Raw genomic sequence first — 45386 nt, forward strand, 5'->3', positions numbered from 1 at the left:
AGCTTCTTCAAGACGGGCGACGCCAAAGGCGTCGGCATCGGGGAGCGTTCGCGCGGTCTCGAGAAGACCGTGTCCGTAAGCGTTCGCTTTCACGACTGCAACGAGCTTGCTGGCGGGTGCCAGTTCGCGCAGACGTTGCAGGTTGTGTCGCAGAGCGCGGCGGTTAATCACTACAGTTGCCGCTTGCATGTAAAATCCTTATTCGTCGTCGTACTGCGGTCCCGCATAGTTATCAAAGCGCGACCATTGTCCGTTAAAGGTCAGACGTACCGTACCGATGGGGCCGTTACGTTGCTTACCAATAATAATTTCAGCAATCCCTTTCAGGTCGCTGTTCTCGTGATAAACCTCATCGCGGTAGATGAACATGATTAAGTCGGCATCCTGCTCGATGGAGCCGGATTCACGCAGGTCGGAGTTGACCGGGCGCTTGTCGGCACGTTGTTCCAGCGAGCGGTTAAGCTGCGACAGCGCCACCACCGGCACGTGCAACTCTTTGGCTAACGCCTTGAGCGAGCGGGAAATCTCTGCAATTTCCAGCGTACGGTTATCGGAGAGCGACGGGACGCGCATCAGCTGAAGGTAGTCGATCATGATAAGGCCGATGCCGCCGTGTTCGCGGGCGATACGACGGGCGCGGGAGCGCACTTCCGTCGGCGTCAGGCCGGAGGAATCATCGATATAGATGTTCCGTTTTTCCAGCAGAATGCCCATGGTACCGGAAATACGCGCCCAGTCCTCATCGTCGAGCTGACCGGTACGAATGCGGGTCTGATCCACGCGCGACAGCGACGCCAGGGAACGCATCATGATCTGCTCGGAGGGCATCTCAAGACTGAAAATGAGTACCGGCTTATCCTGCAGCATCGCCGCGTTTTCGACGAGGTTCATCGCAAATGTCGTTTTACCCATCGACGGACGCGCAGCGACGATAATCAAATCCGACGGCTGCAGACCGGCGGTTTTCTTATTGAGGTCGTCATAGCCGGTGTTTACCCCGGTCACACCGTCGTGCGGCTGCTGGAACAGCTGTTCGATACGCGCAACGGTAGCGTCGAGCACATCGGCGATGTTTTTTGGGCCTTCGTCTTTATTGGCACGGCTTTCGGCAATTTTAAAGACGCGGGATTCGGCAAGGTCGAGCAGATCTTCGCTGGTGCGGCCCTGAGGGTCAAAACCGGCTTCGGCGATTTCGTTCGCCACAGAGATCATTTCGCGAACAACGGCACGTTCACGCACGATATCGGCGTATGCGCTAATGTTCGCCGCACTTGGCGTATTTTTTGAAAGTTCAGCGAGGTAGGCGAACCCACCACAGCTATCAAGCTGCCCCAGACGCTCAAGCGATTCCGCGAGCGTGATCAGGTCGATCGGGCTGCCCGACTCCTGCAGACGCGCCATTTCGGTAAAGATATGACGGTGCGGACGGGTGTAGAAATCTTCCGCCACGACGCGCTCGGCGACGTCATCCCAGCGTTCGTTATCCAGCATTAAACCGCCCAACACCGACTGTTCCGCTTCAATCGAGTGCGGCGGGACTTTTAACCCGGCGACCTGGAAATCACGTTCGCGGGGTTCAGTCTGTTTGTTGAAGGGTTTGTTTCCTGCCATAGTGAATGGAGTTACCGAGATAAAGAGTGGGTCGAAAGATTACCATATTTTTCTTACGGAGGGAGCATGGCAACGCGCATTGAATTCCAGAAACACGGTGGGCCAGAGGTGCTTAAAGCGGTGGAGTTTACCCCCGCCGCACCTGGCGAAAATGAAATTCAGGTTGAAAACAAGGCGATTGGCATTAACTACATCGACACCTACATTCGCGGCGGTCTCTACCCACCTCCGTCGATGCCGAGCGGACTGGGAACAGAGGCGGCTGGCGTGGTCATCAAAGTTGGCAGCGCCGTTAAACATATCAAAGAGGGCGACCGCGTGGTGTATGCGCAGTCTGCCCTGGGGGCTTACAGCTCCGTTCATAACGTCCCGGCGGACAAAGCCGCCCTTCTGCCTAATGCCATCTCTTTTGAACAGGCTGCCGCCTCATTCCTGAAAGGACTGACCGTCTTTTACCTGCTGCGCAAAACCTATGAAATCAAACCCGACGAGCAGTTTCTGTTCCATGCCGCAGCGGGTGGCGTGGGGCTGATCGCCTGCCAGTGGGCGAAGGCGCTGGGCGCGAAGCTTATCGGCACCGTCGGTAGCGCGCAGAAAGCGCAGCGCGCGCTGCAGGCGGGTGCATGGCAGGTCATCAACTACCGTGAAGAGAGCATTGCTGAACGGCTAAAAGAGATCACGCAGGGTCAAAAAGTGCGGGTCGTGTATGACTCGGTGGGGAAAGATACCTGGGAAGCCTCGCTGGACTGCCTGCAGCGCCGTGGTCTGATGGTGAGCTTCGGGAATGCGTCAGGCGCGGTAACCGGCGTTAACCTGGGCGTTCTGAACCAGAAAGGTTCTCTGTATGTGACTCGCCCTTCCCTGCAAGGGTACATCACCAACCGGGAAGAACTGGAGGAAGCCAGCAACGAACTGTTCTCGCTTATCGCCAGCGGTGTGATCAAAGTGGACGTGGCGGACGCGCAGAAATACCCGCTGACCGATGCGCAGCGCGCGCATGAGGTGCTGGAAAGCCGGGCGACGCAGGGCTCAAGCCTGCTGATCCCCTAGGCCCTAAAAAGAAATTGGGCTTCCCGTGGGAAGCCCTTTCTTTTTTTAGTTCGGCTGTATGTAGGGTACAGCTCGATGAATTCTTTAGCGGCAGTCATAGTGACAGATTCGATAAGTAAATCCTATTCTGTTCTAAGGCATGCTGCCGGAAAAGTTACGAGTATGTGACGAACCCCTCAATACCTTAGTAACGAAAGCGGTTATTGCGCTGATAACTGGGCACTTTTGGCGATTTAATCGCCCGTATCACCCATACCACCGCCACAGCCAGCAGCAACCACGGTAGCAGTTTGAGCGTCAACGCAAATAACCCGCCGATAAACATCACCACCGTTGCCACAACGATCGCCGCCAGAATGCCGAGCAGCGAAATGCCCGTCACCATCAGCATCACAAAAAAGCCAATCACAAAAAGTAGTTCCAGCATGGTGTTCTCCCACGAGCCCCGAATGATGCAAAAAGCATTACAAGAATCATGCCAGACGTAACATATTGTTCTGAAAGCAAAACGCCCCGCATCGTTGTGCGGGGCGTGGTGAATTTGACGATCTTTTAGTGAAATTTATCGCTTATCTGCCACCAGACGCAGCGCGTGTTCCAGCACCTCAATATCCGCTCCGGCTTTATGCGCATTCTCGCTCAGGTAGCGACGCCACTGGCGCGCGCCCGGAATACCCTGGAACAGGCCAAGCATATGGCGGGTGATATGGCCAAGGTAAGTGCCATTGCTCAGCTCACGCTCAATATACGGATACATGGCACGCACGACCGCCACCGGATCGGTATCTGCATCTTCAACGCCAAAGATTTCACGATCGACCGTCGCCAGGATACCAGGGTTCTGATAGGCCTCACGCCCGACCATCACGCCATCCATATGCGCCAGATGCGTTTTCGCTTCTTCCAGAGACTTGATGCCGCCATTAATCGACATCGTCAGGTGCGGGAAATCACGCTTCAGCTGGTATACGCGCGGATAGTCCAGCGGCGGGATTTCGCGGTTCTCTTTCGGGCTGAGGCCGGAAAGCCAGGCTTTGCGCGCGTGGATGATGAACATCTCGCACTCGCCCTTTCCGGCAACGGTATTGACGAAATCGCACAGGAATTCGTAGCTGTCCTGGTCATCAATGCCGATACGGGTTTTGACCGTCACCGGTATAGAGACGACGTCACGCATGGCTTTGATGCAGTCCGCCACCAGCTGCGCGTTGCCCATCAGGCACGCGCCGAACATGCCGTTCTGCACGCGATCGGAAGGACAGCCCACGTTCAGGTTTATTTCGTCATAGCCGCGCTCTTCGGCCAGCTTAGCGCACTGCGCCAGCGCGGCCGGATCGCTGCCGCCCAGCTGCAGCGCAACCGGATGCTCTTCTTCGCTATAGGCCAGATAGTCGCCCTTACCGTGAATAATTGCCCCGGTTGTCACCATTTCGGTATACAGCAGCGTATGGCGGGAGAGCTGACGCAGGAAGTAACGGCAGTGTCTGTCCGTCCAGTCGAGCATCGGCGCAATGGAGAAACGGTGTGCGGGGAAAGCAGTCTGTAGTTCTGACGACATGGCGAAGTTTTAAGCATCTGGTGGAAAAGGGGCGCTACTATAGCACAAAGAAAAGCCGGAGGCGCAGCGCCTCCGGTTCACGTTAAAACGTCATGCTCAGCTGTGCTCCTGCGCCCCAGGTTTCGTCCTCGCCGTACAGGCCCATCAGGTCAACGTGGACGGTGTTAAACGGCGCAAAGCCCACACCGCCGGTAAAGACATTGCTGTCGTTGCCTTTCATATCCGCCCGATAACCAGCACGCACGGCGAGCCAGCTGAGCGGCGTCACCTCGGCACCGACGCCAACATATTGCGAGGTATCTTCGCTTTTAAAGCCCTTGGTTTCGGTCAGATCGCCATCAGCCGTCAGGGTCAGAAGATCGGTATGCCATGCCGCACCCGCCGTGACAACAGGGCTAATTTGATAGGTATCACGTACCCCGTCCACCTCTTTGGTGTCGATATCACGCGAGAAAAGGTTTTGTCCGGTCAGGCCAACCGTCCAGTTTTCCCCGAAGTCCGCCGCAAGACCGGCATCGACGTTAAAGCCAGTATCATCATTGCGGTAACGGCTGCTGTTGATATCGCCACTGTCGAAGTTGTAAATCGAGACGGTGTAGTTATAGAGCCAGGTTTTTTGCAGCTTCGGCGTGATACCCAATGAAACCGGCACGCCGCTGATATCAAACTGACGCGCGACCGTCACGCCATAGTCCGAAACGATTGCGGCGCGGCCAAAGCCTTTTGATTTGAGATTATTGGGGTTAACCGTGAGCGCGGTCGCAGGAACAGCTTCCACACCGCGCAGTATATCGATATCACCCTGATCGATATAAGAACTCACGCGTGCACGCGCATTCGCTTTTGCGACGAATGCTACGGATAACGCGTCATTAGGAATACTGACGGCGATCCCCCCACCCGCTTTACCGCTGGCGGTTTTTCCTTTCAGGGAATCCAGCTGATCGGCAAGATCGCCCGCAGCGGAAGAGACCTGCTGAGAGGCAGGGCTAAGCGGATTTAAGAGATCGATGAGGTTGATGTTGTCCAGCGTGCTGCGATAGCGGCTTACATCGTCGCTGATGTCATCGATCTTATCCCGCAGGTTATCTTTGTCTGAAATCTGCGCGCCGATGGACGGCAGGATCACCGTGATACCATCGTCAGGTTTCGCTTTCGCCAGTAACGCCGGGTTGATCAATGTACCGCTGCCGTAGGTTCCTGCTGCAACGCCCGTTCCCCCCATCGCATCGCTGCGCGCTTCTGTCCAGGTATTGGCTGCTCCCGCCTGATTTGCCATAAAAAAGGAGACAGCAATGCTAACCACCGAAAATTTAAAATATTTTTTCACAGTATGCCCGTTATAGTCTGTTATGAAATAACCCCTGTCTGTTATCACCCAAACAGGAACGAACTATTGCTGTGAATAAGAAGTAAAAGACCCGCTATTTCTTTCCCTAAGTAAAATTCCCTTACGGCCTGTTGTAATTTGTGACGGCCCTCAATATTTATAGAAGAGGAAAATTATTTCCGCTCGGGTTTTCCATTGTGCGGCCCAAAAAATTGAGGAGGGTGATCGACCCAGCGGTCCTCGCGCGTCGCGGCATATACCGGGTTCAGCGGATAGTAGATACGGTTTTGCTTTTTGTTGGCCTCGCCGACAACCAGCAACCGTACCTCTTCGTCAGTGTTGTTTATAAAGGTATGGCAAACGCCCGTCCCGGCGGGGAACCCCACGCTGTCTCCTGGCTCAAGCTTCCACAGGTAGCCGTTTATCCAGGCCTCCGGATGCCCTTCAAGCACATAGATAAACTCTTCTTCGTCGCTTTCCGCATGCGGATAAGACGTACGACGCCCTGGCGGCAAGCGCTCATGATGAATACCGATGCGGCCTAAGCCCAGCCTGCGGGCAAGGGGCGCGCCGATGGAAAAAAGTTCGTTACTGTCGGGATAGGTCGAATCGTCAGCACCTTCCACATCTCGCCAGTGCTTAATACAGTCAGGTCTTTTCATGGTTAATTCCCCGGAATGCGATGCGTCAGGTATAGCACAGCCTGGTGGATCTCGGTGTTTTTACCAGAACATGATAAAGTGGGGGTTTTCCATCCTATACATCCGAGGTGCTAAATGGATAAGTCCACAAAAGAGCTGTTAGCGCAGGCCGAAAAGCTGTGTGCGCAACGCAATGTGCGCCTGACTCCGCAGCGCCTCGAGGTATTGCGCCTGATGAGCCTGCAACAGGGTGCCATCAGCGCATACGACCTGCTGGATCTGCTGCGCGCAAGCGAGCCGCAGGCAAAACCACCTACGGTTTATCGCGCGCTGGATTTCCTGCTGGAACAAGGGTTTGTGCACAAAGTTGAGTCGACCAACAGCTATGTTCTCTGCCATCTGTTCGATCAGCCAACCCATACTTCAGCCATGTTTATCTGCGACCGCTGCGGCGCGGTGAAGGAAGAGTGTGCGGAAGGCGTGGAAGACATTATGCATACGCTGGCGGCTAAAATGGGCTTCGCCCTGCGTCATAACGTGATTGAAGCACACGGTCTGTGCTCGGCGTGCGTGGAGGTGGAATCCTGTCGTCATCAGGATGAATGCCAACACGACCACTCCATTCTCGTGAAGAAAAAGCCGCGTTAACGGCAAAAGAAAAGGCGGCTCAGGGCCGCCCTCAGGGCGTACTTCCTTGTACTTTCGGGTATAGCCCGGTTACCAGCGGTAGTCGTTGCGTTTTTCCCAGTCGCCCACTTCTTTTTCCGCCTGGTCTTTTGCGTAGCCGTAACGTTCCTGAATTTTACCGACAAGCTGATCGCGTTTACCTTCAATGACGGTCATATCGTCATCCGTCAGCTTACCCCACTGTTCTTTCGCTTTACCTTTAAACTGCTTCCAGTTGCCGCCGATTTCGTCTTTATTCATCATCGTGTCCTCTTAGTTAAGCGTTGGGTCGTAACGTCCGTTACGTTCTTTTCTGCTGGACGTGATAATAATTGTAGTTAAGGATTCGGCGGTTGATTTCATATTCGGAATCTTTAACCGTCACGATATATCGTGACGGGAAGGGAGCCAGGTATTGTTTTGCCAGTGGCGGTGCCAGATGAATGCCAGCGACAATCCGCGCAGCGACAGGAAAACCGCCAGTGCCAGCCATAAACCATGGTTGCCCAAATACGGTAAGGTCAGCAGCGTCAGGCCAAAACCTGCAGCCGCGACCGCCATGCTGTTACGCATCTCCGCGCCGCGCGTTGCGCCAATAAACATGCCGTCCAGCAGATAACACCAGACGCCCACCACCGGTAAGATCACCTGCCAGATGAGATAGTGGCCCGCCAGTTCGCGTAAAGCCGGTAACGACGTGAGTAACGCGATAATATCGCTGCCGAAACAGGCATAAATCAGTGCGAACGCCAGCGCGACCAGACCTGACTGACGGCAGGCCGCCCGCCACACCTCGCGGAGCTGACCACTTTCACGCGCACCGTATGCCTGCCCGGAATGCGCCTCCACGGCGTAAGCAAAGCCATCCAGCGCATACGCGGTAAACGTCAGCAATGTCATCAGCACCGCATTTACCGCAACGATCTCAGGCCCAAGGCGGGCACCAAAAACCGTTAACGCACCAAAACAGAGTTGCAGCAGGAGCGAGCGCAGCATGATGTCCCGGTTCAGCGCCAGCAGCTTGCGGATGTTGCCGCGCCACGCGCTTTTCAGCATGACGAGGGAGATTCCACGCATGGCCAGTACGCGCCAGACCATCCACAGACCGATGATAAACGTGCCGTATTCTGCGACCGCTGTTGCCAGCGCCGCACCCCGTACGTCCATGTGCAGGCCCATCACCAGCCAGAGGTCGAGCACGATGTTCAAAAGGTTTCCCACCACCAGCAGGATGACCGGCGCACGAGCGTACTGCACGCCCAGCAGCCAGCCCAGCAGAACCAGGTTTGCCAGCGATGCGGGCGCGCTGAGCCAGCGGATTTCAAGGAAGCGACGCGCCTGCTCCAGTACCGCCTCGCTGCCGCCCACAATATGCAGCGCCAGATCGATCAGCGGCGTGCGAAACAGAACGATTAAGGCACCTGCCCCAAGCGCCAGAATGAGCGGTTGCACCAGCGCGCGCGCCAGCCGCAGCGGATCTTTCGCGCCATAGGCTTGCGCCGTAAGCCCCGTGGTACTCATGCGTAAGAAGAGCAGGAGCATAAAGAGAAAACTGGTCGCCGTTGCGCCAATCGCCACGCCGCCCAGATAAACGGGAGAATCCAGATGACCAATCACCGCAGTGTCCACCAGGCCTAGCAAGGGAACGGTGATATTGGAAAAAATCATCGGCAGTGCAAGACGCCACAATGCCTTATCAGAAGGGGTCAGCAGTGACATGAAAAATACCGGGAATGGAAAATGATCCAGGCTACGGAGACCCGTAGCCTGTCAGGAAGAGGTTACAGCCATTCACCGTTGCGGATAACACCAACGGCCAGACCTTCAATGGAGAAGTTCTGTTCGCGCAGATCCACCACAATCGGGGAGAATTCGTTATTTTCGGGCAGCAGCTGTACGGTGTTGCCCTGTTTTTTCAGTCGCTTGACGGTCACTTCATCATCAATACGCGCGACCACAACCTGACCGTTACGTACATCCTGCGTTTTGTGAACGGCCAGCAGATCGCCGTCAAGAATGCCGATATCTTTCATGGACATCCCGCTGACGCGCAGCAGGAAATCTGCACTCGGTTTGAACATACCAGGATCGACCTGATAGTGACCTTCAATATGCTGCTGGGCCAACAGAGGTTCACCTGCGGCGACACGACCAACCAGCGGAATGCCGGTCTCTTCTTCCACCAGCAGCCGAATGCCGCGAGACGCGCCAGACACAATTTCAATCACACCTTTGCGCGCCAGCGCTTTCAGGTGTTCCTCGGCCGCATTTGGAGAACGGAAGCCCAGACGCTGAGCGATTTCCGCACGCGTGGGTGGCATACCCGTCTGGCCGATATGATCCCGGATGAGATCAAACACCTCTTGCTGCCTGGTCGTTAACGCTTTCATTCCGCCCCCTGGGTGTATATACAGTTATGCTGTGAGTATATACAGTCAAAGGCGATTTTGGAACCAAAAACTGCACAAAAAACCAGGGACTTAATTATTCCTCGAGGCTCATCGGAAATGTGACCAAAGCAGCGTGACCCAGGTGATCGCTGCCGTGATAATCGCCAACAGCACAGCGGCAGACCCCATGTCTTTCGCACGGCCAGAAAGTTCGTGGAAATCTGAACCGATACGGTCCACAACCGCCTCAATAGCGCTATTGAGAATTTCCACTATCATCACCAAAAGAACAGAGCCGATGAGAAGCACGCGGGTAATAGCATCAACATCAAGGAAACAGGCGATGATAACCGCGACGATAGCAGCGATGCCCTCCTGGCGAAACGCGGCTTCATTGACCCATGCGGCACGGAAACCTTTCCATGAATAGCCGGCAGCTTTGATGATTCGAGTTAACCCAGTGGTATTATTGGCCATTAATAGAACCTTTTATTGGAAATAGCGTCAGTAACTCTGGCAGCAGCGCGTTTCGCTGTAGCCGAAGTATGACGGGTAACAACAGAAATTTTGCGCGCTTTCTGTTATCCTTGCGCCGCAATTGCATTATTAACCAGAGGCTTTACATCGTTTATGTCCGGCTGGCCACGAATTTACTACAAATTACTTAATTTACCATTAAGCGTCCTGGTAAAAAGTAAGTCTATCCCAGCAGAACCTGCGCTGGAATTAGGACTCGATACGTCGCGCCCTATTATGTACGTTTTGCCTTATAACTCGAAGGCAGACCTGCTGACGCTTCGCGCCCAGTGTCTGGCGCATGATTTACCTGACCCACTTGAGCCGCTTGAAGTTGATGGCACTCTGCTGCCGCGCTATGTGTTTATCCACGGCGGGCCGCGCGTGTTTACCTATTACACGCCGAAAGAAGAGTCCATCAAGCTGTTCCATGATTATCTCGACCTGCACCGCAGCAATCCCGATCTGGATGTGCAGATGGTGCCAGTCTCAGTGATGTTTGGTCGCCGTCCGGGCCGCGAAAAAGGCGAAGAGAATCCGCCGCTGCGTATGCTCAACGGCATCCAGAAGTTCTTCGCGGTCTCCTGGCTGGGACGCGACAGCTTTGTGCGCTTCTCCCCTTCCGTTTCGCTGCGTCGTATGGCGGACGAGCACGGCACCGACAAGATCATCGCGCAAAAACTGGCACGCGTAGCGCGTATGCACTTCGCACGCCAGCGTCTGGCTGCCGTTGGGCCACGTCTCCCGGCGCGCCAGGATCTGTTCAACAAGCTGCTGGCCTCCAAAGCGATTGCCCGCGCAGTTGAAGACGAAGCGCGCAGCAAGAAGATTTCCCACGAGAAAGCACAGCAGAACGCCATTGCGCTGATGGAAGAGATCGCGGCGAACTTCTCCTACGAGATGATTCGTCTCTCCGACCGTATCCTGAGTTTTACCTGGAACCGTCTCTATCAGGGCATTAACGTCCACAACGCCGAGCGCGTACGCCAGCTGGCCCATGACGGTCATGAAATTGTTTATGTGCCCTGCCACCGCAGCCACATGGACTACCTGCTGCTCTCCTATGTGTTGTATCACCAGGGGCTGGTGCCACCGCACATTGCGGCGGGTATCAACCTTAACTTCTGGCCAGCAGGCCCGATCTTCCGCCGTCTGGGTGCGTTCTTTATTCGCCGTACCTTTAAGGGTAACAAGCTCTACTCCACGGTGTTCCGTGAATATCTCGGCGAGCTGTTCAGCCGCGGCTATTCCGTTGAATACTTCGTGGAAGGCGGTCGTTCCCGTACCGGTCGTCTGCTCGATCCGAAAACCGGCACGCTGTCGATGACCATCCAGGCGATGCTGCGCGGCGGTACGCGTCCAATCACGCTGGTGCCTATTTACATAGGCTATGAACACGTGATGGAAGTGGGCACTTACGCCAAAGAGCTGCGCGGTGCGACCAAAGAGAAAGAGAGCCTGCCGCAGATGCTGCGCGGCCTGAGCAAGCTGCGCAATCTTGGCCAGGGCTACGTGAACTTTGGCGAACCGATGCCGCTGATGACGTATCTGAACAACCATGTTCCAGAGTGGCGCGAGTCTATCGACCCTATCGAAGCGGTACGTCCGGCGTGGCTGACGCCTACGGTGAACGGCATTGCATCCGAGCTGATGGTGCGCATCAACAACGCAGGTGCGGCGAACGCCATGAACCTGTGCTGTACCGCGCTTCTGGCCTCTCGCCAGCGCTCACTCACCCGTGAGCAGTTGACCGAGCAGCTTGATTGCTACCTGAACATTATGCGCAACGTGCCGTATTCGGTTGATTCGACCGTGCCTACTGCTACCGCGAGCGAGCTCATCGACCACGCGCTGCAGATGAATAAGTTCGAAGTCGAGAAAGACACCATCGGTGACATCATCATTCTGCCGCGCGAGCAGGCCGTGTTGATGACGTACTACCGCAACAACATCACGCATATGCTGATGTTGCCTTCGCTGATGGCGGCCATTATTACCCAGCATCGCCGCATTTCGCGTCAGGAACTGTTGCGCCATCTTGAAGCCATCTACCCGATGCTGAAAGCGGAGCTGTTCCTGCGCTGGAGTAAAGATGAGCTGGCGGTAGAACTGGATAAAATGACGGAAGAGATGCGCCGTCAGGGGCTGATTACCCTGACTAATGACGAGCTGCATATCAACCCGTCGCGTTCCCGCACCCTGCAGCTGCTGGCCGCCGGTGCGCGTGAAACGCTGCAGCGCTACGCCATCACCTTCTGGCTGCTCAGCGCGAACCCGTCTATCAACCGCGGTACGCTGGAAAAAGAGAGCCGGACGCTGGCACAGCGCCTGTCTGTTCTGCACGGCATTAACGCACCGGAGTTCTTCGACAAAGCGGTCTTCAGCTCACTGGTGCTGACGCTGCGTGATGAAGGGTTTATCAGCGATACGGGCGATGCCGAACCGGAAGAGACGCTCAAGATTTACCAGATGCTGGCCGAGCTGATTACCTCGGACGTGCGTTTAACGATTGAAAGCGCGACGCAGGACGAGTGATGTAAAAAAGCCGGGTGGCGCTAACGCTTACCCGGCCTACATGTTCTGCTAAATCGTAGGCCGGGTAAGGCGAAGCCGCCACCCGGCTTTTTTATGAGAAGTAGCTCATCGCCAGGCCCAGGAACAGCACCAGACCGACGTAGTTATTATTTAAAAACGCTTTAAAGCAGGCTTCACGCTCGCGCTTCGCAATCAGCTTCTGCTGATACGCAAACAGCAGTCCCGCCACCAGCACGGACCAGTAAAATTCCCAGTTCAGCCCGTTCAGGCGACCAATCGCCACCATCAGCGCCAGCACCCCCACCTGCAAAATGCCGATAATCAGTTTGTCCTGACGGCCAAACAGGATCGCCGTCGACTTGACGCCAATCTTGAGATCGTCATCGCGGTCAACCATCGCGTACTGTGTATCGTACGCCACTGCCCAGAGAATATTCGCCAGGAACATCAGCCAGCAGCTGAGCGGAACAGATTCGCTAACCGCGGCAAACGCCATTGGAATCGACCAGCCAAATGCCGCGCCCAGCACCACCTGCGGCAGATGGGTGTAGCGTTTCATAAACGGGTAGACCCAGGCCAGCGCCAGCGCGGCGACAGACAGCAGGATCGTCATGGTGTTAAGCGTTAGCACCAGCAGGAAAGAGAGCAGCACCAGCACCACAAACAGCGTGCGCGCCTCTTTTTCCGTCACCTGGCCGCTGGGCAGCGGGCGATTAGCCGTTCGCTTTACATGTCCGTCAAATTTCCGGTCTGCATAGTCGTTTACTACACAGCCTGCAGCACGCATCAGCCAGACACCGGCAACAAACACCGCCAGGATCCACAGCGGCGGCAGGCCCGGCGTCGCTACCCACAGCGCCCATAGGGTTGGCCACAGCAGCAGCAATGCGCCAATCGGTTTATCCGTTCGCATTAAGCGGTGATAGGCCAGCAGCTTGTTTTGCGTCAGGCTCCACTCCATTTTGTCTTCCTCTCAGTACAACGGCGATGCCGGTAAAAAAAGCTCCGTCAATATTAACGGTTTACCACTCAGACGAAGGCGGGAACGACGCCCCCACAGGTCGGCATCACGGCCAATCTCAATAAAATCTCGGGTAAGTTCAGACGAGGTGAAAAGATACCGCCCCAGCGGCGTTTTCCCCAATCGTTGCAGGGCAAGCTCTGGCCCGGAAAGGGTAGACTCAGGCACCACCGTTCGCCCGGCAAGCCACGGCTCGCCGTCAGCACACAATAAAATTTCACGCAGCCAGTAGCGATCTTCTTTCGGCAACAGCGGCAGCTCGCTGGCGATGTCATCGGCAGAGACAAACCCTTCCTGAATCATCGTCACCGTGACCGTTTTGCCCTGTTGCTCAAAACGTTTCGTCATGGAATCTTCCAGCAGCAACCAGTCCAGTTGCTCCGGGTCAAGCGCGGGTATTTGGTCCAAATAGCGCAGCGCACGCAGTTGCGTAAGCGCGGGGTGTGACATGCCAGACTCTCCGATACATAACGTAATGGCATTGTATCGCAGAAACGCGGATTGAGGGCGGTCAAACGTTATTTAGCGATCACTATCGCAACAATGGCGCAACAGCGCGAAGTGAACCAAAAAAAGTGCGCCCACTCAGGCGCACTAAACTACTAACAAATCAGCACTGTGGGGAAACGGTTACCCCTTGCCTTTTACACTGCTGATAAAGGTGGAACGGGCAGTGGTTGAACCTAAACGTTCGGCCTCATCAAGCAGCTTCAGCGCTTTGTCGACATCGCCGCGCTTCACTGCCTGCTTAATGGCATTGTTGAAGTACGCTTCGGTGTCGTTCAGTACCGGCTCAGATGGCTTCGTTGGTGCTGGTGCAGGGGCCGATGCAGCCACAGGCGCGGCAGCAGCAGGTGCGGCATAGACGGGTGCCGCGGTGTTTCCTACCGTTACAGGGCCCGGGCCGGATGAGCCGAACAGAGGGCCGACGAGTACGCTTGAAGCACTGTTGGTGGAGACTTTCAGTTTGACCAGACCATCAGTGGTATGACGAGCAAGCGGGTCCGGAATATCCGGGACAGAGTTTCCGGTGCCTTTCGCGTAGGCTTTCGCCGGGTCAACCAGCTTTGTCGTCTTCTGCAAATCTTTTTCTGTGGTGAATACCAGGACATAAATCTTCTGCTGTCCCAGGGCTGGCGTCAGGCGCATTACGCCTTCCAGTCGGTCAGCGCTCATTACGCCCGGTTCCTGATAGCTAAAATAGTCGCTCGGGAAGTAGGCTGATGGCGTCATGTTTTGATCGAGGATCAGAACGTTAGGCGCGAATACGCTGGTTTGCTTGTTCACTTCGCTGGTCAGCGTCAGGGTCAGTTCACCAATATTGGCGGGCACGCTAAATGCCGCAACCGGGCCGCTGATACCAGGCACGTTCAGGGATTGACCACCGGCAGAAAGCTGAGTGGTTTGAACCTTTGATTGATCAACTGGCGTCCACACCAGCTGCTGGAGTGCCGCCGCCGGAATCGCTGGCGCAGCACTGGTATTTTGCGGAACGAAATTGACGTCTGCAAAGGTGACAGCCGGAACACAGGCCAGCAGCCCCGCAGAGAGGCACAGCGCGACGAGACTTTTCTTCATTTTCATTGTTATTACCTCTGATAGCGTGAGCACTGCGGTGGCCAGGCAATAGCGCGCAGCACCCTAAGGAGAGAGGGGCTTACGCCCCTCTTTTTAGGTCATTACGTCAGGTCTAACGAATTACCACCAGATTTCCATCTGGGCACCGAAGGTCCACTCATCGTTGTCGCCGCGGCTGAAGGTCTTCGCAGAGGTGTCACTGTAAGCCACGCCAGAGGTGTAGCCAGTGTCGCCGTTATTTGCGTAGCCCCATTTCTCATCCCACTTCGCGTAGGTTGCGAAGACACGGATAGCCGGACGAGACCAGATGCTGTCGCCTGCCTGCCATTGCTGTGCCAGGGTGATTTTGTATTGGCTGTTTTTGTCGTCAGTTTTCTGAGATTTGACGTTGTCGTAGCCCACTTCCAGCAGGGTGCTCATGATCGGCGTCCATTTGAACATTGGACGTACACCCACGGTCCACCACTCGGTGCCGTTGTTGTTGTCACGATCGATGTTCTGGTACATACCGACGTACATCAGGTCCCAACGGTCTGCCAGGGTGATTGCACCGTGGTCCAGCACACGCCACATGGAGCCGTCGTTATCAACGCTACCGCCTTGTGGAATACCTTTACCGTTTGAGGTCATGGAGTCCGTACCGTACTGCAGAACGAACTTGTTGAAGCCCTTCATCATGCTCTGGGTGTGTTCAGCGGTGAACAGCCAGCCATCTTTAGAGGCGCCAGGCTGCAGGTAATAATCGTCTGGAATGTTAGTGTGACCGTAATCAACACCCAGCTCCAGCGTACCGCCCGGGTTGGTTTCCAGACCCGCTAAACGGACATCGAAGACATCGTTTGGCACGACGTTGTCATAAACACGGTCACCGTTCGCATCACGATCGGCGAAGGTCGCAGAACCGCCGGACTCAGAAGAACGGGTTGCAGCCAGAGACAGTTTACCGAAGCCCAGATCGATGTTTTCGATACCCGCACCAGGACCAGAAATATCCCAGTAGTAGAAGTCGATCATGTGGACGTCATGACGTTGATAGAAACGCTTACCGGCCCAGATGGTGGAGCCTGGCAGCCATTCAATCAGGTTTTTACCCTGCACGTTAGCTTCACGGAAGGCCGGGCTGGTGGATTCCCAGTCGTTCTGCTGAGAAACGGAATACGCGACGTTAGTGTCGAAATAGAAGCTCTTATCGCCTTCTTTCCACACTTCCTGGCCCAGTTTCAGCTCGGCGTAGGTTTCACATTCGTTACCGAGACGGTATTTACTTTGTGCACCTGTTGCCTGGAAACATTGTTGTTCACCGCCACTCCCGGTCCAGCCAATGCCGGAACGAGCATAACCTTTAAAGTCCACGGCGCCTGCCTGGGCAGACAGGATGCCTGCCGCAACGGCGATTGCCAGAGGGACTTGTTTGCGCAGAGTAATCATCATTCTATCTCCTGAGATCATTGCTTTTCTTTGAACACTTCACCTGTCGGTTTCGTGTCTTCTTTTGGGATTGCTTAAACGCCAGGCTCTTTGTGCAGCCGACGACATGCGGTGCCATCCTCACGGAACAGATGGCAACGCTCTGGCGGCAAGCCGATAGCGAATTTGGCACCCTCTTCTACCAACACCACGTCATTCTGGCGGTAGACCAGGTTCTGACGGATGGCGGGGATCTGGATATGAATCTGTGTTTCGTGACCAAGCTGTTCGACGACCTGAACGTCACCTTCCAGGGTCACATCGGCGATGTGGCTCGGCAGCAGGTGCTCAGGACGAATACCCAGGGACATGTTTGCCCCAACCTGTACGTTGGCGCTGTCAACCGGCAGCCAGACCTGCTGACGGTTTGGCAGCTCCACCTGTACCTGTTCAATGGCTGTCGCGGTCACTTTGACGGGCAGGAAATTCATCTTTGGCGAGCCAATGAAGCCCGCAACAAAGCGGTCTGCCGGGTAGTGGTACAGCTCCAGCGGTTTACCCACCTGCGCCACGCGGCCGGCATCCAGCACCACGATTTTGTCGGCCAGCGTCATCGCTTCGACCTGATCGTGGGTGACGTAAATCATCGTGCGGCCAAGACGCTTGTGCAGACGGGAGATTTCGATACGCATCTGGACGCGCAGGGCGGCATCCAGGTTTGAGAGAGGTTCATCGAGCAGGAACACGCGCGGCTCGGCGACCAGGGTACGACCAATCGCCACGCGCTGACGCTGACCGCCGGAAAGTGCTTTCGGCTTACGCTCCAGCAGGTGCGCCAGCTGCAGCACTTCCGCTACCTGCGTCACGCGCTGGTTAATAACGTCTTTCTTCGCGCCAGCCAGCTTCAGGCCAAAGGACATGTTTTCCGCAACGGAAAGGTGGGGATAAAGTGCATAAGACTGGAACACCATGCCGACGCCACGTTCGGCAGGCGGGATGTCGTTCATTCGGGTATCACCGATCAGCAGATCGCCGCTGGTGATGGTTTCAAGACCGGCAATCATACGCAGCAGAGTAGATTTACCACAGCCTGATGGGCCAACAAACACCACGAACTCGCCTTCAGTGATGTCCAGATTGATGTCTTTAGACACCACTACGTCGCCCCAGGCTTTCGTTACATTACGCAGCTGTACGCTCGCCATGCCCTTCTCCCTTCGTTACAACCTGTCACCGACAGAAACATTCAAGATAAGTTCACTATGGGGTATCCATTACTTTCCCGAATCCTCCACCCCCCGCCTTTTTTATGGGGGAGGAGGCGGGAGGATGAGAGAGCAGGCTCTGCGACCGCGGCTGGAGGGCTGAGGCAAAATTCGTGAAGCCACCTGCAAAATTCGGTGGGTTTTTATGTGCGCCAGCACTCATAACTTAAATTTATGCAACCGGGATCACACAAACAGGGGGTGGGGCGTAGGGGCTGGGAGGATGGAAAGAGGATGTCAAATAAGGAGACTGAGTCACGTTGAACCACCTCAGTGTATCCACGAGCACATCACCAAAAAAGGATGGCAGATATGAAGATCAAGACTGGCGCACGCGTTTTCGCATTGTCCGCCCTGGCAGCAATGATGATTTCCGCACCGGCTCTCGCCAAAATTGAAGAAGGTAAGCTGGTTATCTGGATTAACGGCGATAAAGGCTATAACGGCCTGGCCGAAGTGGGTAAGAAATTCGAGAAAGACACCGGCATCAAAGTGACCGTAGAACATCCGGACAAGCTGGAAGAGAAATTCCCGCAGGTTGCAGCGACCGGCGACGGCCCGGACATCATCTTCTGGGCGCATGACCGTTTCGGTGGTTACGCACAGTCTGGTCTGCTGGCTGAAGTGACCCCAGATAAAGCCTTCCAGGACAAGCTGTTCCCGTTCACCTGGGACGCCGTCCGCTATAACGGCAAGCTGATCGCTTATCCAATCGCGGTTGAAGCGCTGTCTCTGATTTACAACAAAGACCTGGTACCAAACCCGCCGAAGACCTGGGAAGAGATCCCTGCCCTGGATAAAGAGCTGAAGGCGAAAGGTAAATCCGCCCTGATGTTCAACCTGCAAGAGCCGTACTTCACCTGGCCGCTGATTGCTGCCGACGGCGGCTACGCGTTCAAGTTTGAAAACGGCAAATATGACGTGAAAGACGTGGGCGTGGACAACGCGGGCGCGAAAGCGGGTCTGACCTTCCTGGTTGACCTCATCAAGAACAAACACATGAACGCGGATACCGACTACTCCATCGCGGAAGCGGCGTTCAATAAAGGCGAAACCGCGATGACCATCAACGGTCCGTGGGCCTGGACCAACATCGACAAGAGCAAAATCAACTACGGCGTGACGCTGCTGCCAACCTTCAACGGCAAGCCGTCAAAACCGTTCGTGGGCGTGCTGAGCGCAGGCATCAACGCCGCCAGCCCGAACAAAGAGCTGGCAAAAGAGTTCCTGGAAAACTACCTGCTGACCGATCAGGGTCTGGATGAAGTGAACAAGGACAAACCGCTGGGTGCCGTTGCGCTGAAATCCTTCCAGGACCAGCTGGCGAAAGATCCACGCATCGCGGCCACCATGGATAACGCCCAGAAAGGCGAGATCATGCCAAACATCCCGCAGATGGCCGCGTTCTGGTACGCCACCCGTACTGCGGTTATCAACGCAGCAAGCGGTCGCCAGACCGTTGATGCCGCGCTGAAAGATGCTCAGGGTCGTATTACTAAGTAAGTCTGAAAAACGGCGGGTGGCGCGTGCGCTTACCCGCCCTACGACTACGGCACGATCCGTAGGTCAGGTAAGCGCAGCGCCACCTGACGATAAGTTTCCACCGTTGTAGAGGAAGAACCCCATGGATGTCATTAAAAAGAAGCACTGGTGGCAAAGCGACGCACTGAAGTGGTCAGTGATAGGTCTGCTGTGTCTGCTGGTGGGTTACCTTGTTGTTTTAATGTACGTACAAGGGGAATATCTGTTTGCCATCATGACGCTGATTTTAAGCTCTGCTGGCCTGTATATTTTCGCCAACCGTAAAGCCTACGCCTGGCGCTATGTCTACCCTGGCGTGGCCGGGATGGGGCTATTTGTTCTCTTCCCGCTGATCTGTACCATCGCCATTGCGTTCACCAACTACAGCAGCACTAACCAGCTCGCGCAGGAACGCGCAACGCAGGTGCTTCTGGACCGCTCTTATCAGGCGGGTAAAACCTTTAACTTCGGCCTGTATCCTGCGGGTGACGAGTGGAAGTTAGCACTCACTGACGGAGAGAGCGGCAAAAACTATATCTCCGACGCGTTCAAATTTGGCGGCGAGCAAAAGCTGGCCTTAAAAGAGGCTGCGGCCCTGCCGGAAGGTGAACGTGCCAATCTGCGCGTGATTACGCAAAACCGTCAGGCGCTGACCCAGCTCACCGCCGTGCTGCCAGACGAAAGCAAAGTGACCATGAGCTCGCTGCGCCAGTTCTCCGGCACGCAGCCGCTGTACACGCTTGCGGATGACGGCACCCTGACCAACAATCAGAGCGGCGTGAAATATCGCCCGAATAATGACATTGGTTTCTATCAGTCCATTACTGCCGACGGCAAATGGGGTGATGACAAGCTCAGCCCGGGCTATACCGTCACCATCGGCTGGGACAACTTTACCCGCGTGTTTACCGACGAAGGCATTCAGAAACCGTTCTTCGCCATCTTCGTCTGGACGGTCGTTTTCTCGGTCCTGACCGTGATCCTGACCGTCGCCGTCGGCATGATACTGGCCTGCCTCGTCCAGTGGGAATCCCTGAAGGGCAAAGCGATTTACCGCGTGCTGTTGATTCTGCCGTACGCCGTACCGTCGTTTATCTCAATTCTGATTTTCAAAGGGCTGTTTAACCAGAGCTTCGGTGAAATCAACATGATGCTGAGCGCGCTGTTCGGTATCAAACCGGCCTGGTTCAGCGACCCAACAACCGCCCGCTCGATGATTATCATCGTGAACACCTGGCTCGGTTACCCCTACATGATGATCCTGTGCATGGGCCTGCTGAAGGCTATCCCGGACGATCTGTATGAAGCCTCGGCGATGGACGGCGCGGGTCCGTTCCAGAACTTCTTCAAAATTACGCTGCCGCTGCTCATTAAGCCGCTGACGCCGCTGATGATAGCCAGCTTCGCCTTTAACTTTAACAACTTCGTGCTGATTCAGCTGTTGACCAACGGCGGCCCGGATCGACTCGGTACGACTACGCCAGCAGGCTATACCGACCTGCTCGTGAGCTACACCTACCGCATCGCTTTCGAAGGCGGCGGCGGTCAGGACTTCGGCCTGGCAGCGGCGATTGCTACCCTGATCTTCCTGCTGGTTGGCGCACTGGCGATTGTCAACCTGAAAGCCACACGTATGAAATTCGACTAAGGAGGGCACTGATTATGTCTATGGTCCAACCCAAATCACAGAAGCTGCGCCTCCTCGCGACGCACTTAGGCCTGCTGATTTTTATCGCGGCGATCATGTTCCCGCTGCTGATGGTTATCGCCATCTCCCTGCGTTCGGGTAACTTCGCGACAGGAAGCCTGATCCCGGATGAAATCTCCTGGGAGCACTGGAAGCTCGCGCTGGGCTTCAGCGTTGAACACGCGGATGGCCGCGTCACGCCGCCGCCGTTCCCGGTGCTGCTCTGGCTGTGGAACTCGGTGAAGGTTGCGACCATCACCGCGATCGGCATCGTGACGCTCTCCACGACCTGCGCTTATGCCTTCGCCCGCATGCGTTTCCCGGGCAAAGCGACGCTGCTGAAAGGGATGCTGATTTTCCAGATGTTCCCGGCCGTGCTGTCGCTGGTGGCGTTGTATGCCTTGTTTGACCGCCTGGGCCAGTACGTGCCGTTCATCGGCCTGAACACCCACGGCGGCGTGATCTTCGCCTACCTTGGCGGTATCGCGCTGCATGTATGGACCATCAAAGGCTATTTCGAAACCATCGACGGCTCGCTGGAAGAAGCGGCGTCGCTGGATGGCGCTACCCCGTGGCAGGCGTTCCGTCTGGTTCTGCTGCCGCTGTCGGTGCCGATTCTGGCGGTGGTGTTTATCCTGTCGTTTATCGCTGCGATCACCGAAGTACCGGTTGCCTCACTGTTACTGCGCGATGTGAACAGCTACACCCTGGCCGTCGGCATGCAGCAATACCTCAACCCGCAAAACTACCTGTGGGGCGACTTTGCCGCGGCGGCCGTACTCTCTGCCATCCCGATTACCGTGGTGTTCCTGCTGGCCCAGCGCTGGCTGGTGAATGGCCTGACGGCGGGCGGTGTGAAAGGTTAAGTTTCATTTGTTATGCCACTGCAACCCTCAACTTTAGACGTATTGTATTGACCCAACTTGTGACTGTTGTTAGGCGCTCTTCGGAGCGCCATTTTTTTATTCGCGTTTCAGCCGCTTCGAGTTGCACAGCCAGAGGGTGATCACCAGCAGCAGGATCGCCGCCGAGTAGATCAGTACGTCGAGCGGGGATTTATGATCGACGATGATCAGCCGCACTATCGCAGTGATACCAATGTAGACAAAATAACGCAGCGGGAAGTGAAAGCCGGACTGAAAGTACTTCACAATCAGGGCGATAAATTCGAAGTAGAGAAAGTAGACCACCAGCCCTTCCACCAGCGCATATTTGCTGGTTTGTTCTGGGGCGAACAGTACATCCGCCAGATGCACCGTCTCTTTGCCGAGAAAGACGACCAGTATCAGGCCAAGGCTCAGCAGACCGAGGTTCAGCACGGTCTGGAGGATCGTTGAGATAAACTCAACGCGCGGACGCGTCAGGGATGTCATACAGCACCTCATTCTCCAGGGCGAGGTTCCTGTATAACGCAAAAATGTGACGGGGATCTATATTTTTTGTTTATGTTTGGCGCAACGGAGAGGATTCCCCTCACCCCGGCCCTCTCCCCAAAGGGGCGAGGGAGAAAAGACAGCGCCGAGCGATCCCCTCTCCCCTTTGGGGAGAGGGTTAGGGTGAGGGGCATCAGCGGAAGTTAACGTTCTTGTCACTGGTCATGTCATACAGCTGGAACTTACGCCCAAGCTGCTGGCCGCCGTCGCGCGTCAGCGGCGTCCAGCCCACTGCCGCACGGCTGCGGGTTGGTCCTGACGAGAAGAGATCCAGCGGAATCGACACATAAACCCCTTTGGTGAAGTCCCCTTCCCCGTATTCGTCCGGCGAAACGTTGGTGATGGTGGCATAGCCGCCCACTACTACGCCGCTGTCGAAGTGTTTGGAGATATCCAGCGTACCGCCCTTATCGCCCGCCAGATACTGGCCGACGCTGGCTTTCACCAGCACGTCCTGCGCGAACGACGGCGTCCAGTAGGCGGTCAGGTGACCCGTTTTGACGCTGTAGTCGGTGAACTTCATCATGTCCTGCGCGCTGCGCCAGTCACGCTGTTTGACGTAGTTAGCATCAATCCCAAACGCCCAGTTGCTGTCAACAGGACGGTACAACACCTCCGCCCCCGCACCGCCGAACATGGTTTCCAGATACCCGCCGTACACCTGGCCGTAGAAGCCGTTGCCGAAGTACTGGAAGTAGTTGGCCTGCAGGTTGTTCACGTAAGCGTTGTTCTGCACATACTCACGCACGCGGGTACGCACCCGCGGCAGCGTCGAGTCGTTTGGCGGGTTGGTGTAGTTGAACTTGTCGTAGTTGTTGGCGATGTTGCCGAACAGGCTGCCGGTGGTCAGCAGGTGGTCGGTGACCCACAGATCCGCCGTCGCCATCACGCCCAGCTGGTACATATAGAAGTTTTCAGGGCCGCCGACGGACTGGTTCAGCACCGGGTCGATATGGAAATCAAAGCGGGATTTATCGATATACCAGCCCTGCTCGGTGGTGTCTGGCACCACGGGCTCGATGCGTTTTTGCACCAGCTCGGTTTCATGCCCGAGCGGTTCACCTTCCAGATGGCGCTTCAGGCTGGCGACGTCCGTTTCGGTCGTCACCTGCGGCATGTTGAGGCGGTTTTCCGTCACGCGGATCGTGCGGATCCCCTCCGGCAGATCGTTCATCACGATCCGGTTAGCGCGCTCGATCCCTTCGCGCGAGTCGCGGTATTTCACCTGCTCGCCGGTGACGTACAGCGTGTCGCCCTTGGTCTGAATTTTCGGATCGGCCAGACCGGCGTTGTATTTCAGTAACGTCAGCTGATTGGCGACCACAGAGTGCTGGAGGATCGCATCCTGCGGCTCAGGCTGATACGCAGGCCGCGCATTGTCGTTATAGTGCGGACGCATATCGTTAAAGTTGGTGCGCAGCGTGAAGCCAAACATCAGGGTATTGCCACGCTCGTAGCTGAGGTTAACGTCGGCCCAATCGGTGACGCGGTAAATGGCGCCGACGTTAAACTTGCTCTTCTGCTCAATTTTCCCGGCGAAGTCCTGCGAGTAATCATTCCCTTCATACTCCAGCTTCAGGCGTAATGGCTGCCACGGTGTCTGATACTCCACGCCGCCAAACAGCGAGGCCGGGCCGTGGAACATTTGATCGCCGTTGATGGAGCCCGCTTTCTGGTAGCTGTTATCGCGGTAGCAGTATTTATCGCTGTAGGTACAAAACGGGTTTTTGACGTTGCCGCTGGTTCCCAGATAGCCCCAGCCAAGCCCCAGTGAGAAGTCAAACGGCCCCCAGGCTTTGCTGGCCACGATGTATTCCGCGTCAAACAGACCGGTCCCGCCGATATCTTTCGCACCGACGGACACCTGCGGCATCCAGTAGCTCTCTTCCCACAGGCGCAGCTTGACGTCGAAGGCCTTGTCCTTATAGGTCTGATCGCCAGAGAAAGCCTCGACGCTGCTGTACTGTTTGGTACGCACGTCGGTATAGCGCAGCGTGGTTTCGAGCCACGGGAAAAGCTGTACGGAGGCGGAGTAGTAGCGATACTGATCGTTATCGCGATAGTTGAGGCTGATCTCCCCCTCGCGTGCCATACGCGCGGTAGGGGTTTGCAGTAAACCAACGCCGCCGAAGTCTGATTGCGACGGTCCAACGGGCGCCGGATACGTTTCCGCATGGCAGGCAGCGCTTACGCACAGCGCCAGCATGCTGTAGAGATAGGTTCTTTTCATTAATCCGGTATCCGCTGCGTCAGGGAATGAAGGATATCGGCATTAAGCCCGTCATACGCCTTCGTCCAGAAATGGTCGGCAAAGCCGACAAAAATCACGCTGCCGGGCATGGGTTCGATATGTCGCTTATTCCAGTACGCTACCGGTGCTTTTTGCGTATGCCCGTCGGGATAAACAATCCAGGCGTAGCTGTTATCCGCGCCGCTCAGCAGGCTTTGTTCGTCGAGGTAGCTCGCCACATCGCGACCGGGGGTAAAGGGCTTTTTGCCCGGGCTGCTGATTAGCCCCATCACGGTCACCGTCGTCGGCTTCACTGGCAGCCAGAGCGTGTACTCTCCTTCAAGCGTGGGGTTACCCTTTTCCGCGACGCGCACTTCATCTGGATCAAGGTTCACCTTCTGGCGGCCTGTTACCTTCAGCGCCTGGAGCTGCTGGCGAACGTTGTTGATAGCGGCGGCATCATCGCCGTCTTCCTGCTCCGCCAAACCCGTCAGGCGAGCCAGCAGGGCATGGTGTTGTTGTTCCGCCACTACCGTTGCCTGACGCTCGCTGATGACCGCTCCCGGCCACCAGCTGTTAGCCAGCCTTGGCTGTCCAACGAGATCGAGCAGATGCTCTGCGTTAGTTAAGGTTTTGGGTTGCGCGTTGTCCGGCGTGTAGACTTTCACTGTTCCCGCTGACCATGCCAGCGGCGTGGCAAGACTGGCGAGAAGCGCAACGTGGATGAGCGTTTTCATGATTTCGCCGCCTTGATCAGGGTTGTTTTCACCGGGAAGAAACCGGCACCGAGATACTGCAAGGACTGGCGAATTTGCCCTTCTTCATCTATCCAGTAACGGTTATGCCAGGTCGCCTGATCGGTCGTGACCTCTTCATCCAGCACGCGAGTCTGCGTTTCGTCGCTACCGACGTTGACACTGTCGGTGCCGTCCCAGCGGAAGGTAGAACGCGCCGTGGCGTAGCGCACCTGCTGGTGTTCGGTCCAACCCATTGTGCGCGTCCAGCTTGCGCCGTCGGTAATCTGGTTAGGTTTGATCAGCGGATCGTCGGCGAGGTTGTTTACCTCAAGCAGATTGTCACCACCAAGCAGCGTTTTCACGATACGACCATGCTGCGTCACGATGGTGGCCCGATCCTGCGTCACCCATTTCTGCTGCCCGTTTTCATCGAAAGCGAGCACCACAAACAGTTGCGGGCCATCGTTTAGCTGCATGTACTGGCTGGCATACGGCATGTTCTGCAGTTCGTCATCGGTCAGATGCACGCCCGGCGTACCGAACAGGCTGTCCCACAGGGAATTTCCCAGCCCTTTGGTGGTGGCTGAGCACGCCTGCAACAGCAGGCAAATCATAATGATTGCAGGTCGCTTCACGACTCTTCTCCGAAGGGCGAAATAACCACACCGAAGTGTGGTTATGATTAAAACACCCGCTATTACTGGGTGCTGGTCGTCGTGGTGGTCGTGGTTCCGGTATTGGAGCCATCACCGCCACCGGTTGCCGCCAGCGCGACACCCACGGCTGAACTTACGGTGCTGGCGCTGGCTGCGGTAGAACTTCCCGCAGACGCAGACGTCGCAGCCGACCCTGCTGCTTCCCCGACCTGAACCGGAGCTGCATAAACAGATGTCGCCGCAAGCGCAGATATGGCAAAAATGCCATACAGTACTTTTTTCATAACAATTTCCCTTCAATGAATGAATGGAGATTTGCCCGAAAAGAAATTCAGGCGGATTCGAGTATACACAACTAAAGCAGCGGGATTGCCGTGCGGATAAATAGGGATGGCGTTTTCAGACTAATGGATAAAAACGAAATAGAAGATGAATTAATAAAATATATTTTGATTAAAAATCAATATGATATAATAAACACGCAATAATTTAATTATCCGGATCTTCCTAAAATAAACCGCAGTGATTAACGGGTTAACGGGCTTTTTCAGATAAAACTCAGAACCATAATTTGAGTTAACTAACAGACATCAGGATTTATCCGATAAAAAAATGCCGGCATATCGCCGGCATTTTTCATGACATATTGATTACGCACGCCATGCTTTATAACGGTTAATCAGGCCGTTTGTAGAGCTGTCGTGGCTGTCGATCGCTTTATCGTCACCCAGCTCTGGCAGAATGCGGTTTGCCAGCTGTTTGCCCAGCTCAACGCCCCACTGGTCAAAGGTGAAGATGTTCAGGATAGCGCCCTGCGTGAAGATCTTATGCTCGTACAGGGCAATCAGCGCGCCCAGGCTGAACGGGGTGATTTCGCGCAGCAGGATGGAGTTGGTTGGACGGTTGCCTTCGAACACTTTGAACGGCACAACGTGGTCCAGGGTTGCCGGATCTTTACCCTGGTCACGGTATTCTTGCTCTACCACCTCGCGGGATTTACCGAACGCCAGCGCTTCGGTCTGCGCGAAGAAGTTGGACAGCAGCTTCGGATGGTGGTCGGACAGCGGGTTATGGGTGATAGCCGGCGCGATGAAATCGCACGGTACCATTTTGGTGCCCTGGTGAATCAGCTGGTAAAACGCATGCTGGCCGTTGGTGCCCGGCTCGCCCCAGATGATTGGGCCAGTCTGGTAATCCACCGCGTTGCCGTTACGGTCCACGTATTTACCGTTGGATTCCATGTTGCCCTGCTGGAAGTAGGCCGCAAAGCGGTGCATATACTGGTCGTACGGCAGGATCGCTTCGGTTTCGGCGCCGAAGAAGTTGTTGTACCAGATCCCGATCAGCGCCAGCAGCACCGGCAGGTTTTTCTCAGGCGCGGTGGTGGAGAAGTGTTTGTCCATCGCGTGCGCGCCGGAGAGCAGCTCAACGAAGTTGTCAAAGCCCACGGACAGGATGATGGACAGGCCAATCGCGGACCAGAGTGAGTAGCGGCCGCCAACCCAGTCCCAGAACTCGAACATGTTCGCAGTATCAATACCGAACTCGCCCACCGCTTTACCGTTGGTAGACAGCGCCGCGAAGTGTTTCGCCACGTGCTTGTTGTCGCCAGCCGTTTTCAGGAACCAGTCGCGCGCGCTGTGGGCGTTGGTCATGGTTTCCTGGGTGGTGAAGGTTTTGGACGCGACCAGGAACAGGGTGGTTTCCGGGTTCACGTTCTTCAGCACTTCGGCGATGTGGGTACCATCGACGTTAGACACGAAATGCATGTTGAGGTGGTTTTTGTACGGACGCAGCGCTTCGGTCACCATGAATGGGCCGAGGTCAGAACCGCCGATACCGATGTTCACCACGTCGGTGATAGCCTTGCCGGTGTAGCCTTTCCAGCTGCCGGAGATGATCGCTTCAGAGAAGGCTTTCATCTTTTCCAGCACCGCGTTCACTTCCGGCATGACGTCTTTGCCGTCAACGATGATTGGCGTATTGCTACGGTTACGCAGCGCCACGTGCAGCACGGCGCGGTCTTCGGTACGGTTGATCTTCTCACCGGAGAACATGGATTTGATGGCGTCGGCAAGCTCAGTCTCTTTCGCCAGATCCTGCAGTTTTGCCAGCGTCTCTTCGGTAATGCGGTTTTTGGAGAAATCCACCAGCATCAGGTCGTCGAAGGTTGCGGAGAACTTATTGAAACGATCGGCATCTTTCGCGAACAGATCCGCGATGGTGACGTCTTTCATTTCATCAAAATGTTTCTGTAGTGCCTGCCAGGCAGCGGTCTGCGTTGGGTTGATGTTTTTCATTAGCAATACTCTTCTGATTTGAGAATTGTGACTGCGGTCGATTGTAGCGCCTGCAAATAAAAATTGTGATGGTTTTTATGCCATTGCCCTGGCCTGTATCAAACGCAGGTGAAAAGACCCGAAAAGTATAGCTGCTGGCGGAGCCTCCTGGGGCGGCGAAATGTCGCCCAAAACAGGCTAAAAGGGAGCATAAAATATGGCCCTGTTATAAGTCCTGTTACTGAGGGGTACCCCCCCATAAAAAATCCGCATAATCCCAGCATTGACAGGACCTCCCCCACATTTTATTTATAGGGCCGTATTTTGCGCCTGCACCTGTTTTCGTTTCTTTCTTGTGCCATGGTCGCTCTATTCATTCCCTGACACGAGGTTGTTATGACGAGTTTTGTGGTCGCCAAGTTTGGCGGCACCAGTGTGGCCGATTACGATGCCATGAACCGCAGCGCCGATGTGGTGCTGGCCGATCCGAATACCCGCCTGGTGGTGCTGTCTGCATCCGCCGGCGTGACGAACCTGCTGGTTTCTCTGTCTGAAGGACTTGAAGCGACAGAACGTTTCGTGAAGCTGGATGCACTGCGCAAAATTCAGTTCGACATTCTTGAGCGTCTGCAGAACCCGAACGTGATCCGCGAGGAAGTGGAACGTCTGCTGGAAAATATCACTACCCTGGCAGAAGCCGCCTCTTTGGCTACCTCCACCGCCCTGACCGACGAACTGGTCAGCCACGGGGAGCTGATGTCCACCCTGCTGTTTGTTGAGATCATGCGCGAGCGTAACGTACAGGCGCAGTGGTTTGACGTGCGTAAAGTGATGCGCACCAGCGACCGCTTTGGCCGCGCCGAGCCGGACGTTGAAGCGCTGGCGGAGCTGACCAATCAGCAGCTGGCTCCGCGTCTGGCGGAAGGCATGGTGATCACCCAGGGCTTTATTGGCAGCGAAGCGAAAGGACGCACGACGACGCTGGGCCGCGGCGGCAGCGATTATACCGCCGCTCTGCTGGGCGAAGCGCTGCACGCCACCCGCGTGGACATCTGGACAGATGTTCCAGGTATCTACACCACCGATCCACGCGTGGTCTCTGCGGCAAAACGTATTGACGTGATCGCCTTTGAAGAAGCGGCTGAAATGGCCACTTTCGGCGCGAAAGTGCTACATCCGGCAACGCTGCTGCCTGCGGTGCGCAGCGATATTCCTGTCTTCGTGGGCTCCAGTAAAGATCCGAAAGCGGGCGGCACGCTGGTCTGCAAGAAAACCGAGAACCCGCCATTGTTCCGCGCGCTGGCCCTGCGTCGTAAGCAGACGCTGGTTACGTTACACAGCCATAATATGCTGCACTCCCGCGGCTTCCTGGCGGAAGTGTTTGGCATTCTGGCGCGCCACAATATCTCCGTGGACCTGATCACCACCTCTGAAGTGAGCATTGCGCTGACGCTGGACACCACCGGCTCTACCTCAACCGGTGACACCCTGCTGACGCAGTCGCTGCTGATTGAACTGTCTGAACTGTGTCGCGTGGAAGTGGAAGAAAACCTGGCGCTGGTGGCCATCATCGGCAACAAGCTGTCGCGCGCCTGCGGCGTGGGTAAAGAGGTGTTTGGCGTGCTCGACCCGTTCAACATCCGCATGATCTGCTACGGTGCGTCCAGCTACAACCTCTGCTTCCTGGTGCCTGCCGATCAGGCCGAGCCGGTCGTGCAGAAACTTCATCAGAATTTGTTTGAATAAAATTCGTTAGCACGATAAACATTATCTACAAGCCGGGCACAGACCCGGCTTTTTCATAACTAAACAACACGACAATACTGCAAGGAAACCACTATGTTATCCGCCATTACGCGGCTGTTCCCGTTATGGGCGCTGCTGCTCTCCGTACTCGCGTATTACACCCCCACCACGTTCACCGGTATTGGTCCGTGGGTCACCACGCTGCTGATGCTGATCATGTTCGGTATGGGCGTGCATCTGAAAGTCGACGACTTTAAGCGCGTGCTGTCTCGCCCGGCACCGGTCGCCGCCGGGATTTTCCTGCACTACCTGGTGATGCCGCTCGCGGCGTGGCTGCTGGCGATGGCCTTCAACATGCCACCGGATCTGTCCGCCGGGATGGTGCTGGTGGGCAGCGTCGCCAGCGGTACGGCATCTAACGTGATGATCTATCTCGCGAAAGGCGATGTGGCGCTCTCCGTCACGATCTCATCCGTTTCGACGCTGGTTGGCGTCGTTGCTACACCGCTACTAACCCGCCTGTACGTGGATGCGCATATTCAGGTGGACGTAATGGGCATGCTGCTGAGTATTCTACAAATCGTGGTGATCCCGATTGCGGTGGGGCTGGTCATTCACCATCTTTTCCCGCGCGTGGTGAAGGCCGTTGAGCCCTACCTGCCCGCGTTTTCAATGGCCTGTATTCTGGCCATCATCAGCGCCGTGGTGGCGGGGTCCGCCTCACACATTGCTTCCGTAGGCTTTGTGGTGATCGTCGCGGTGGTGCTGCATAACACCATCGGCCTGCTGGGCGGCTACTGGGGCGGGAAACTGTTTGGCTTCGACGAATCGACCTGCCGCACGCTGGCAATCGAGGTAGGGATGCAGAACTCCGGCCTGGCGGCGGCGCTCGGTAAAATCTACTTCTCGCCGCTGGCGGCCCTGCCGGGTGCGCTGTTCTCCGTCTGGCACAACCTCTCCGGCTCGCTGCTGGCGGGCTACTGGTCCGGCAAACCGATTGATGAACAAACGAAAAAAGATGCGGTGAAGCAGGGTTAATTGACTCAGCTTACTTTACACTGAAGCCTCTCTCTCAGGAGGCTTCAGCAATGGCGACACCACGTTTGACCCAGAAAGACATGACCGAAGCCGAGCAGCGCGAACTGAAAACGCTTCTCGACCGCGCCCGCATCGCGCATGGCCGCACGCTGACGAACGCCGAAACCAATCAGGTTAAGAAAGAGTACATCGATAAACTGATGGCGCAGCGTGACGCCGAGGCGAAAAAAGCCCGCAAACTGAAAAAGCAGCAGGCTTACAAGCCGGATACCGAAACGACCTTTTCCTGGGCGGCCAATACCTCTACCCGTGGAAGGCGCTAGCTAGCGCCCTTTCTTTTTACGGCCAGGCTGGGTAAATCGCTTCCCGTTGCCCGGTTTGCCGCGTCCTTTCTCTTCCGCCTGCGGTGCCTTCACGACCGGACGCTTAATGGCCTGGGTTTTCGGTTTTGCTTTGGCCTTCGGCTTCGCTTCGGACGAGGAGTTCTCGATAAGCTTGAACAGCTCGATCAGTTCGTCGTCCGTTAAGTCGCGCCATTCGCCCAGCGGAATGCCGGAGAGGCTGACGTTCATGATGCGCGTGCGCTCCAGCTTCGTCACTTCATAACCGAAGTATTCGCACATGCGGCGGATCTGGCGGTTTAAGCCCTGCACCAGGGTAATGCGGAACGCGAACGGCGCTTCTTTCTTGACCTTACACTTTTTCGTGACGGTACCGAGGATCGGCACGCCCGCGCCCATACCGCGAATAAAGTCGTCCGTCACCGGCTTGTTCACCGTGACAATGTACTCTTTCTCGTGGTCGTTACCGGCACGCAGGATTTTGTTGACCAGGTCACCGTGGTTGGTGAGGAAAATCAGCCCCTGAGAGTCTTTATCCAGACGGCCAATCGGGAAGATACGGCTGCTGTGGTTCACGAAATCAACGATGTTGTCCCGCTCGCCGTCTTCCGTGGTGCTGACAATCCCAACCGGTTTGTTCAACGCGATAAACACCAGGTCTCCAGCATCACGCGGTTCGATGACCTGACCATTCACTTTAACCACATCGCCAGGCACCACCTGATCGCCGATGGTGGCGCGTTTGCCGTTAAGAAACACGTTACCTTGTTCAATGTAACGGTCAGCCTCGCGACGTGAGCAGATCCCGCTCTCGCTAATGTATTTGTTTAATCGGGTTGATTGAGTTGGCAGCATAGTTTCTCCTGTGAAGGGCGAAATATACCTTACCTTGCGGCTGACAAAAAAGTGTTAGTAACCGTTGATCAAAAAATCGAGTGCATCCCGCAATGAAGCACGGTTTTGCGTAAGATCGGCGACACGCTCGCCTAACTCTTTTGGCGATATGCCTGCCTATTGATCCATCAGAACGACCTCTGAAAGTCACTAAAGGAGCCGTTTTCATCAACCCACTGGTTAATGGCCTCGATAGAAACTTTATTTTCTGCTAACCACTCTGCGCGCTGATGCGCACGAAACTGCTCCTGCAGTGCAGCCGTGAGTACAGCGGAGAGATTAAGCTTAAGCCGTCGCGCCTCTTCAAGGATTTCTGGTGCTAACGACACATTGACTGATTTTTTGATGCCACGAGTAGTGCGCATGAGAACCCCCATCGAAATGCGCATGAATTGGCGAAGTGTAGCGTAATAAACGAGCATTTCTATTCCCTAAAAAACGTAAAGTCTGAAGGGTAAATGGCGCTTGATAAGGTGTCACGCCTCGCAACAAGGTTTTGCGAGGCGCTTTCAGAGATTAATACTCATCCCGCTCGTCGTCTTCATCCGGCTGTTCCATCACGCTGTACGCCACCGCGCAGAACAACGAATTCAGGCGCTTCATATCCCCCAGCAGCCCCAGGTGCAGGGAGCTGGTTTCGATACTCTGCACGTTCTGCTGGTGCAGACGCTCAACGTGAGCGTGCGAGTAGCGGCGGTTCAGAATGCGGAAACGGTGCTTGTTGCGGCGCAGGCGGCGCGCGCTCGGCACGTCGCTGGAGAAGAACACCGACATCGCCAGCTTGAGGTTGCTGACCAGCTGTTCGTGCAGCGCTTCCAGCTCCTTCAGCCCTTCTCCCGAGAACGCACGGCGCGCGGCCAGGGATTTGTCGGCAATCTCGCTGCCCATACGTTCAACGATATCCGAGGCCTGCTCAAGGTTGAGCGACATCTCGATGATTTCCGCCCAGCGGCGCGACTCCTCTTCCGCCAGCTCGTCCTGCGGGAGGCGCGCCAGATAGAGCTTAATGGCGGTGTACAGCACGTTGATATCGTCTGCCAGCCTGCGCAGCTCTTTCTCTTCGCGCGGCTCGCCGTGCATCACCTTCTGCAGCCCTTCGAGCATGGTTTCCATCGCATCGCCCATGCGCAGCGTTTCACGGGCGGCATTAGCGATAGCCAGCGCGGGCGTATCCAGCACCGAGGTATCCAGATGCTTCGGCTTGAGGCGCGCATCCAGCTCCGGTTCATCGCGGATAAGACGCTCGCAGAAGCGGGCCATCGCCGCAGCGAACGGCACCATCGCCAGACAGCGCACCAGGTTGTAGAAGACGTGGAAGTAGATCACCAGCTCCGCCTTCGGCAGCGGAAGGTTGTTCATCAGGTTCGCCAGCGGATGAACGAACGGCAGAATAATCAGGCTGCCCACCAGCTTAAACAGCAGGCTGCCCAGCGCCACGCGGCGGGCGGCGGCATTGGCGGCGCTGTTATTGAGCATCGCCAGCAGGCCGGAGCCGAGGTTGGCCCCGATCACCAGACACAGCGCCACCGGGAAGGATATCGCGCCTGCAGCGGTGAGCGTTGCCGTCAGCAGGACCGCTGCCAGGCTGGAGTAGCTGACGATAGCAAATACCGCACCGATCAGCGCATCCAGCATGATATCCCCGGTCAGCGAGGCGAAGATGACCTGCACGCCGTTGGCTTCGGTGATGGGGGTAACCGCCTGAACAATCAGCTCCAGCGCCAGCAGGATCAGTCCGAGGCCAATCCCCACGCGGCCAAGCTGTCCGGCACGCGTCTGCTTACGTCCGAGGAAAAAGATCACGCCGAGGAAAATCAGCAGCGGCGACAGCCAGGAGAGATCGAAGGTCAGAACACGTGCCATCAATGCGGTACCGACGTCGGCCCCCAGAACGATCACCAGAGCCGGGGCGAGTGCGACCAGATCCTGCGCCACAAACGAGGTGACGAGCATGGTGGTGGCGTTGCTGCTTTGCACCAGCGCCGTAACGCCGATGCCCGCGCAGAACGCGAGCGGCTTCTTCTCAACGCTGCTGCTGAGGACGGTACGTAATCGCGCGCCGAACACGCGCATCACGCCAGTACGGACGATATGGGTGCCCCAAACGAGCAGTGCAACTGCAGAGAGCAGGTGTAACAACGTCAACACGGAAGGTTTTCCTCCTTATCGTTATCTATTTTCCTGAGGTTTAGCGCGTAGGCCCGGTAAGCGCAGCGCCACCGGGCACCAGGGATAGAACCTTATTTCAGTATAAGGGTTTAAACGTAAGAAAGAGACAGGGCACCCTATGAGCGCCCTGTTTGTTGTAAGGAAAAGTGATTTTAGTCGGCGTCGTAGCCGAGATTAGGGGCCAGCCAGCGTTCCACTTCAGAGACGCTCATCCCTTTGCGCAGGGCGTAATCTTCGATCTGATCCCGCTGCAGCTGCGCCACGGCAAAGTACTTGCTGTCCGGATGGCTGAAGTACCAGCCTGAAACGGACGCGCCCGGCCACATGGCGAACGACTCGGTGAGCTTCATGCCGGTATGCGCTTCGACGTCCAGCAGTTTCCAGATGGTGCCTTTTTCGGTGTGCTCCGGGCAGGCCGGATAGCCCGGCGCCGGGCGAATGCCCTGGTAGTTTTCGCGGATCAGCTCCTCGTTGCTGAGGTTTTCGTTCGCCGCGTAGCCCCAGTGCACCTTACGCACGCGCTCGTGCAGGTACTCGGCGAAGGCTTCCGCCAGGCGGTCGGCAATCGCTTTCACCATGATTTTATTGTAATCATCGTGCTGCGCTTCGAACGCGTCCGCCAGCGCGTCTTCCTCCAGACCGCCGGTTACCGCAAAGGCGCCGATGTAGTCGGCTTTACCGCTCAGCTTCGGCGCGACGAAATCGGCCAGGCAGTAGTTGGCAAAGCCCACTTTCTCGGTTTGCTGGCGCAGATGGCGGCTGACCGCCAGCACGTGGGTGCGGGTTTCATCGCGATAAATTTCCACGTCATCGCCCACGCGGTTCGCCGGGAACAGCCCCACCACGCCGCGCGGGTTGAGGGTTTTCTCTGCGCTCAGCGTGTCAAGCATGTCGTTGGCGTCTTTAAACAGGCGCTTCGCCTCCTCGCCTACCACCTCATCCTCCAGGATGCGCGGATATTTGCCCGCCAGCGACCAGGTCATAAAGAACGGCGTCCAGTCGATGTAGTTGCGCAGCGTTTCAATGCTGGCGCTAACCTCCTGAACGCCCAGGCGATGCGCGACCGGCGGCGTATAGCTCGACCAGTCAAACGCCAGATCGTTATCGCGCGCCGCCTGGAGCGAAACAGGCGGGGTGCGGGGCTTCTTGCGGCCGTGCTGGATGCGAACGGTTTCGTACTCTTTGCGGGTACGCGCCACAAACTCGTCGCGCTGGGCGTCGGAGAGCAGCGCGGAGACCACGCCCACGGTGCGCGAGGCGTTCTGCACGTACACCGTCGGGCCGCTGTAGTTCTGCTCGATTTTCACCGCCGTGTGCGCTTTGGAGGTGGTCGCGCCGCCAATGAGCAGCGGAATTGTGAAGCCCTGACGCTCCATCTCTTTCGCCACGTTGACCATCTCGTCAAGGGACGGGGTAATCAGCCCGGAAAGGCCAATCAGGTCAGCATTCACCTCGCGCGCGGTCTTGAGGATTTTGTCCGCCGGGACCATCACGCCGAGGTCGATAATTTCGTAGTTATTACACTGCAACACTACGCCGACGATATTCTTGCCGATGTCGTGCACGTCGCCCTTCACGGTGGCGATGACCATCTTGCCGTTGCTGGAGCCTTTCTCTTTGCTGGCCTCGATAAACGGCTCCAGGTACGCCACGGCCTGCTTCATCACGCGGGCGGATTTCACCACCTGCGGCAGGAACATTTTGCCCTCGCCAAATAGATCGCCCACCACGTTCATGCCGTCCATCAGCGGCCCTTCGATCACCTCAATTGGGCGGGCTGCCTGCTGGCGCGCCTCTTCGGTATCCTGCTCGATAAACTCGGTGATGCCTTTTACCAGCGAGTATTCCAGACGCTTTTTCACGTCCCAGGCGCGCCACTCGGCCTGCTGAACGTTTGCCGCCTCATCCGATTTGCTGCCGCGGTATTTCTCCGCCAGGTCCAGCATGCGCTCGGTGGCGTCGTCACGGCGGTTAAGGATCACGTCCTCGACGGCATCGCGCAGCTCGGCAGGGAGGTCGTCGTAAATTGCCAGCTGTCCGGCGTTAACGATCCCCATGTCCATTCCGTTGCGGATGGCGTAGTAGAGGAACACGGCGTGGATCGCTTCACGCACCGGGTCGTTACCGCGGAACGAGAACGACACGTTCGATACGCCGCCGGAGATCAGCGCATGCGGCAGTTCGCGCTTGATGTCTTCACACGCCCCGATAAAGTCCTGGGCGTAGTTGTTGTGCTCTTCAATCCCGGTCGCGACGGCGAAGATATTCGGGTCAAAGATGATATCTTCCGGCGGGAAGCCCACCTCTTCGGTCAAAATCTTGTACGCGCGGCGGCATATCTCGATTTTGCGCTCGCGGGTATCCGCCTGGCCCACTTCGTCGAAGGCCATCACCACCACGGCGGCACCGTAGCGGCGGACCCTCTTCGCGTGGTGGATAAAGATATCAACACCCTCCTTCATCGAGATGGAGTTAACGATGCCTTTGCCCTGGATGCACTTCAGCCCTTTTTCAATGACTTCCCATTTGGAAGAGTCAATCATGATCGGCACGCGGGCGATGTCCGGCTCACCGGCGATCAGGTTGAGGAAACGCACCATCGCCGCTTCGGCGTCGAGCATCCCCTCGTCCATGTTGATATCGATAATCTGCGCGCCGCTTTCCACCTGCTGGCGGGCAACGTCCAGCGCTTCACTGTACTTCTCTTCTTTGATCAGGCGCTTGAACTTTGCCGAACCGGTAACGTTAGTACGCTCACCCACGTTCACAAACAGGCTGTCGTCGCCGATGGTCAACGGCTCAAGGCCGGAAAGGCGACAGGCAACCGGAAGCTCGGGCAGCTTGCGCGGCGGCAGCCCGGCCACGGCGTTGCTCATGGCGGCGATGTGCTCCGGCGTGGTGCCGCAGCAGCCGCCGACGATGTTCAGGAAGCCAGACTCGGCCCACTCGCGGATTTGCGCCGCCATGGTGTCGGCATCGAGATCGTATTCACCGAACGCGTTCGGCAGACCGGCGTTCGGGTGGGCGGTGACGTAGCATTCCGCGATACGGGAAAGCTCCTGTACGTACTGGCGCAGTTCATCCGGCCCCAGCGCACAGTTGAGGCCAAAGGAGAGCGCGTCGGCGTGGCGCAGGGAGTTATAAAACGCTTCGGTTGTCTGACCGGACAGTGTGCGGCCGGAGGCGTCGGTGATGGTGCCGGAAATCATGATCGGCAGGTCAACGCCCAGCGCCTCGAACTCTTCTTTTACCGCGTAAATCGCAGCTTTGGCGTTGAGGGTGTCGAATACGGTTTCAATCAGGATCAGGTCGGAACCGCCTTCCACCAGCGCTTTGGTCGATTCACGGTAGGCCGCAACCAGCTGGTCAAAGGTGATATTACGAAACGCCGGATCGTTGACGTCCGGTGAAATCGACGCGGTGCGGTTCGTCGGGCCAAGCACCCCGGCAACGTAGCGCGGTTTGTCCGGCGTGCGGGCCGTCCACTCGTCGGCGCAGGCGCGCGCAAGCTTTGCGGCTTCCAGGTTGATCTCCGCCGACAGGGATTCCATCTGGTAATCCGCCATGGCGATGGTTGTCGAGTTGAAGGTGTTGGTCTCAACGATATCCGCACCCGCTTCGAAGTAGGCGTTGTGGATATCCTTAATCACGGACGGCTTGCTAAGCACCAGCAGGTCGTTGTTCCCCTTCAGGTCGCAGGGCCAGTCGGCAAAGCGCTCGCCGCGGAAATCGTCTTCACTGAGACGATAGCCCTGGATCATGGTGCCCATGCCGCCGTCCAGCACCAGAATTCGTTCATTTAACTGCGCACGCAGTTGCTCTACTTTGCTGCTCACACTTGCTCCCGACAACGCTCAACAAGGCCAAAAGGCTGCGTTCCATACTGGCACAATCTCGCAGGGTGGAAAAGTCGCTCAGGGGTAACATGAGACATGTTCACCATCACTCCTCCGATCAGTCAGGATAACGGTTGCAAATTCACCAAATAAAACGAAAATGATTTCCACGATACAGAAAAAGGAGATCGTCATGGTCGCGACCGTTCCCGCCAAACGCGGCAGAAAGCCTGCTGCCACCGCCGCCGCACAACAGGGCGGACAGGTTCAATCGCTCACGCGCGGTCTGAAGCTGCTGGAGTGGATAGCCGAGTCGCACAGCAGCGTGGCCCTGACGGAGCTGGCCCAGCAGGCTGGCCTGCCGAACTCCACGACGCACCGCCTGCTGACCACCATGCAGCAGCTGGGCTTTGTGCGTCAGGTGGGCGAGCTGGGGCACTGGGCGGTGGGCGCGCACGCGTTTATCGTCGGCAGCAGCTTCCTGCAGAGCCGCAACCTGCTGGCGATTGTGCACCCGATTCTGCGCAAGCTGATGGAGGAGTCCGGCGAGACCGTAAACCTGGCGGTACTGGACCAGAGCGATCATCAGGCGATTATCATCGACCAGGTGCAGTGCACGCAGTTGATGCGCATGTCCGCACCGATTGGCGGCAAGCTGCCGATGCACGCGTCCGGGGCGGGGAAAGCATTTCTCTCGCAGCTGAGCGAGGAGCAGGTGACGGGGCTGCTGCACCGTAAAGGGCTGCACGCCTACACCCACGCCACGCTGGTGTCGCCGGTGCATCTGAAAGAAGATCTGGCCCTGACCCGCAAGCGTGGCTATTCGTTTGATGATGAAGAACATGCCCTGGGCCTGCGCTGCCTCGCGGCCTGCATTTTTGACGAGCACCGCGAGCCGTTTGCCGCCATCTCCATCTCCGGGCCGATTTCGCGCATGACCGACGACCGCGTGACCGAGCTCGGTGCGCTGGTGATTAAGGCGGCGAAAGAGGTCACGCTGGCGTACGGTGGGATTCGTTAAAGTTGAGTGCGGCCTGATGTCCTCACCCCGGCCCTCTCCCAAAGGGAGAGGGAGAAAAGCGGATGCAAAACCGCTGCTTGCGGCGGTATGCATACACATCTTCCACGTGCCCATTTTTGATCCGCGTTTGCAGCCCGCGCCAGTAGCTGGCGCGGAACAGATCCTCATGCATCTCTTCGAATAGCGGCCCGATGCGCGGGTCGGCGCACAGCCAGTGGCGAAACTCCTCCGGAAACACGTCGCCCGGCGAGACGCTGTACCACGGCTCGCCGGAAAGCTCATCTTCCGGGTAGCGGGGCGGTGGGATATCGCGGAAATTCACCTCGGTCATGTAGCAAATTTCGTCGTAATCGTAGAACACCACCCGCCCGTGACGGGTGACGCCGAAGTTTTTAAACAGCATGTCGCCCGGGAAAATATTGGCGGCGGCAAGCTGGCGAATCGCGTTGCCGTACTCTTCAATCGCATCTCTTAAAGCCTGACCTTCGGACTGCTCAAGCCAGATATTCAGCGGCACCATGCGGCGCTCAATGTAGAGATGACTAATCACGATTTTGTCACCCAGATCGGTGATTTTCGCGGGCGCTTCCTGCATCAACAGCGCCATGAGCGCCGGGTCGATCTGCTGTTTATCCAGCACAAAGTTTTCGAACTCCTGGGTATCCGCCATGCGCCCGACGCGATCGTGCTCTTTGACCAGCTGATAGCAAGCGCGAACGTGCGCGGCGGTCATCTCTTTCTGCGGGGCGAATCTGTCCTTAATCACCTTAAAGACCCGGTCGAAGCCCGGCAGCGTAAAGACCAGCATCACCATACCGCGAATGCCTGGCGCTTCGATAAACTGCTCGTCGGCCGTGGTGACATAGCGCAGGTACTCCCGGTAGCTTTCCGTCTTGGCGTGCTTCTGGCAGCCAATCGCCATATATAGCTCGGCGGTGGTTTTGCCCGGCAGGATCTCGCGCAGCCACTCCACCAGCGCGGCAGGCAGCGGGGCGTACACCATGAAATAAGAGCGGGCGTAACCAAACACGATGCTGGCCTCGGCGCCGGTCGTCAGGCAGGTATCGACAAACAGTTCCCCGTCGTCGGTACGGTGAATCGGCAGCAGAAACGGCACAATGGCGGTCGGCGTAACCAGTTTGCCCACCAGCCAGGCGGCTTTATTGCGGTAGAAAAGCTCGTTGGCCACCTGCAAATGGCTGTGGCTGAGCACCTCCGCGCCGAAGGTTTCGTTGAGATGGGTATGAATATAGCCGATATCCCGGGTTTTATTCTCCCAGGGCAGGCGCAGCGGCAAATCCGTTAGCACGCGGTGCAGGAGCTTTTCCCATCCGCGATCGGGAAAGAAATCTTTCGCCAGCGGACGCGGAATGGTGCGAAAGCGTCGCTCGGGCTGGGAGCTGAAGATAAATAACCGCTCAGGAGATAATGAGCGGTGGTCAAATAACCGGCAATAGACGGAGTTGAAAAAGCTCTCCGCAATCTCGAAGCGAGGGTAGTCGGGTAACAAATGGGTGTAATGCTCTTTGACGCGCAGTAAAAAATCCGCGTCTGGACTTTTACCGTCGGTAATACAGCGCAGCTGCTCCACCACCAGACCCACGTGGTGATCATAGAGATGGATACGCTGCTTCATGGCCTGCTGAACCGCATGCCAGTCGGCGTGTTCAAAGCGCTGCTGCGCGCCGGAAGTCACTTCAAGAAAACGACCATACTGGGCATCAAAGCCCTGCAAAATAGTTTGGGCAATCAGTAATTCCAGGCCACGCGACATATATTCCCCTTACCCAACCCTCTCCCCAGGGGGGAGAGGGGGAAAAGATTAGAACTGTGCTTCTTCCGTTGAACCCGTTAAGGCGGTGACGGAGGAGGTGCCGCCCTGAATAATTGTGGTCACATTATCAAAGTAGCCGGTTCCCACCTCCTGCTGGTGAGACACGAAGGTGTAGCCGTCTTTACCCGCGGCAAACTCCGGCTGCTGCACCTTCTCAACGTAGTGCTTCATGCCCTCACCCTGCGCGTAGGCGTGCGCCAGGTCGAACATGTTAAACCACATGCTGTGGATGCCTGCCAGGGTAATGAACTGGTATTTGTAGCCCATGTCGGACAGCTGCTGCTGGAAGCTGGCGATGGTTTTGTCATCCAGCTTTTTCTGCCAGTTGAAGGACGGCGAGCAGTTGTAGGCCAGCAGCTTGCCCGGGTATTTCGCGTGGATGGCGTCAGCAAAGCGTTTTGCCAGCGCCAGATCCGGCGTGGAGGTTTCACACCAGACCAGGTCCGCGTAAGGCGCGTACGCCAGACCGCGGCTGATCGCCTGCTCAATGCCGGCGTGGGTACGATAGAAACCTTCACTGGTACGCTCGCCGGTGATGAACTCGCTGTCGTACGGATCGCAGTCAGAGGTGATCAGGTCCGCCGCGTCGGCATCGGTACGGGCAATCACCAGCGTCGGCACGCCGAGCACGTCAGCCGCCAGACGCGCGGCAACCAGCTTCTGCACGGCTTCCTGGGTAGGAACGAGCACCTTACCGCCCATATGTCCGCACTTCTTCACTGACGCCAGCTGGTCTTCGAAGTGAACGGCCGCTGCACCGGCCTCAATCATCGATTTCATCAGCTCGAAGGCGTTCAGCACGCCTCCGAAGCCCGCTTCCGCATCCGCGACGATCGGCAGGAAGTAGTCAATAAAGCGCAGATCGCCAGGTTCGATACCGGCAGCCCACTGGATCTGATCCGCACGGCGGAAAGTGTTGTTGATCCGATCCACAACCGACGGCACGGAGTTAGCCGGATAGAGCGACTGATCCGGGTACATGCTGGAGGCCAGGTTGGCGTCCGCCGCGACCTGCCAGCCGGAGAGGTAAATCGCCTCAATACCGGCCTTCGCCTGCTGCAGCGCCTGACCGCCGGTCAGCGCGCCGAGGCTGTTGATGTAGCCCTTTTTAGAGCCACCGTGCAGCAGCTTCCACATTTTCGCCGCGCCATTTTGCGCCAGCGTGCATTCCGGGTTGACCGAGCCGCGTAATTTCACCACTTCCTCCGCGCTGTAAGGACGGCGGATGCCTTCCCAGCGAGGTTGTGTCCACTCTTTCTTTAACTCTTCGATTTGTTGGGTACGGGTTTTCATGTGCAGATGCTCCATATTGTTATGTGGTGAGTTACGCCAGGAAGCGGTAGCCCGGCAGGGTCAGGAAGTCGATTAAGTCATCTGATGTGGTGATTTGCTCCATCAGGCGCGCAGCGTCGTCAAAACGCCCGCTGCTGAAGCGGTGTTCGCCCAGCTCGTCCTGGATCACCCGCATCTCTTCGGCCAGCATCTGGCGGAACAGAGATTTGGTCACCGGCTTGCCGTTGCTGAGCGTTTTTTGATGGTGGATCCACTGCCAGATTGAGGTACGTGAGATCTCCGCCGTCGCAGCATCTTCCATCAGGCCGTAGATCGGCACGCAGCCGTTGCCGGAGATCCACGCTTCGATGTATTGCACGGCGACGCGAATATTGGCACGCATGCCTTCCTCCGTACGCTCCCCTGCACACGGGGCCAGCAGCTGTTCTTCTGCGATGGGTGCATCGTCTTCACGCGTGACAAACAGCTGGTTTTTGTTGTCGCCGAGAACGCGGTTAAAGACTTCCATTGCCGTATCGGCCAGACCAGGGTGAGCAATCCACGTGCCGTCGTGACCGTTACGGGCTTCAAGTTCTTTATCGGCTTTCACCTTGTTGAGCACCTGGTTATTGCGCTCTGCATCTTTGCTCGGAATGAATGCAGCCATGCCGCCCATCGCAAAGGCACCGCGCTTGTGGCAGGTTTTAATCAGCAGACGCGAGTAGGCGCTGAGGAATGGTTTATCCATAGTGACCACCTGGCGATCCGGCAGCACGCGATCGCCGTGATTTTTCAGGGTTTTGATGTAGCTGAAGATGTAGTCCCAGCGTCCGCAGTTCAGGCCGACAATATGATCGCGCAGCGCGTGCAGGATTTCATGCATCTGGAATACCGCAGGTAGCGTTTCAATTAGCAGCGTGGCCTTGATGGTGCCGCGCGGCAGGTCAAAACGGTCTTCCGCATAGCTAAAGACTTCGCTCCACCAGGCCGCTTCCTGCCAGGCCTGCGTTTTTGGCAGATAGAAATACGGGCCGCTGCCTTTTGCCAGCAGGTTCTTGTAGTTGTGGAAGAAATAGAGCGCAAAATCAAACAGGCTTCCCGGAATGGCTTCCCCACGCCAGGTGACATGTTTTTCGGGCAGGTGCAGCCCGCGCACGCGACAGATCAGTACCGCCGGGTTCGGTTTAAGCTGGTATATTTTGCCGGCTTCGTTGGTATGGCTGATGGTGCCGTTTACGGCGTCGCGCAGGTTGATCTGTCCGTCGATGACCTTACGCCAGTCCGGCGCCAGCGAGTCTTCAAAATCGGCCATAAAGACCTTAACGTTGGCGTTCATGGCGTTGATCACCATTTTGCGCTCTACCGGACCGGTGATCTCAACGCGACGATCCTGCAAATCTTCAGGGATGCCGCGGATTTTCCACTCGCCACGTCGAATGGAAGCGGTTTCCGAAATGAATCCAGGCAACTTGCCATCGTCAATTTCCTGCTGCTGATGAATACGCGCCGCCAGCAGCTTATTGCGCTGTGGCGTAAAGCGGGTCACCAGTTCAGTCAGAAATTCTACCGCTTCCGCCGTCAAAACTTGCTGTTCTTGCTCGCCATACGGCTGGGTAAAGGCCAGTTCATCAACCGTCGTTGCCTGTTGAGTCATTTCTCTGCTCCTCATCAAAGATCCAAAATCACGCCCCCAATGCGAACGAAAGATCGTTGGGTAGTTTTCGCTCAGCAGAATTAAGACTATCTCTATTTTTTCCAAAATCAAAAACAATTTCCATTTTAATTATAGATTGTGATTAATTGATTGATTTTATTAGTATTAAAGTTTGACAGAACTGTGAGTGATATTTCGGAAATAAAAAAGGCACCCGAAGGTGCCTGATTTGAATAGCTGAAACGCTTTAGGATCGTTTAGTGCAGACGATTACTCCAGCGTTGGATTCATGTGACGCAGATCGTATGGCGTTATCTGATAGACGTAATAGTTGAGCCAGTTAGTGAAAAGCAAATTCCCGTGGCTGCGCCAGGTTGCTCTCGGTTTGTTTTGCGGATCGTCTTTCGGGAAATAGTTGTACGGGACATCCGGATTGAGACCCGCTTCGACATCACGGAAATACTCTGACGCGAGGGTATGTGGATCGTATTCAGGATGCCCGGTAACAAAGGCAATACGCTTATCTTTGCTGGCAAACAGGTAGGCGTCTCCCTCTTCCGTTTCGGCCAGGATCTCCAGATCGGTGTAATCACGAATCAGCTGGGCCGGGAAATCGGCGTAGCGAGAATGCGGGGCCAGGAAAGAGTCATCAAACCCGCGCGTTAGCAACGCATGTGGATGAAGAATATGGTGTTCGTATACGCCGGAGAGCTTTTCAGTGCGGGTTTGCTTGGGGATGCCATAGAGAATATTCAGTGCGGCTTGTACCGCCCAACAGACAAACAGCGTGGACGTGACGTGATCTTTTGCCCACTCCAGAACCTGTTTGATCTGCGGCCAGTAGGCGACATCGTTAAATTCAACCAGACCCAGCGGGGCGCCGGTCACAATCAGTCCGTCGAAGTTTTCACCCTGAATGTCATCGAAGTTGCAGTAGAAGTTGTTCAGATGCTCAGAAGGCGTGTTACGTGACTCACGGGCGTCGATTCGCAGCAGCTGAATATCGACCTGCAGCGGGGAGTTCGACAGAAGACGCAGGAACTGGTTTTCTGTTTCGATCTTTTTGGGCATCAGATTGAGAATAAGCACCTTCAGCGGGCGAATTTCCTGACCTGTCGCACGTGAAGCCGTCATGACGAAGACGTTTTCTTCACGCAAGAAATTGACGGCTGGTAGCTCGTCCTGCACCCGAATCGGCATAGCTTTATATCCTCACAGCATACGTATAAACGTTTAGACATCCAGATAGCTAACGATACCCAGAAATGGTTTGAATGTCGAGTCTGCAGGCAGAAGGTGAGAAAGTTTCAAGGAGAGGATGGTGCGGTTTGATGCCCTCACCCCGTCCCTCTCCCACAGGGAGAGGGAGAAAACAAAAGCAAAAAACCCCGCACCTTTCGGTACGGGGTTCTTCTTAATTGATGCCTGGCAGTTCCCTACTCTCACATGGGGAGACCCCACACTACCATC

General features: G+C 56.3%; 40 protein-coding genes and 1 pseudogene (1 of these 41 running past the window's edge). 10 read left to right on the forward strand and 31 right to left on the reverse strand.

The features are described 5' to 3' along the window. A protein-coding gene (gene alr / locus KK102_RS21110; RefSeq protein ID WP_126546116.1) for an alanine racemase crosses the window boundary here: on the reverse strand, window positions 1–189 show its start. 891 nt of this gene lie to the left of the window's left edge; the window shows 189 of its 1080 coding nt (coding positions 1–189); its start codon is at window positions 187–189; the stop codon falls past the left edge of the window. Between the two features lie 9 nt (window positions 190–198). Continuing rightward, entirely contained in the window at window positions 199–1611 is a 1413-nt protein-coding gene (gene dnaB, locus KK102_RS21115) for a replicative DNA helicase (RefSeq protein ID WP_023310046.1), read from the reverse strand. Window positions 1612–1677: 66 nt separating this feature from the next. Between dnaB and KK102_RS21120 the strand changes: the two genes are divergently transcribed. Continuing rightward, window positions 1678–2661 (forward strand): quinone oxidoreductase, encoded by a 984-nt coding sequence (locus KK102_RS21120; RefSeq protein ID WP_216358374.1) that lies wholly within the window; start codon window positions 1678–1680, stop codon window positions 2659–2661. 184 nt (window positions 2662–2845) lie between these two features. On the opposite strand, the gene pspG is transcribed toward KK102_RS21120, so the two are convergent. From pspG to KK102_RS21140, 4 genes are all read right to left on the reverse strand, one after another. After that, window positions 2846–3088 carry an envelope stress response protein PspG gene (pspG, locus tag KK102_RS21125; protein ID WP_109492555.1) on the reverse strand — a complete coding sequence of 81 codons (243 nt, stop codon included), beginning with the start codon at window positions 3086–3088 and terminating at the stop codon, window positions 2846–2848. A 135-nt stretch (window positions 3089–3223) separates the two neighbouring features. Further along, a complete protein-coding gene (gene dusA, locus KK102_RS21130; protein ID WP_126546114.1) occupies window positions 3224–4219 on the reverse strand; it encodes a tRNA dihydrouridine(20/20a) synthase DusA in 996 nt (331 codons plus the stop codon). Window positions 4220–4301: 82 nt separating this feature from the next. Further along, entirely contained in the window at window positions 4302–5549 is a 1248-nt protein-coding gene (locus tag KK102_RS21135; RefSeq protein WP_126546113.1) for a conjugal transfer protein TraF, read from the reverse strand. Between the two features lie 173 nt (window positions 5550–5722). Then, on the reverse strand, window positions 5723–6211 hold the full coding sequence (locus tag KK102_RS21140; protein ID WP_042718394.1) for a cupin domain-containing protein: 489 nt from the start codon (window positions 6209–6211) through the stop codon (window positions 5723–5725). Window positions 6212–6325: 114 nt separating this feature from the next. Between KK102_RS21140 and zur the strand changes: the two genes are divergently transcribed. Beyond that, on the forward strand, window positions 6326–6838 hold the full coding sequence (zur, locus tag KK102_RS21145) for a zinc uptake transcriptional repressor Zur (RefSeq protein ID WP_089598612.1): 513 nt from the start codon (window positions 6326–6328) through the stop codon (window positions 6836–6838). 69 nt (window positions 6839–6907) lie between these two features. Here zur and KK102_RS21150 read toward each other — a convergent pair whose 3' ends face one another. From KK102_RS21150 to KK102_RS21165, 5 genes and pseudogenes are all read right to left on the reverse strand, one after another. Continuing rightward, window positions 6908–7117 carry a CsbD family protein gene (locus KK102_RS21150; protein ID WP_014830284.1) on the reverse strand — a complete coding sequence of 70 codons (210 nt, stop codon included), beginning with the start codon at window positions 7115–7117 and terminating at the stop codon, window positions 6908–6910. A 49-nt stretch (window positions 7118–7166) separates the two neighbouring features. Next, window positions 7167–7241, reverse strand: a pseudogene (locus KK102_RS22325) (hypothetical protein); the annotation flags it as partial. After that, on the reverse strand, window positions 7238–8575 hold the full coding sequence (gene dinF, locus KK102_RS21155; RefSeq protein ID WP_216358375.1) for an MATE family efflux transporter DinF: 1338 nt from the start codon (window positions 8573–8575) through the stop codon (window positions 7238–7240). The pseudogene KK102_RS22325 and the gene dinF, both read right to left, overlap by 4 nt. Window positions 8576–8637: 62 nt before the next feature. Then, a complete protein-coding gene (gene lexA, locus KK102_RS21160; protein WP_013095053.1) occupies window positions 8638–9246 on the reverse strand; it encodes a transcriptional repressor LexA in 609 nt (202 codons plus the stop codon). A 108-nt stretch (window positions 9247–9354) separates the two neighbouring features. Continuing rightward, on the reverse strand, window positions 9355–9723 hold the full coding sequence (locus KK102_RS21165; RefSeq protein ID WP_216358376.1) for a diacylglycerol kinase: 369 nt from the start codon (window positions 9721–9723) through the stop codon (window positions 9355–9357). A gap of 153 nt (window positions 9724–9876) precedes the next feature. Here KK102_RS21165 and plsB point away from each other — a divergent pair, with 153 nt between their 5' ends. Further along, window positions 9877–12297: a glycerol-3-phosphate 1-O-acyltransferase PlsB gene (gene plsB / locus KK102_RS21170; RefSeq protein WP_126546110.1), complete on the forward strand. Its 2421-nt coding sequence runs from the start codon at window positions 9877–9879 to the stop codon at window positions 12295–12297. A 91-nt stretch (window positions 12298–12388) separates the two neighbouring features. On the opposite strand, the gene ubiA is transcribed toward plsB, so the two are convergent. From ubiA to malK, 5 genes are all read right to left on the reverse strand, one after another. Then, complete coding sequence (ubiA, locus tag KK102_RS21175) at window positions 12389–13258, reverse strand: 4-hydroxybenzoate octaprenyltransferase (protein ID WP_126546109.1); 870 nt, start codon at window positions 13256–13258, stop codon at window positions 12389–12391. Window positions 13259–13270: 12 nt separating this feature from the next. Then, window positions 13271–13768: a chorismate lyase gene (gene ubiC, locus KK102_RS21180; RefSeq protein WP_126546108.1), complete on the reverse strand. Its 498-nt coding sequence runs from the start codon at window positions 13766–13768 to the stop codon at window positions 13271–13273. A 180-nt stretch (window positions 13769–13948) separates the two neighbouring features. Next, window positions 13949–14902: a maltose operon protein MalM gene (malM, locus tag KK102_RS21185; RefSeq protein ID WP_126546107.1), complete on the reverse strand. Its 954-nt coding sequence runs from the start codon at window positions 14900–14902 to the stop codon at window positions 13949–13951. A 114-nt stretch (window positions 14903–15016) separates the two neighbouring features. After that, on the reverse strand, window positions 15017–16327 hold the full coding sequence (locus tag KK102_RS21190) for a maltoporin (protein ID WP_126546106.1): 1311 nt from the start codon (window positions 16325–16327) through the stop codon (window positions 15017–15019). A gap of 71 nt (window positions 16328–16398) precedes the next feature. Continuing rightward, window positions 16399–17508, reverse strand: a complete 1110-nt coding sequence (gene malK, locus KK102_RS21195; protein ID WP_126546105.1) for a maltose/maltodextrin ABC transporter ATP-binding protein MalK — start codon at window positions 17506–17508, stop codon at window positions 16399–16401. A 372-nt stretch (window positions 17509–17880) separates the two neighbouring features. Between malK and malE the strand changes: the two genes are divergently transcribed. The 3 genes from malE (at window position 17881) to malG (ending at window position 21642) form a co-directional block, all read left to right on the forward strand. Then, the gene (gene malE / locus KK102_RS21200) at window positions 17881–19071 is read left to right on the forward strand and encodes a maltose/maltodextrin ABC transporter substrate-binding protein MalE (protein ID WP_017382618.1); all 1191 of its coding nucleotides are present in this window, start codon (window positions 17881–17883) and stop codon (window positions 19069–19071) included. A 121-nt stretch (window positions 19072–19192) separates the two neighbouring features. Further along, window positions 19193–20737, forward strand: coding sequence for a maltose ABC transporter permease MalF (malF, locus tag KK102_RS21205; protein ID WP_126546104.1), 1545 nt, complete (start codon window positions 19193–19195; stop codon window positions 20735–20737). A 14-nt stretch (window positions 20738–20751) separates the two neighbouring features. Further along, window positions 20752–21642: a maltose ABC transporter permease MalG gene (gene malG, locus KK102_RS21210; protein WP_126546103.1), complete on the forward strand. Its 891-nt coding sequence runs from the start codon at window positions 20752–20754 to the stop codon at window positions 21640–21642. Between the two features lie 96 nt (window positions 21643–21738). On the opposite strand, the gene psiE is transcribed toward malG, so the two are convergent. The 6 genes from psiE to pgi all read right to left on the reverse strand — a co-directional run bounded on the left by psiE (window position 21739) and on the right by pgi (window position 28132). Continuing rightward, the gene (gene psiE, locus KK102_RS21215; protein ID WP_000202963.1) at window positions 21739–22149 is read right to left on the reverse strand and encodes a phosphate-starvation-inducible protein PsiE; all 411 of its coding nucleotides are present in this window, start codon (window positions 22147–22149) and stop codon (window positions 21739–21741) included. A 193-nt stretch (window positions 22150–22342) separates the two neighbouring features. Beyond that, window positions 22343–24439: a YjbH domain-containing protein gene (locus tag KK102_RS21220; RefSeq protein WP_126546102.1), complete on the reverse strand. Its 2097-nt coding sequence runs from the start codon at window positions 24437–24439 to the stop codon at window positions 22343–22345. Further along, on the reverse strand, window positions 24439–25176 hold the full coding sequence (locus KK102_RS21225; protein ID WP_108418101.1) for a capsule biosynthesis GfcC family protein: 738 nt from the start codon (window positions 25174–25176) through the stop codon (window positions 24439–24441). The genes KK102_RS21220 and KK102_RS21225 overlap by 1 nt, the downstream gene beginning before the upstream one ends. Further along, window positions 25173–25811, reverse strand: a complete 639-nt coding sequence (locus KK102_RS21230) for a YjbF family lipoprotein (protein WP_126546100.1) — start codon at window positions 25809–25811, stop codon at window positions 25173–25175. Before KK102_RS21230 ends, KK102_RS21225 begins: the two co-directional genes overlap by 4 nt. Before the next feature lie 62 nt (window positions 25812–25873). Further along, entirely contained in the window at window positions 25874–26116 is a 243-nt protein-coding gene (yjbE, locus tag KK102_RS21235) for an exopolysaccharide production protein YjbE (RefSeq protein ID WP_008503423.1), read from the reverse strand. A 366-nt stretch (window positions 26117–26482) separates the two neighbouring features. Further along, a complete protein-coding gene (gene pgi / locus KK102_RS21240; RefSeq protein WP_216358377.1) occupies window positions 26483–28132 on the reverse strand; it encodes a glucose-6-phosphate isomerase in 1650 nt (549 codons plus the stop codon). 375 nt (window positions 28133–28507) lie between these two features. Between pgi and lysC the strand changes: the two genes are divergently transcribed. The 3 genes from lysC (at window position 28508) to KK102_RS21255 (ending at window position 31218) form a co-directional block, all read left to right on the forward strand. Further along, complete coding sequence (gene lysC / locus KK102_RS21245; protein WP_126546098.1) at window positions 28508–29857, forward strand: lysine-sensitive aspartokinase 3; 1350 nt, start codon at window positions 28508–28510, stop codon at window positions 29855–29857. A 93-nt stretch (window positions 29858–29950) separates the two neighbouring features. After that, complete coding sequence (gene panS / locus KK102_RS21250) at window positions 29951–30895, forward strand: ketopantoate/pantoate/pantothenate transporter PanS (protein ID WP_126546097.1); 945 nt, start codon at window positions 29951–29953, stop codon at window positions 30893–30895. A gap of 50 nt (window positions 30896–30945) precedes the next feature. After that, window positions 30946–31218: a YjbD family protein gene (locus KK102_RS21255; protein WP_126546096.1), complete on the forward strand. Its 273-nt coding sequence runs from the start codon at window positions 30946–30948 to the stop codon at window positions 31216–31218. Here the strand turns inward: KK102_RS21255 and rluF are convergent, their stop codons facing one another. From rluF to metH, 4 genes are all read right to left on the reverse strand, one after another. After that, window positions 31219–32091, reverse strand: a complete 873-nt coding sequence (rluF, locus tag KK102_RS21260; RefSeq protein ID WP_216358378.1) for a 23S rRNA pseudouridine(2604) synthase RluF — start codon at window positions 32089–32091, stop codon at window positions 31219–31221. A 167-nt stretch (window positions 32092–32258) separates the two neighbouring features. After that, window positions 32259–32552, reverse strand: coding sequence for a type II toxin-antitoxin system CcdA family antitoxin (locus KK102_RS21265; protein WP_126546095.1), 294 nt, complete (start codon window positions 32550–32552; stop codon window positions 32259–32261). A 94-nt stretch (window positions 32553–32646) separates the two neighbouring features. Continuing rightward, complete coding sequence (locus tag KK102_RS21270) at window positions 32647–34278, reverse strand: Na/Pi cotransporter family protein (RefSeq protein WP_216358379.1); 1632 nt, start codon at window positions 34276–34278, stop codon at window positions 32647–32649. A gap of 173 nt (window positions 34279–34451) precedes the next feature. Beyond that, a complete protein-coding gene (metH, locus tag KK102_RS21275) occupies window positions 34452–38135 on the reverse strand; it encodes a methionine synthase (protein ID WP_216358380.1) in 3684 nt (1227 codons plus the stop codon). 193 nt (window positions 38136–38328) lie between these two features. On the opposite strand from metH, the gene iclR reads away from it, so the two are divergent. After that, on the forward strand, window positions 38329–39156 hold the full coding sequence (iclR, locus tag KK102_RS21280; RefSeq protein WP_139210932.1) for a glyoxylate bypass operon transcriptional repressor IclR: 828 nt from the start codon (window positions 38329–38331) through the stop codon (window positions 39154–39156). 22 nt (window positions 39157–39178) lie between these two features. Here iclR and aceK read toward each other — a convergent pair whose 3' ends face one another. From aceK to KK102_RS21305, 5 genes are all read right to left on the reverse strand, one after another. Further along, entirely contained in the window at window positions 39179–40930 is a 1752-nt protein-coding gene (aceK, locus tag KK102_RS21285) for a bifunctional isocitrate dehydrogenase kinase/phosphatase (protein WP_216358381.1), read from the reverse strand. Window positions 40931–40978: 48 nt separating this feature from the next. Next, entirely contained in the window at window positions 40979–42283 is a 1305-nt protein-coding gene (gene aceA / locus KK102_RS21290) for an isocitrate lyase (protein ID WP_216358382.1), read from the reverse strand. Between the two features lie 31 nt (window positions 42284–42314). Then, window positions 42315–43916, reverse strand: a complete 1602-nt coding sequence (aceB, locus tag KK102_RS21295; protein WP_216358383.1) for a malate synthase A — start codon at window positions 43914–43916, stop codon at window positions 42315–42317. A 270-nt stretch (window positions 43917–44186) separates the two neighbouring features. Continuing rightward, a complete protein-coding gene (gene metA, locus KK102_RS21300; protein WP_126546089.1) occupies window positions 44187–45116 on the reverse strand; it encodes a homoserine O-acetyltransferase MetA in 930 nt (309 codons plus the stop codon). Between the two features lie 33 nt (window positions 45117–45149). Beyond that, a partial coding sequence (locus tag KK102_RS21305) for a hypothetical protein (protein ID WP_216358384.1) occupies window positions 45150–45386 on the reverse strand: 237 nt, incomplete at its 5' end.

The organism is Enterobacter quasimori, from assembly GCF_018597345.1.
Classification (GTDB): Bacteria; Pseudomonadota; Gammaproteobacteria; order Enterobacterales; family Enterobacteriaceae; genus Enterobacter; species Enterobacter mori.

Excerpts from the sequence above, each read along its gene's own strand:
- dnaB (WP_023310046.1), bottom strand. The coding sequence starts at position 1,611 with ATGGCAGGAAACAAACCCTTCAACAAACAGACTGAACCCCGCGAACGT.
- KK102_RS21120 (WP_216358374.1), top strand. The coding sequence starts at position 1,678 with ATGGCAACGCGCATTGAATTCCAGAAACACGGTGGGCCAGAGGTGCTT.
- pspG (WP_109492555.1), bottom strand. The coding sequence starts at position 3,088 with ATGCTGGAACTACTTTTTGTGATTGGCTTTTTTGTGATGCTGATGGTG.
- dusA (WP_126546114.1), bottom strand. The coding sequence starts at position 4,219 with ATGTCGTCAGAACTACAGACTGCTTTCCCCGCACACCGTTTCTCCATT.
- KK102_RS21140 (WP_042718394.1), bottom strand. The coding sequence starts at position 6,211 with ATGAAAAGACCTGACTGTATTAAGCACTGGCGAGATGTGGAAGGTGCT.
- zur (WP_089598612.1), top strand. The coding sequence starts at position 6,326 with ATGGATAAGTCCACAAAAGAGCTGTTAGCGCAGGCCGAAAAGCTGTGT.
- KK102_RS21150 (WP_014830284.1), bottom strand. The coding sequence starts at position 7,117 with ATGAATAAAGACGAAATCGGCGGCAACTGGAAGCAGTTTAAAGGTAAA.
- dinF (WP_216358375.1), bottom strand. The coding sequence starts at position 8,575 with ATGTCACTGCTGACCCCTTCTGATAAGGCATTGTGGCGTCTTGCACTG.
- lexA (WP_013095053.1), bottom strand. The coding sequence starts at position 9,246 with ATGAAAGCGTTAACGACCAGGCAGCAAGAGGTGTTTGATCTCATCCGG.
- KK102_RS21165 (WP_216358376.1), bottom strand. The coding sequence starts at position 9,723 with ATGGCCAATAATACCACTGGGTTAACTCGAATCATCAAAGCTGCCGGC.
- plsB (WP_126546110.1), top strand. The coding sequence starts at position 9,877 with ATGTCCGGCTGGCCACGAATTTACTACAAATTACTTAATTTACCATTA.
- ubiA (WP_126546109.1), bottom strand. The coding sequence starts at position 13,258 with ATGGAGTGGAGCCTGACGCAAAACAAGCTGCTGGCCTATCACCGCTTA.
- ubiC (WP_126546108.1), bottom strand. The coding sequence starts at position 13,768 with ATGTCACACCCCGCGCTTACGCAACTGCGTGCGCTGCGCTATTTGGAC.
- malM (WP_126546107.1), bottom strand. The coding sequence starts at position 14,902 with ATGAAAATGAAGAAAAGTCTCGTCGCGCTGTGCCTCTCTGCGGGGCTG.
- KK102_RS21190 (WP_126546106.1), bottom strand. The coding sequence starts at position 16,327 with ATGATGATTACTCTGCGCAAACAAGTCCCTCTGGCAATCGCCGTTGCG.
- malK (WP_126546105.1), bottom strand. The coding sequence starts at position 17,508 with ATGGCGAGCGTACAGCTGCGTAATGTAACGAAAGCCTGGGGCGACGTA.
- malE (WP_017382618.1), top strand. The coding sequence starts at position 17,881 with ATGAAGATCAAGACTGGCGCACGCGTTTTCGCATTGTCCGCCCTGGCA.
- malF (WP_126546104.1), top strand. The coding sequence starts at position 19,193 with ATGGATGTCATTAAAAAGAAGCACTGGTGGCAAAGCGACGCACTGAAG.
- malG (WP_126546103.1), top strand. The coding sequence starts at position 20,752 with ATGTCTATGGTCCAACCCAAATCACAGAAGCTGCGCCTCCTCGCGACG.
- psiE (WP_000202963.1), bottom strand. The coding sequence starts at position 22,149 with ATGACATCCCTGACGCGTCCGCGCGTTGAGTTTATCTCAACGATCCTC.
- KK102_RS21220 (WP_126546102.1), bottom strand. The coding sequence starts at position 24,439 with ATGAAAAGAACCTATCTCTACAGCATGCTGGCGCTGTGCGTAAGCGCT.
- KK102_RS21225 (WP_108418101.1), bottom strand. The coding sequence starts at position 25,176 with ATGAAAACGCTCATCCACGTTGCGCTTCTCGCCAGTCTTGCCACGCCG.
- yjbE (WP_008503423.1), bottom strand. The coding sequence starts at position 26,116 with ATGAAAAAAGTACTGTATGGCATTTTTGCCATATCTGCGCTTGCGGCG.
- pgi (WP_216358377.1), bottom strand. The coding sequence starts at position 28,132 with ATGAAAAACATCAACCCAACGCAGACCGCTGCCTGGCAGGCACTACAG.
- lysC (WP_126546098.1), top strand. The coding sequence starts at position 28,508 with ATGACGAGTTTTGTGGTCGCCAAGTTTGGCGGCACCAGTGTGGCCGAT.
- panS (WP_126546097.1), top strand. The coding sequence starts at position 29,951 with ATGTTATCCGCCATTACGCGGCTGTTCCCGTTATGGGCGCTGCTGCTC.
- KK102_RS21255 (WP_126546096.1), top strand. The coding sequence starts at position 30,946 with ATGGCGACACCACGTTTGACCCAGAAAGACATGACCGAAGCCGAGCAG.
- rluF (WP_216358378.1), bottom strand. The coding sequence starts at position 32,091 with ATGCTGCCAACTCAATCAACCCGATTAAACAAATACATTAGCGAGAGC.
- KK102_RS21265 (WP_126546095.1), bottom strand. The coding sequence starts at position 32,552 with ATGCTCGTTTATTACGCTACACTTCGCCAATTCATGCGCATTTCGATG.
- iclR (WP_139210932.1), top strand. The coding sequence starts at position 38,329 with ATGGTCGCGACCGTTCCCGCCAAACGCGGCAGAAAGCCTGCTGCCACC.
- aceK (WP_216358381.1), bottom strand. The coding sequence starts at position 40,930 with ATGTCGCGTGGCCTGGAATTACTGATTGCCCAAACTATTTTGCAGGGC.
- aceA (WP_216358382.1), bottom strand. The coding sequence starts at position 42,283 with ATGAAAACCCGTACCCAACAAATCGAAGAGTTAAAGAAAGAGTGGACA.
- aceB (WP_216358383.1), bottom strand. The coding sequence starts at position 43,916 with ATGACTCAACAGGCAACGACGGTTGATGAACTGGCCTTTACCCAGCCG.
- metA (WP_126546089.1), bottom strand. The coding sequence starts at position 45,116 with ATGCCGATTCGGGTGCAGGACGAGCTACCAGCCGTCAATTTCTTGCGT.